Genomic DNA, 57,671 nt, shown 5'->3' on the forward strand with positions numbered 1-57,671 from the left:
GAAATCTGTATTGCTGTTATTTGCGCCGTTATCCAGGCGTTTAACCGCTAGGCAGGCTGTTGTTGTGAGTCTTCTCCCTCGTTTGCTTGCATCATAAGCATCCAAAACAAGCATGTCATTGACCCATTAGGGCTAATCCGGGAACAAGTTGCTAAGCATGGCATGTTAAAATGGATGGATGGCTAAATATCATGTCTTAATTCCCAGTGCAGGGCATGGCACTCGCATGCAATCAGAAACTCCCAAGCAGTATTTGATGCTGAATGGCAAACCATTATTGCGGCACGCAATTGATGTTTTTGAAGTGATGCCTGAAATCTCAAGTATTGCCATTGTGATTTCGGAAAATGATCCATATTGGAAACCTGCACTGCTGAACGATTGTCATAAAACACGCGTAATGACAGTGGGTGGAGAAACGCGTGCGACCAGTGTACTCAATGGTTTAAAGGCAATAGCAGCTTCGATAGACGCTGACGATTGGATCCTTGTACATGATGCGGCTAGACCAGGCATCGATCAGGCAATGATTAATCGCCTGATCGATGCGATATCAGATAAAGATGTTGGTGCCATTCTCGCTTTACCACTGGCTGATACTCTGAAGCGTGCCGATGCAAACGCCTTTATCAGTGAAACCATTCCCCGCGAAAAATTATGGCAGGCACAAACGCCTCAAATGTTCAGGCATGATCAGTTGCAACAGGCATTAACCACTTATTTACAGCGGCACCCGACAGATGAGGCACAAGCCATGGAATGGATGGGTTATCAACCTAAATTGGTTCTGGGCGATTTAAAAAATATGAAAATCACCTACCCACAAGATTTAAAGGTGGTTGCTGCGTTAATACAGTCTGCACACACCGAAAACGCAACTTTAAGTTTGAGCGATACAGGAAATTTATGACGCCCTTTAGAATTGGTCACGGCTTTGATGTGCATGGGCTAGTAAGCGGCCGCGATTGCATTATCGGTGGTGTAAATATTCCTCATCCACTCGGTTTGGACGGACATTCGGATGCCGATGTGCTGCTGCATGCTATTTGTGATGCGTTATTAGGGGCTGCGGCGCTCGGCGATATCGGTAAGCATTTCCCCCCATCGGACATGCGTTATAAAGGCATAGACTCACGTGAGTTATTAAGGCATGTGGTGGAATTGCTGAGGAAGAAGGGATTTCATATTGGCAATGTTGATGCAACTGTGATCTGTGAAGCTCCTAGACTCGGGCCTTATATTAATAGCATGCGAGAGAATATTGCCGGTGACTGTCAGGTCGGCATTGATTTTATTAACGTAAAAGCGACTACCACTGAAAAGCTGGGCTTTACTGGTCGTGGTGAGGGCATTGCTGCCGAAGCCGTTGTTCTGATTTATACACACCTTTAACCATGCGATTGTTTTCCAAATTTGAGGGATTGGTTTCTCCTTTCCCGCACGAAATTATTCAAAACCTGCCGACAAAATTCTGGCCATTTATGTGGGCCTGCTCATATGGCATGCGTAAGTACATCTTACTGATGACGATACTCACTGCGTGTATTGGTGCATTTGAGGCATTACTTTTCGCCCTGATGGGGAAGGTGGTGGATAAGCTGACTGCGATTGCTCCCCAACAGTTGTGGAATACACATCAACAAACGTTGACTTGGGTAATCGCTATTCTGGTGGGTAGCACCGTCATTATCCTGCTGCAAACGCTGATTAAACATCAAACATTGGCGGGCAACTTCCCCATGCGCATGCGCTGGGAATTTCATCAGCATATGCTGAATCAGAGTATGTCCTTTTATCAGGACGAGTTTGCCGGAAGGGTTTCCGCGAAGGTGATGCAAACTGCACTGGCAGTCAGAGACGTGTGGTTTATCCTGGCTGACATCATGGTGTACGTGCTGATCTATTTCACCACCATCGTGACGGTTGTCGGAAACTTTCATCCATGGATGGTGCTGCCTTTTCTCGGTTGGCTGCTTTTGTATGGCTGCGCGCTTTTTTACTTTATTCCACGCTTGGCCAAGGTGTCACAGCAACAGGCAGATGCACGCGCATTGATGGCTGGGCGAATCACCGACGCCTATACCAATATCCCCACAGTTAAATTGTTTTCGCATGCGGGACGGGAAGCAGGGTATGCGCAATCTGCCATGCAGGAGTTTTTGGATACCGTACATGGCCAGATGCGCATGGTCAGTTGCGTAGAGAGCATCAATCACTTTTTAAATATGTGCCTGATTATTGCCAGTGGCGGCATGGTGCTGTGGCTTTGGTCGCAAAGCCTGGTAGCCGCTGGCGCGGTGGCTGCTGTGATGGCAATGAGTTTAAGGTTAAATGGGATTTCTCACTGGGTGATGTGGGAGCTTACTTCCCTGTATGAGCAAATTGGTACGGTGCAGGATGGCGTAAATACCTTATCTGTCATCAATGAGGTGGTTGATCAGCCTGATGCGCCGGCACTTTCAGTGCCAAAAGGCGAGGTCAGGTTTGATCAGGTGGATTTTGCCTATGCACAACAGACACCTCTGCTACAAAGTTTTGATTTGAATATCCGGCCGGGTGAACGGGTAGGCTTAGTCGGACGTTCCGGCGCAGGTAAATCAACCATCGTTAATCTGTTAATGCGTTTCTATGATATCCAGTCCGGCCAAATACGCATTGATGGCCAGTCGATAGCTAGCGTTAAACAGAATTCTTTGCGTCAGCAGATCGGTATGGTGACGCAGGATACTTCCTTGCTGCATCGTTCAGTGCGCGAGAATATCCTCTATGGCCGCCCTGATGCGACTGAGGAAGACATGGTGGCTGCTGCCAAACGGGCGGAAGCGCACGATTTTATCCAGACACTCAGGGATGCAAAAGGTCGCACTGGCTATGATGCCCACGTAGGCGAACGCGGGGTAAAACTCTCCGGCGGCCAGCGCCAGCGTATCGCTATTGCGCGCGTGATGCTTAAAAATGCACCTATCCTGGTACTGGATGAAGCGACTAGCGCACTGGATTCAGAAGTTGAGCAGGCTATCCAGCATCATCTGTCGCAATTGATGGAAGGTAAAACCGTGATTGCCATTGCACACCGGCTTTCCACCATCGCCGCGATGGATAAACTGGTAGTCCTCGATAAAGGTCATATCGTAGAAACCGGCACCCATCATGAATTACTCAAGCTGAATGGTATTTACGCCAAACTCTGGGCGCATCAAAGTGGTGGTTTTCTAGGTGAATAGTGAGCTTCTAAATATCTTGTTTCTGCAACCTGGATAGCCAACTTTTCAAAGTTAGCAACTCTCCAAATTACTCATCGCCATAATTGTTAATATAAATTTACAATTATGGCGATTTGTCACATTGCTGCCACTTTTCTGCAATCTGAACTGCTTAGTATTGTCATCAAATTTTCATGGAGAAATATTGGATGACGCTGCGTTCGGTCAGAAGCATTGCCGGGTTTACCTTACTGGAATTACTGGTGGTAATGGTCATTATCGGCTTACTGGCGGGCTACGTTGGTCCCAAGTATTTCCAGCAGATTGGCAAGTCTGAAGTGAAGACGGCCAAGGCTCAAATCGCGGCGCTTGAACAATCATTGGACCAGTTCCGCCTCGATCTAGGCCACTACCCATCTACCGAGCAAGGTTTAAATGCCTTGATGACGAACACAGATAATGACACGCGCTGGAGCGGGCCTTATCTGAAGAAAGGTGTGCCCAACGATCCTTGGGGCAAGCCTTACCAGTATCGTTTTCCAGGCCAGCATGGCGAGTATGATTTATTCAGCTATGGCAAAGACGGCCAGGTGGGCGGCAATGATGAGTCGCAGGATATTACCAGCTGGTAATTGACATGCGCTACCAAGCCAAAGTGTTGAACGGCTCACTATTGACGATGGTCGAGTTGCAGGCCGACGATGAGCAGGATGCTTATGCGCAGTTAAAGTCTAAGGGCTTGCTGCCAGTTTCCCTGCAATTGGATAAATCAGGTAAGACGCGCTTAAAAAAAGAAGCTTTCCCCCTGGCTTTGTTCAGTCAGGAGTTATTGGCTTTGCTGCACTCAGGGCTCAATCTGGTCGAAGCGATTGAGGCACTTTCATTACGCCAGGATCACACCCGCGCCGTATTGCAGGGTATCTTGCAGTCATTGCAGCAAGGTAAATCATTCTCTGCCGCACTCGAACGCCAACCGGAAGTATTCCCTCCGCTTTATTTTGCTACCGTCAAAGCGGCTGAGCGCACCGGTGATTTAGGCAATGCCTTATCTCGCTATATTGCGTACGACAATCAGGTCTCACTTCTTAAAAAGAAAATCATCAGCGCCTCGATTTATCCCATGCTGCTGATTATTGTCGGTGGTCTGGTGATTGCCTTTTTAATGGGATTTGTCGTACCAAAATTCAGCAGCGTGTATGAAGGTACAGGCGCAGACTTACCGTGGATGTCGCAAATGATGTTGCAGTGGGGCACCCTGATTTCACAACATGGTGAAACCATGCTCGCCATATTGGTCGGTGGCATCATCGGGCTGATTCTGGTATTTCAAACACCTAGCATGCGGCAGGCCATGGTGCGGGCAATCTGGCGTATCCCGGCCGTCGGTGCCAAGTTGCAGCTCTATCAATTAGCACGCTTTTACCGCACTTTGGGTATGTTGCTGGCAGGCGGTACGCCCATCATGACGGCGATTGATTCGCTAGGCGGCTTGCTGGATAGCAGCATGGCACTTAGCCTGCAACAGGCGCAAACCATGATCAGCCAGGGGCAGCCGCTGTCGCATGCATTCAAAACTGCGGGCATGACCACACCCATTGGTGAACGCATGCTGCTGGTTGGGGAACGTGGCGGTAACGTGGCGCAAATGATGGATAGCATCGCCGGTTTTTATGATGAAGAACTGGCGCGCTGGATAGACTGGTTTACCAAATTGTTTGAGCCCTTGCTCATGTTGTTTATTGGCCTGGTGATAGGTGTTGTTGTGCTTCTGCTGTATATGCCAATCTTTGAACTGGCGGGGCAAATCCAATGAATCAGCTTTTACCAACCACAATGCAAGCGGATGTATTCGCGCAGGCACAAATGCTGGCACAACAGCAGCAACGTCGTGTCATCGAAGTGCTGGAAGAATTACTGTCATTGGAGAGCGAAGCGCTGGTCAATCAATTGGGTATCCTGCTGCATTACCCGGTAGCCAGCATGCGTGAGATGCGTGAATGGCAGGTCGCGTTCGATGTCATCAGCTATAACCAGGCACAACAAAAAGAATGCCTGGCTTTTTATGATGAAAACCAGGCATTGATACTGGTATTTGCTGACCCGTTCGACAAGCAATTACCGTTATGGGCACAGCATGCCGTGCAGCAGTCCTTTACATGGCGATTGGCACACCGGCTTGACATCAGCGCTTACCTGGCCGGTGAGGAGGAGACCATGCGCGCTATGGACGGCATGGGTCTGCATGAAGACCAGGCGCAGGAGGGTGAAGAAGAAGTTGTAATGCAACTTTCGCTTAAGTCCATCCACGAAGATGCCAACCCTATTATCAAACTGATTAATTCCACGCTATATGACGCCCTGAAAACCGGCGCCAGTGATATACACCTGGAGTCGCATCCTGGGGGCCTGGCTGTGAAATACCGCATTGATGGCGTGATGGCCAGTATTGCCAATAGCCCGGGACTGGATAGTGCAGAACAGGCGATTTCGCGAATTAAGGTGATGGCGCAACTGGATATTGCCGAACGGCGTATCCCGCAAGATGGCCGATTTAAAGTCCATGCGATGAACCGCCTGATCGACTTTCGTGTGTCCATTATGCCGAGTGCGTTTGGTGAAGATGCTGTATTAAGGGTATTGGACCGCAAAGCACTCACCGAGCAGGCGCAGGGCTTAAGCCTGAAGGCGCTGGGGTTTGACGACGACGTGATTGCCAGGTTCAGGAAGCTGGCCAGCGAACCATATGGCATGGTGCTGGTGACCGGACCTACCGGTAGCGGTAAAACCACTTCATTGTATGCCGCCATTTCTGAAGTGAATACCGGCTTTGACAAGATTGTCACCATCGAAGACCCGGTGGAATACCAATTGCCTGGTGTGTTGCAAATCCCCGTGAATGAAAAGAAAGGCCTGACGTTTGCGCGCGGGCTGCGCTCTATCCTGCGTCATGATCCTGACAAAATCATGGTCGGTGAAATCCGCGATGCGGAAACCGCACAGATTGCGGTGCAGGCGGCACTCACCGGTCACCTGGTGTTCTCCACCGTGCACGCCAACAGTGTGCTGGATGTGATAGGCCGCTTTATGCATATGGGCGTTGACCCATATCACTTTGTGTCTGCCGTCAATGGCATTATTGCCCAGCGACTGGTGCGCAGCTTGTGCCCGCATTGCGCTGAACCGTTTGTGCCGGATGCAGAGTTACTGGAAGCCTCAGGCCTGACGCCGGAACAGGCCGTCGGTATGACCTTTAAATATGCCAAAGGCTGTGGACATTGTCGCGGTACCGGTTATAAAGGCCGTAAGGCGGTGGCGGAAGTGTTGGTGCTGAATGACGAGTTACGCGAGATGATCATTGCCCGCGAACCTATCCGCCAGCTTAAAGAAGCCGCTGCAAAAAATGGCATGCGTACCATACGCGAGGCGGCAGTCAGCGCGGCTGGCGCGGGCATGACCAGCTTGCAGGAGATTAACCGTGTCACGTTTATTGCCTGATATGCTCAGCCAAATACGGTGGTGCGGCCTGACGCGGATGCTGGTGAGGGCTGACAGCGTGCTGGCCGAGCACTGGCCGGCTGGTATTCAATCACGCAGAGTGGTTACCCAGGCACCCCTGGATAGTACGGAGCCTCTCGCCTTGCAGGCAGCCATAACTGCTGTCTTCGCGCAACTACCCGCCACCGACTGGCAGCGTATCGAAATTTACCTGGCAGACCAGCATGTGCATTTGATGTTATTACCTGCCATTCAACAATCCGGCCAGGCCACCGCTTTATCCGGTACTGAGCTGCAAGCATATGCACGAGCCATGTTGCTCAAAACCTATGGTGAGGCCGCGGTGCAATGGCCGTTGCGTATGCAGGATGTCCCGCAAAGCCATGCTTCATTGCTCGCCACCACACCAGTCTTGCAAAACATAGCTGCAAAAAACCTGGTGTCGCCACGCAAATATCTGCACTTGTCAGTGCAACCGTATGCCTGCGCACTCTGGGCGCATACCAGTCTGCCAGCAGAGGGTACGGTAGTGAGTGCAGAGCCGCATATGCTGCGATTATTGCATTTGCAGCAAGGCGAAGTTACCCATGTTGCCAGCCTGGTCAGTGATCTGGCCGAAGTAGATAGCATGGCTGCATGGTTGCTGCGCGAGCGGACTTTACTGGGCGTGCAGGCCTCAGCCTGCTACTGGCTAAGTGAACCGGCATGTGAGCCGGTGGCTGCTGTAGGTCGCAGATTGTCGCAACACCTGGCAGGTCGCTTGACCTGGAAAAACATATATTCCGCCAATGCGATCCCCTCACTGTGGCAAGAGGTCGCACATGTGGCCTAACCCGAACTACTATTTTGAGTTTGCCCAGCCAGCATTTGCCTGGCAAAAGGTGCGTTGGCCGGGTGTATTGCTGTTAGTGGTGTGTGCTTTACTGGTATTGACTGCCTGGCATGCAGATGATGAAGTCAATGCGCAGTTGCTGGCTATGGAACAACACAAAGCGCAGTTGTCGCAAGCATTGGTGCAAGCGAATGACGCAGCCAGTCAATTACAAAAAACAATCATGGCTCAAGCGTCACCTGCACGCACTCCGGAAGAAGCAAAGCAGCATGCGCATGCCGCGGCACAAAAGAAAGCCGCCATCGCATTGACCCAGGCGCAGGAAAAAGAAGCAGAAACCATTACGCAGCAATTAAACATCCGCTGGTTCGATTTATTGCAGGCGCTGGAATCCCGGCAGATCAAGGACATTGCATTGTTGCAACTGTTACCCGATGCCGCACGTGGGCAATTCACCTTGTCCGGCGAAGCCAAGGACTACAACACTTTGCTGAAATATGTGGGTCATTTGCAGGAAGATGCAGTGCTGACACAAGTGCATCTGCAAAAACACCAGGTGATTGAAACACATCCGCAGCGCCCGGTCAGTTTTGAAATCCAGGGCGGGTGGCAGCCATGATGAACCGGTTGCAGTTGCCGTCCATGACCGGACTCGTCTGTTTTGCCAGACGCATCGCCTGGTACCTGGGCTGGGTGCCCATGTTAGCCAGCAGCGTGCTAGTCGTCGTCTGGCTATATTTGTTACAGCAACAACCGGCAAAAACGGCCCAACTTGCTTCGCTGGAACAGGAAGTCGAACAGCTGAAATTACAGTCCGCCACTCCTGTTGAAACAGGGATGCCCGCTGCAAAAAATGTAGCGACAGTAAAAACGCCTGAAGTGGCAAGTGAGCCCGTCACCCTGTCGGAGCTGTGGCAGCAGTTGCCTGCCAGTAGCGAGTTATCACCGCGTATGTTGCAGGTCGCCGCTCTGGCGCAAAAGCATCATATACCTTTGAATGTGGGCGATTATCAGTGGCAGGCACATCAGGCCGCTGTCGGCCCTCAGCCGATACAGCAGTTTGATATGCGCTTCACCATCCAGTCAGACTATGTTACTTGCCGCCGTTTTATCAGCGAAGTGCTGCGTCGTTACCCGACCATGGCGCTGACCGGGCTGGAACTGCGCAAGAACGAAACGGTGCAGCCGGTGATTGAAACGACGCTGACATTCTCCATGTTTATCCGCGGAGGGCATGAGCATGCGACTTGAGGCGGCTAACGCGCAAACATCCCGGCGTCCGCTGTTATGGATCAGCCTCTTGCTTACATTTGCGTTGGTGTATTGGCAATGGTCAGCTGAGCAGGGTGCGGTGGATGACACGGTAGTTGCAGACAGCAGTTTGGCTCCTCCTGCCCCTGCAAAAAAACAGGCATCTGTAGCAGCCGCGCCAGCTACAGTCACAGTGCCGGAACCACAAACGAATAGCGCGCATGATCAGGCTGCGCAACCTGTAGTAGCAGAGATATCCAGCCCCGTCGTGCTGCCGCGAAAGTTACCGGCCAAGGTTAATCATGCACTGTTTGATGCGCATGAGTGGTTGCCACCGCCAGTCAAACCGCCACCACCACCGCCACCGCAAGCACCGCCAGTACCCTACACCTACGTAGGCAGCATGCAGGATGTGCCCGAAGGCAGCACAGTGATTTTAATGCAGCAGAAAAAAGTATTGATGCCCAGGCTGAAGAGCCAGGTGACTGCGCAATGGCGGCTGGATAGTGAAGATGCGCAATCTGTTTATTTTACGTATCTGCCGCTTAATCAGGCAGTGGTATTGAGCAAGGCAAAAACCGCTGCAGCAGGGCAACGCCAGTCTGTGGCGGATACTGAAGACAATATTCCGTTAGAACAATAATTCATGAGTCATTCTTATATTCAATCTCATCGCTTAACCGCGCTGCCAACCCGTTTACGGACCACGCTATTCCTGGTGTGTATTGCCTTTGGTCTGGCTGCCTGCGGTTTATTCCCGCCTAAACTCACGGCCACCACCCCTGAGGGAAAAGTACATGAATTAGCTAAACTGGTGGCTGAAAAACCAGGTGATGTGGAATTACGCAATCGCTGGTATCGCGAACGGGAACAGGCAATTAATGCCCTCTCTTTCGAAGCCGAAGCGGCCAATGCCAAAGGCAATGTTGCTGTAGCAAAACAGATTTACGCGCGGATACTGACGCTGGATGCAAATCATCCCAAGGCCCTGGATTATGAGAGAGCCGGCGAGCGCGAGATTATATTGCGCAAGCAACTGGAAGCGGCGAAACAGAAGATTGATCAGCCCAAAGAAGCGCTGAAGCTGGTACGCGATATCCTGCTGGAACAACCGACCAACGAACAGGCATTAGCACTGGAAAGGCAGCTGATTGCGCTGGAAACCCATGCACGTGCGGCGTTACCGCAGCTGCAAACCGGCTTAAGCAAACCGGTGACGCTGGAACTGCGTGATGCCAATATCAAAGTCGTATTCGAGGCATTATCCCGTGCCACAGGCGTCAACTTTATCCTGGACAAGGATATCAAGCCGGAAATGAAAGCTTCGGTCTTTCTTAAAAAAATGCCGATTGAAGATGCCATTGATATGGTGCTGACCAGTAACGGCTTGCAGAAAAAAGTGCTGTCACCCAACAGCCTGCTGGTGTATCCCGCCACCCAGCAAAAGAACAAGGATTACCAGGATTTGCTGATCCGTAACTTTTACTTTGCCAATACCAGTGCCAAACAGTGCGCGGACATGCTGCGTACCATCCTTAAAATCCGCGATGTCTATGTTGATGAGCGACTGAACATGCTGGTATTGCGGGACAGGCCAGAAGTACTGGCTCTGGCGGAAAAAATGATCAAGGCGCAGGACATTGCTGATCCGGAAGTGATGCTGGAAATTGAAGTGATGGAAATCACACGCGGCAAGCTGCAAGACCTGGGGATTATCTACCCTAGCTCACTGACAGTATTGAATAGCCCGTTAACGCTGGAAGCCTTGAAGAATCTGAAGTCCTCCAATATCGGCGTCAGCCCAAACCCCAGCATACAATTCAAGACCACTGATACGGATTTGAACCTGCTGTCCAACCCGCGTATCCGCGTCAAGAACAACGAAAAAGCCAAAGTGCTGGTCGGTAATAAAGTGCCGGTGATTACCACCAATACCACCGCTAACGTCGGTACCTCCGAAAGTGTTTCGTATGTGGATGTCGGGCTGAAGTTGGAAGTGGAACCACGCATCATGCTGGACGATTTCGTCAGTATCAAAGTCAACCTGGAAGTCAGTTCATTAGGCGAAGCGGTTACCCTGAGCAATAACTCCAGAGTGTTTAACATCGGCACCCGCAATGCCAGCACGATACTGCGGCTGAAACATGGCGAGACGCAAATCCTGGCAGGCCTGATCCAGGATTCCGAGCGCAAGAATGCAGACAAAGTACCATTTCTGGGCGAGATCCCCATTTTGGGCAGGTTATTCTCCCGTCATAATGACGAGAAACAAAAAACGGAAATTGTGCTGGCAATCACACCTAAAGTGATCAGCAATGTTACGCTGCCGGAAGCCACTTTCTCCGAATACTGGAGCGGTACCGAAACGGTGATTTCTGATAAACCGCTGTTGAATACCACACCGATGACACCGGCATTGACACGTGGCCAGCAGATACGTGAGCAACAGTTACAGCGCCAGCGTGAACTGAACGAGCCGATTGACCCCCCGGTGATTGAATCTCCTGATACACCGGTGCCACCTGAGGCCAGCATACCCTCACCGGATGCGCTTCCGCCGCCACCAGAGCCTGCCAGTACGTTTCCTTCTTCAAACGTTACCCCCACGGTGCCGGGCATGTCCAACAATGTGAATGGCAGTGGCGTGCAGGAACAATCGCCCACCACCTTGCCATCGCCTAAGGTCATTCCGTAATGTGGTGTCAGTCTACAGCCAGGGTTTGCCGGGCTCGGTGCCTGACTCAAGGTAACGGATTCACCCTGATTGAATTAATGGTTTCACTGACAATTGTTGCGATTATGGCCAGTGTCGCCACGCCTATGGTGCAGCTTACTTTGCAGCGACAAAAAGAGCAGCAGCTACGTGAAAGTCTGCGCGAGATACGGCGTGCGATTGATGGCTACAAAAAAGCGGCGGATGACGGGCGCATCAAGAAAAATGCCGATGCCACCGGTTACCCGCCGAATTTGCAGATACTGGCGGAGGGCGTGCAGGATATGAAAGACCCTAAGCGCAAGGTATTACGCTTCCTGCGCCGGGTGCCGCAAGACCCTATGCTGAGAGTCCAGCAAACTGCCGGCACCAGTCCTTCTGTAGGCTGGGGATTACGCAGTTACGATAGCCCGCCTGAATCCCCGCGGTACAGCCAGGATGTTTATGATGTGTATTCCTTAAGTACCCAGACCGGAATCAATGGAGTGCCGTATGCGCAATGGTAGACATCGTATGATCAAGCGTATTGCCGGTTTCACATTAGTAGAGTTGCTGGTGGTGTTGTCTATTCTTGCGTTATTGTTGTCGCTGGCAGTGCCACGTTATTTTTCCGGAGTGCAACGTGCCAAGGAGCAGGCGCTCAAGCAACAGCTGGTGACTACCCGCAAGGCGCTGGATGAATTTTTTTCTGATCAGGGCCAATACCCTGATACCTTGCAGGAGCTGGTAGACAAGCATTATCTCGATAAGCTGCCATGGGATGCCATTAGCGAAAGCAATGATACTTGGGTGATTACCGCACCCGAGTTGCCGCTGGTGGGCGGTGTGTATACCTTGCACAGCGGCGCCACCGGGCAGGCCACGGATGGCAGCCTGTATAAGGATTGGTAACCTTGCATACATTGTTCATGCGACCGCAGCGAGGGTTCTCATATATAGGCGTGATGGTCACGCTAGTGATTGCCGCTATTGGCATGCAAGGTGCGGCGGTGATGTGGCAGCAACAGACACAGCGCGCCAACGAAGCCTTATTACTGGAGGTTGGTGAAGCCTATCGGCTGGCGATCGGGCGTTATTACGAATCCACGCCGCAACCGGTCAAACAGTATCCAATGACCTTGAATGAACTGGTCGAAGACAAACGTTTCCCGGTACTTAAAAGGCATCTGCGCAAACTGTATGCGGATCCCTTTTTTGCCAGGCAAGGCATGACGCCGGTGTTTCGTAACGGACGCATCGTAGGGGTGCACAGCCAGTCATTGCTGCAACCTATCCGTAGTGCAGGCTACCAGGAGTTTGAATCCGGTTTTCATGGTGCCAAGCACTACCGGGAGTGGCAGTTTATCTATGAGCCGAATACACTGGCAGACCTGGAACTGGCGTGGGCTAACCGTTAACTGTTATTCCAAAGGTAATGTTTCATGCGGCAACCGGCTTTTGAATGCGCGGTAATAACTTAATACTTTAGGCACATACTGCCGGGTTTCGCGAAATGGCGGCAAGGTATTTTGCCGCATTTTTACCGCATTCGGCCCGGCATTGTAAGCGGCAAGTGCCAGCGAAATATCGCCCTCAAACAATTCGAGCATATTTTTCAGGTAGCGCGAGCCCCACAAGATTTGCTGGCGCACTGACCATTGCCTGACCGGGATGGTTGAAAACGATTGGGCAGTGGAAGGTAACACCTGCATTAATCCGTAAGCCCCTTTCCTGGATTGTGCTTGCGGATTGTAACCAGACTCGGTGGCAATGACTGCATGTATGAGTGCCGGATCAATTTGAGTCGCTTGTGCGACAGCCTGTACTTCATTCTGGTAAGGAATGCTACCGGTTTGCCAGCGTAGCTTCTTAGACACTTGACGATCGTCAGAATTTGATTCAACCGTCATTGCCTCATTGTCGACATTGCTGATGACCAGCTCTGTATCACTGGTATCGTCGAGTAGGATTTGACCGCTTAAATGCTGGACCTCAAGCGTAGTGTCAGCAAATGCGGTGTTTATCATCGCCACTGCAAACGACACACTGCCAATCAGCAGGAGGTGAATGCATCGCCTACGGTAAAGGGGATCCAGAGCGGTCATGATGGCGGAATAATGCCATGCCCATATGACATCTAAAAGACATGTCGAGTAATTCGGCAATATTATACAAAGGGTCAGTCTGGTCATATCCTGTGTTCATTTGGGAACTAATTCTTAGGCATAATCCGCTGTCATGAATATATCAATCAACTGACACGCGGCAATCATTTTTCTGTCACAAATTCTCCGCAAACTGTGCTGCATTTATATCAATGTGGCAAACACATGAGCACAATAACAGGGACGGATCAGACCAATGACCAATGGGCATTGGTGCTGAATGAAGAGCAGCGCGTGTTATTCATGGAGGTGATCGAAGAATCACTACGGTTGCAGCATCGCTCTCATTTTTTCAACTGGCTACAACGCGGATTCCAATGTTTGCTAGCACACGAAGTGGTCATTGTGGGTGTAAGAGGAACAGAGCGCCCCACTTATGATTATGAGTATCTGACCTCCAGCCGATATTTTGGCGATACACAATTTGACCAGGTATTACATGAGACCGATGGTCTGGTCAGCCAGGCATTCGAACAGTGGAGTACGCTCAGTAAACCCTTGTTTTACCATACTGAAATACCCAGCCAGCAGAACAGCCACTACGCGGTAGAACAAATAGACGCCGACAGGATGAGTGCATCCGAGCTCAAACGGTTTGTGGTACATGGCTTTGGTAATGAGCATAGCCGCATTGCCACCCTGGTTATGTTTGGCCGCCTGAGTTCACCCGTCAATGCGCAAACTGCACATCTGTTGGAATTGCTGATGCCGCATCTGCACTGTGCCATCGAAAAAGTGACTGCCAACAAATGTCCTTCAGTGTTATCCACTACCACTCGTAATGGCAGGGTAAAACCATTAAGCAGGCGAGAACTGGAAGTGCTGGAATGGTTGCAGGCCGGCAAAACCAATTGGGAGATCGGCAGCATCATGGAGATCAGCCCGCTGACCATCAAAAACCATGTACAGAATATCTTGCGGAAAATGGATGTTGAGAATCGCAGCCAGGCAGCCAGTAAAGCCCTGAAAATGGGGCTGATTACCCGTAAGCAGTAATGTTCCTGCTTCTACCTCATTGTCATCAAAATTTATTCTGCAACACCTCTCTTTTAGTCCGTTAGGACTAGTCCTGAATTCCAAACTGTCATCTTGGGTTTTTACAATAAACAGGATTTTTATGCATGCACTCAACATGCGTTTTGATTAGCCCGGTTGGGCTAGTCATAGCGGACTAGATTTTCAAGTCACGCTGTCATGTTGGTCAACCATAATTTTTCAGGTCGAGATTGACTGCTTTACTTAAGCATATTTGTAGTTTGTTCTTTTTATTATTTTTGTTCGAAATTGAGGAGAAGTTTATGAAATTCCAAGTAAAGGCTTTGATCGCTGCATTGGCTTTGACAGCATCTGGCGTGGCTAGCGCTACTAACGTTCCATCTTCAGGTAACGGTTCTTTGTTCCTGACTATTTTTGATCGTACTACCAGTTCTTCTTTAGTGATTGATACAGGCTACTTTTACAGCACCCTGAATGAAATCGGTACTGATAATGCTGATTCAAACTTTGATAGCTCAAACAGTGCACTGACATTTGACTTGAGCACAAATGCTGCATTCCAGTCATTCATCGGCAGTGCTAACCTGAGCACTACTTATTACAATGTATTTGCTGGTGACACCCAGGGTGCTGGTGGTGCTGCTGGTGCACGTGGCATGATCTCTTCTTACGATCTTGCTAACTATCCAAATGCTCAAGAGTCAGTTGCAATTTCCAAATCCCCACTTGTGACTGCAGTTGGTGCTTTCAACCAATTTGTATATCAAAACAATGACCCGTTTACTTACTTTGCCAATGATAACAACGGTAACCAGGGTCCAACTTCAATCGCCTTACTGGGCGGTGAAATGAGTCTGTATCAAACCGTTCAAAAGCAAACTAACGGTGCTGGTGATAACTTCTTCTTCAACAATACTAAAGTGAATTTCAGCAATGCCGGTTTGTTGACCATCTCTTCAGTACAGGTCACAACACCGGTACCTGAGCCAGAAAGCTTTGCGATGTTGGCTTTGGGCATGGGCGTTGTAGCTGCTGCAGCTCGTCGTCGCAAGTCCGTAAAATAATAAAAAGGGGCTCTTTAAGAGCCTCTCTGCTCTTTCAAGATCTCTGATTCAGAAAATTTAAGGGAAATATGATGAACATTAAAAAAATCGCATTTGCTCTGGCAGCTTTGTCTGTCAGTACATTGGCTTCAGCAGGCATCACGCCAGCTCAGATCGAATCTGCACGTGGTGCAGGTACTTTAGACCAAGCATGGATCGCAGGTGCTTCTGCACCTACACGTTCTATCTACGAAGGCTGGGTAAAAGGTTGCCAGGCTGGTACAGGTTCTATCTTCACAGCACAAGCTGCCAGCAACACTTCTACAGCTCCAGGTTCCCTAGGTAACTTCTTTGCTTACGCATGTACACGTGGTACACGTACTTCCGTGTTGTATCACACAGTAGATGGTGGTTCATTGAACGCATTTACACCATTTACTAATGGTACAAAATTGGCACGTGTATCTTATTTTGGTGGTACTTCCACCTCTTGTGCAAAGCAAGCTACAGGTTATGTAGATACTTCTAACACTGCTAATAATGCTGACTTGTATAAGGGTTGTGCACAATCAGGTTCCCCTGTTGCCTTGGACGCGAATGGTGTACAAACTTCTGCTAACCGTGCTATCAACGCTGCTGCCTTAACTGCTGATGCGCTGGCACCGCAACAGATCGTTGGTGGTTTCTCTGATGTTGAGCCTGCATTGTTCTCTGCAGCTATCGGTGGTGGTAACGTTTCCAGCTTCGGTACTGTGAGCAACGCTTTCCTTGGTCAGGCTTTCGGTGTAGCTGTTTCTAATCCGCTGTATCGTAGACTGCAACAAGTACAAGGAATCTCTGAGTCCGGTAATAACTTCACTCCAGCATTGGCTCCTTCACTGACCAGAAGCCAAATCGCATCTATCCTAGCTGATGGCGGTGCTGTACAGACTGCTGAATCATGGTTCCCTATCCTGGGTGAAGAAGATGGTGAGAAAGTAATCATCCAACGCCGTGTAGATACTTCAGGTACACAAGCTTCTTCCAACGCATTTTTTCTAGGTAACCCATGCCTGGGCGGTAGCTCGTTGTTGCCAGCTGCGACTACTTCAGGTAACTACCAAGTGGTGTTGAACTCCGGTTCCGGTAACGTGAAAACCAATATCACGACAGCATCAAACGCAGCCGCTGGGTCACGTTACGCAATTGGCGTATTGTCACTGGAAAACGATCCTACTCTGGAAAACGCAGCTAACAGGGACTACCACTACATCAAGATCGACGGTTCACACCCAGAGACTGGTGACGTAGTGAATGCTCGTCTTGCTGCAGCTTCAGGTCTGTATCCATTCCACATGGAAGCCAAAGCTTTTGTAGCCAATACAGCACCAGCTGGTTTCCAGAGAACTATAGTTACAACTATCGTTAACGCCCTGAAAAATCCGACGTCTGCTGCTTGTGCAACATTGCCACGTGGCTTGACTTTGAACCCGGATGGCGGCAACACCTCTTGTGTAGCTGGCGTCGTAAAAGCGAAGTTCACAAACTTCGGTAACAACTGCGCACCAGCAGTATTGTTCGAGTAATAAAAAGTTAAACATTTACTCTTAATCAGAGTAAAGCAGTTGTAGACGCACTCCCCAAAAGGGAGTGCGTTTTTCTTTTATCTGTAAGTGGTTTTTCGGACTAGTCCGTTTCATGCCTGTGACATAAAACTTTAAGAAAATGCTGGTCTGTTGTAATCGGCAAAATAGTTGAATATTAAAGGTGCAGGCTTTGAGTTTGAAATCACAATTTACCTGGTTATCTCTGCTGGCATGCTGTATGCCACTAGCAGTCTTTGCCGAAGAGCCGGTTGCTGAGGTCGAGCAACAGTCAGTGCAAGTCAACGAAGCAAATGATGAAATAAAGTTTGATGTTTTCGAATATCAAGTCGATGGCAATTCGGTGCTCCCTAACAGCGATATTGAAAAAGCTGTTTACCCATTTATGGGCGAGCAGAAAACGATCACCGATGTCGAGCAGGCGCGTACATTGCTGGAAAAGACCTATCAGGATGCCGGTTACCTGACAGTGTCAGTCAGTATCCCGCAACAGGATGTTGATAAAGGCGTGGTGCGCCTGCTGGTCACCGAGGGCAAAGTGGAGCGACTGCAGGTGGTTGATGCGCATTACAATACTTTGAGTGAGATCAAATCACGTACACCGCAATTCGCTGAAGGATCAGTACCGCATTTCCCTACCGCGCAGAAAGAATTGGGCACACTCAATCGTAACCAGAACCGCCAGGTGACGCCGGTCCTTCGCCCAGGAAAATCGCCTGGCACCGTGGAAGTTGATCTGCAGGTTAAAGACAAATTGCCGTTGCATGGCAATCTTGAACTCAATGATCGTTATTCGCCGAATACCAGCAAGCTGCGCCTGAATGCAGGGATTAAATACGATAACCTGTTCCAGAAAGACCATAGCTTAGGCATGAACTTACAGGTTTCACCTGAAGATACCAATGAGGTGAAGGTATTTTCCGGCACCTATGTGATTCCTCGCGAAAACGGCGATTACTTTGCAGCTTATGCCGTTGCTTCTGACAGTAATATTGCCGCGGTAGGTGATATTAATGTGCTAGGTAAGGGCTACATTGTTGGCGCGAGATATATCCACCCATTGCCTCTTTCTGAAGGTTTTTATCATAGCCTGACATTTGGCCTGGATTATAAAATCTTCAAAGAGAACTTGTTCCTGCTCGGGGCGGATACCAGCATAGACACCCCTATTTCTTACTGGGCAACATCCATCGGTTATGACGCCAACATCCAGTCAGGCAATGGACAGACACAGGCCAGTATCGTGCTTAACATGGCGCCGCGTTTGATGGGTAACACCGACGCCGAATTTAACCGTAAGCGTGACCAGGCACAGGCTAACTATGCCTACCTGCGCGCCGATGTGAAACAGTTGTATACCTTTTATTCCGGTTGGGCAATGCAGGGCAAACTGGCGTGGCAGCTGGCCAGCCAGGAGCTTATTTCTACCGAGCAGTTCACCATAGGTGGCGTCGAGTCGGTGCGTGGTTACCTGGAGTCCAGCCGCCTGGGGGACAGCGGCGTTTCCGGTACGCTGGAGTTACGCACGCCACCCTTGGCGCAATATCTCAAGCACTACCAGTTCGCCAACTACATCAAGGATTTTTACGCCTATGCATTTATCGATGCGGGACGCGTTCAGGTCAAGAATCCTGCTGGCCTGGAGCCGCATTATGAATTGTATTCCGCCGGCCTGGGTTTCAAGCTGAAGACCAACAATGGCTGGTTCTCTTACCTGGACCTGGCGCAGGCAATGAATGATGCGCCTGAGGTGGAAACGGGTGATTTCAGACTGCATTTCCGTGCAGGCTATGAGTGGTAAGTGGTAACAATCTGCAAGTGAATGGAGTGAAGAAATGAATCAGGGACTATATAAACTAGTATTCAGTAAGATCCACCGTGCGATGGTGGTGGTGTCCGAGATTGTTTCTTCACATAGCGGGGATGGGCGCAGCCGCACCCGCCATGCGCGGCGCACAGCTGGCATCTGCCTGGCACTCAGCATGCTGCCCGGGCCATGGATGGTCATGTCTGCCTGGGCTGACCTGCCTGGAGGCATCAGTATTCGTGACATAGTCACTCCGGCGGGAGCTATCAGGGATGCTGCGCAAGTTAACGTTGCAAATATAGTCAGTTCCAGCGCAAATCACCTCAACCTTCAGCAGTTGATTCCCAGGGCTATTATCAATTACAACAAGTTCGACCTGGCTAACGGACAATCCTTTTTCGTTGATATGCAGCCGGGCTGGTCACTGCTGAATCGTGTACATAGTGTAGATCCTAGTTACATCAATGGTAATGTGACTGGCGCTGGCAATATTTATTTCATTAATGCTAACGGTGTCATTATCGGCAAGGATGCGGTATTCAATGTCGGCTCACTCTACGCCGGCACATTAAACATCGCCGATGATTTATTTAAAGCGGGATTTATTAACGACACTGGTTATAACAGTGTTTTTGAACTTGTTGGTGCAATCGATCCTGTAGAAGCCAGCAGAATATATAACGCCGAAGTTCGAGTGGAGTCTGGGGCGCAGATCAATGCCAGTAAAGGCGGTAAGGTGATGTTGTTTGCACCTAACGTGACGGTTGAAAAAGATGCTGTGATCAGGACTCCGGATGGCCAGACCATACTGGCGGCAGGCAGGAAGATCTACCTCAAGTCCAGTAAGGATCCGGCAGGCATGCTGGTGGAGGTCGCCTCAGGCGGCACCGCGACCAACCTGGGCAAGATAGTCGCCGAACGCGGCAATATCACCATGATGGGGCTGGCGGTGAACCAGATGGGTACCTTGTCGGCCACAACCTCGGTGCGTGCGAATGGCAGCATCAAGCTGTTGGCGCAAGAAGATGTGAGTGTGACCGGTGGTCAGGAAACACTGAACCGTAACGGTATCGTCACCTTAGGCACTGGTAGTGTCACCGAAGTCAAACCCGATATGACAGATACAGAAGAGGTATTGGCTTCGCTGGCTTTCACGCCTTCGGATATCACGATACAAGGCAGCCTGATCAATATCGATGGCCTGGTCAGTGCCAAAGGCGGCAATGTCAACTTGAACAGCCAGTTTGAAGCCGCAGCCGTGCTCAACAGCCCGGTCACACGACGCATACACCTGGGCCAGAACGCCACCATAGATGTATCAGGTGTGGATGCCATTGCGCCTATGTCACGCAACCAGGTGACGGTGCAGCTGAACTCGGATGCCTTGAGAGACAATCCGATCTTGCGCGGCTCTAACCTGTTTGGCAAGACGGTTTATCTTGATGCGCGTAAAGGCACCAGCCTGTTCAACCTGCAGCCGTATATCAGCGCCACGCGTATGGCAACGGTGACAGAAAAAATGACCAATGCCGGTAAAGTGAACTTGTCAGCCAAAGAAGTCGTGGCTGAAAAAGGCTCGGTGATCAACGTTTCCGGTGGTTCCACCACTTACACCAGCGGTGCCCTGAAAGAATCGCAGGTGCTTTACAACGGCAGACTGGTGCCTATTTCACAGGCGCTGCCCGGCGTACAGTATAACGGCATCGGTGATACGTTGACTGTCACCGACAGGAAATGGGGCACGACAACCACGCTGACCCTGGGCAACCTGAGTTATAACGTAGCCGGCTTTATGGATGGTGCCAATGCTGGCACTATCTCTATCACTCCCAATGCCGGCTCAGACTTTGTACAGAAACTGGTGCTTGATGGCTCACTGTTAGGGAATACCAAAATTGGTGCGCAGCAGTTGCTGGATGGCAGGATTCCCCAGGGCGCTACCTTGCAGGCCAGTGCGCGCAACCTCGACCTGGTCGCTTCAGTACAAAACCTGGCACCTGACTTTGAGTTCGGTGATGTGTTGGCCGATGATGATAATTTTATCTCACGTATAGGCACAGGTTTTCTGCGCCAGGGTTTTAACCACATCAACTTCACAGATGTACTTGTGCTCAATGTCAATACTGCACTCAACCTGGACCCCAAAGGCGAGATCGCCATGGGTATCTTAGGCGGCACGGTCAATATCAATAAAGATATCATTGCGCGTGGTTCTAATGTGGCACTCAATGCCCAAGTGACCAATATTGCAGATAATGTCACCATTTCCACCGCAGGTAATTTCGTCAATAACCGCACCGGATTGCAAGGTGCAATGACCAAGCAGACCGTAGAAGATGCAGGGGATGTCAAGATCGGCCTCGCGGTGTTTGGCAAAGGGGTGAAGCTGGATGCTTCTGCCGGTGCGTATGTGGATAGCAAAGGCGCTTTGCATACTGGTCAGGCTGGAGATATCGGTTTTAGTACCGAAAGCCAGTTACCTGGCGACCTCAGCCTGAGTGCCTACGGTTTCGATAAAGGCGGCGAGCTTAATATTCAGTTTGCTCCGGGCAGACAGTACAACCTCCACATAGGCGCTCCCGGTGTCATCGCCGATGGTTCAAATTTCACGCTGGCAAACAGTTTTTTTAGTGAGGGCGGCTTTTCCAAATATCATTTGGGTAGCTTTAATATCCATGTGGGTGCAGACAATGCCGGCAGCAGCCTGGTGTACGGTGTAGCGCAAACCCTGCAGATGAGGTCTGGGTATGACATGCTCTCCAGCACAGATAATATATTTGGGCTGACCCGTCTGATCACGCAGCCGGATTATCTGCGGCAAGCAGTGTCATTCGATTTTGCCACTTTTGTTGCCAATAGCGCGCTTGGTGTGCTGACAGTACATGAAAACGCCCATATCAAGACCGATGCCGGCGGCAGCGTACAACTGGCTGCGGAAAAACAACTCAATGTGTTGGGCGATGTGACTGCCAAAGGCGGCGACATTACCCTGAAGATCAATGATGTGGATGCCACCCTGCCTGAAGACACTAGCCAAATGGTATTCATAGGGGATCAGGCCAGACTGGATGCCTCAGGTACCAGTTTTGCGCTGCCTGGTTCCCGCGCCGGCCTGCCGCTGAACAAGCTGGTCAATGCCGGCACCATCACTGTCAATAGTACAGAGAATGGTGCCAAAGGTGCGCTAGTGATCAAGCAGGGGGCAGTGTTGGATGTTTCTGCTACTCAAGTCACGACGACTAATCTGACCAACCGCAGCTATCTGACCGAAACCTTGTATGGCGATGCCGGCTTTATCAATCTGTATGGCTATGGCAGCCTGCTGGTAGATGGCACCTTGTCCGGGCACGCGAAGGGCACTGGCCGTGGCGGCAGCCTGTCCATGTTGTTTGAAGGCGTAGATTTTACTTCGGCTGATCCTTATCTCAATGAAAGTGGTCGCTTCCATGTGACCAATCAACTGCAACTGCTGGCTTCGGGTATCCAGGCCGGCACTGCGTTGAAAGATACCAGCGGCCCGATCACGCCTGCCAGTGGTCAGTTGCAACGCGCACAGATCTCTGCGCAACAGATAGAATCCGGCGGCTTTGACAATGTACGCCTGGGCAGCTTTATCAGGAATGCTGATAATAGCAACAGCCGCCTGTCGCTAGCCGCTGATCTTGACCTGGCCATCGCCGGCAATCTGCGTCTCGATAGCGCTGTGCTGCAAGTGCTTGGCAATGGGCATGCCCAGATTAATGCTGGCCATTTGCAACTGTATAGCCGCAAGCAAGCCGTGGATCCTTCAATACTCACCGGTAGTGGTGAACTAAGCCTCAACGCAAACCAGATCTATATTGATGGCCTGGTTGCCACCAGTGGTGTCAACCGTACCAACCTGAATGCCATGCGTGATATCCACGGCCAGGGCGCGACCTCCTTTGCCGAACTGGGCAAGACGGCGTCCGATTCAGGCTTGACTACCCAGGGCGAGCTTAATCTGGTGGCCAGGCAGGTGTACCCGGATACCGGCGCCAAGCTCACATTCAATGCTCAAGGTGCCAATAGCCGTATTAATGTCCGCTCCAGCGGCCTGGCACCCGTCAATGTATTATCCGGTGGCGGTATCCTCACCTTGCAGGCCGATCATATCCAGCAGGATGGTGTGTTAAAAGCGCCGTTCGGCCAGATAAACCTGATAGGCAACCAGAGTCTCACCTTGGGTGCAGGTAGTCTGACATCGGTTTCCGGCAACGGTATGATCATCCCGTTCGGGGTCACCAGATCTGCGGGTGAGGTATTCAACCCGGATGGCGGTGCGACCCGCAACCTGGTAGAAAAAGTAGTCTTGATGAAGGCACCAAACACCCAGACCAATGAGGGCGCCGTCATAGACGCCTCGGGTGGCGGTGACCTTTTTGCCTATGAGTGGATCGAAGGCGGCGTCGGTGGTACCAGAGATATACTGGCTGACCCGAATACCTATGCGCTGATACCCGGCATGGTTGGTGAATACGCGGGCATGGACCGTAACTTCACCAACGAATCCAAAGGGGTGGTAGAGTTCGGTCAGACCATCTATATCACTGGCGTCGCCGGTATCCCTAGCGGCAACTATACCCTGTTGCCTGCGCGTTATGCACTGGTCCCGGGCGCGTTTGTCGTCCAGCGCAGCGATGCCAGCCTGCTACGCGGGCAGACTACCGCCCTGCAGGACGGCAGCATGCTGACTACCGGTTACATGGCTGACCTGAATACCGGTGCCAAAGATGCCAACTGGTCCACTTTCCGCGTAATCAATGGCAATGTGTTCCGCCCGGCAGACGGCACGGTTTCTCAGGCGCCTTCGCAGTATATGCTCACCAATGCCAGCACCTTTTTCTCTGACCCCTTGAACACTAATGGGGTAAATGTGAAAACGACACAGGATGCAGGCACACTCAGCCTGGAGGCGCAACAGCTCACGCTCGCGGCAACCGTAGTGGCCAACAGGATCACCGGTGCTGACGGCCTGATGGTCGACATCAGTTCAGACAATATCCGTGTTGTCAGCGACGTGGACAGTGCCGACAACACCAGCCTGCAATTGAAGGCCAGCCAGCTGAATGCACTCAATGCCGAGAGTATCCTGCTTGGCGGCACGCGTAGCCAGGGTAGTAACGGCACCAACATCACTACCGTTGCCAGTAGCGTCAGCGTGGAGAATGATGCTGACCATGCCTTGAACGTAGTAGAGTTTCTGGCTAGCGCAACCGACAACATCAGCGTGGCTACCGGTGCAGTGATCAATACCGGTGCCGCTAATGCCAATGCCAAAACAGTGAATATCAACACCAGTGGCGATGGCGCTTTCCTCGGCCTTTCATCAGGTAGCACCTTGTCATATACCCGCAGAGATCCAACGCTTAACTCTGTGACCGGCACGCTGAATATCGCCGCCAATGCCCAGCTAGGCGCAGGCAATGCGCTGGTGATGGATGCCAGCCGCACCGTCAGTTTTGCTGGCGATATCACCCTGGCCAGTGGTGCGCACGTCACCCTGGGTTCCAATCGTATCCTGATCGGTAGTGCACCTTCTTCTGTATCCGGCCTGCATGTCGACGACCAGACCCTGGCGCAACTGGATAATGTGTCCAACCTGACCCTGAACAGCTACAGCACAGTGGATACCTATGGCAGTGTCGATTTCGGCAATGACAAGCTGAACCTGACCGTGAACGCTGCCGGTATTGCCGGTCACCTGGCTGATGGCGAAGTCAGTGCCCCGGCTAACCAGAGCGTCACTTTCAACACCAAGAGCTTTACCCTGAAAAATACAGTGGATGCCAGTTACATGGCGCCAGCCGACCCGTCAGGCCGTACCCTGCAGATCAATGCAGAAACGGTTTCCCTGCAGGGTGATCGTAGTGCGGTGTTGAATAACAACACCGTTGCCAGCGGTGACCGCAACACCCTAGGCGGTTATAACGCCGTGCGCATTGACGCCAAGACGCTGACTGTGGCCGAGCGTGGCGCGCTGGATCTGCAAGTCAACCAGACTACCCTCAATGTCGGCAGGATCAGCGCCGAAAGCAGTGCCAATTACAACGTGGGCAGCAGCGGTACGCTGACCACCAGCCAGGGCAACACCAGCGGTCTTGCCGCCAATAGCAATATCGGCGGTGCATTGACCCTGCAGGCGAATAACCTGCAGGTGAACAGCCGCATAGAGACACTGGGTGGCCAGGTTAACCTGCAAGGCACCAGCCAGCTGCACCTGGGTAGCCAGGCGGTTGTTTCCGCCGCTTCCGCCAGCAAGACCTTTGCTGATAAAACCCTTTATGTCGATGCCGGTAAAGTGCAGTTGAACAGCAGTGGCGGCAATATCAGCGTGGATAACGGGGCGGTGGTGGATGTTAGCGCCCGTGGTGATGCCGACGCCGGTAAGGTCAACGTGTCTGCTGCCAACGGCAACCTGCTGTTGCAAGGTCAGCTGGATGGCCGCGCCCATGGTAGCGGCCACGGCGGCGCATTAGCTGTTGATGTGCACAGCCTCCCTTCCATCGCTGCGGTTGACCAGCAGGCGCAGGGTTTCAGCCTAAGTCGCAGTTACCGTGCCCGCACAGGTGATATCGCTATCGATGGCACCGGCAGTCAGGCGCTGACCGCCCAGCAGGTCGCGGTGAGCGCAGACCAAGGCGCAATCACAGTATCCGGCACTATCAATGCCAACAGCAACAAGCAGGGCAGTATCAGCCTGTATGCACATGATGACCTTACCCTGCAAGGTAGCGCGCAACTTACGGCCAACTCCTCTAAGGCCGGCGCCGAAGGCGGCAAAGTACTGCTGGCGACCAGCAACGGCGCGCTTAACCTGGAACAGGGTTCCAGCATACAAGTGGCCGCTGGCAGCGGCGGTACCGGCGGCAGCGTACAGTTGCGCACACCGCGTACCGGTGCCGGGTCGGGTAACGGCGTCGCTGTCAACCAGCTGGCTACCAGTATCAATGGCGCACAATCGGTAGTGCTGGAAGCTTTCCGTGTCTACAATAATGTAGACACTATCAGCAGCAGTGGTGGCGCAGCCGGAAGCAATATTCTGGATCACGCCATGCTAGCCACAGATGTGACTGATTTCATGGCTAACCAGGCCAGTATCCTGGCAGCCCTCGGCAAGGGCGGCGATAGCACTTTCCACCTGCGTGTAGGCCAGGAAGTGCGTTCCAGCGGAGACCTCACTATGGATGCCGACTGGGATCTGTACACGACGTCGCGTGCTGGCAATGAGCCAGGCGTACTCACTCTACGCGCAGCCAATAACTTGTATATGAATGGTTCGCTCAGCGACGGTTTTGCAGGGAGCGACAGCAGCGCAACCATAGGTGAAGGTAATTCCTGGAGCTACCGTCTGGTAGCGGGTGCTGATCTGGCAGCGGCCAATATGATGAACACAGTGCCTTCAGCTGTCGACAGCACCGGTAACAGCGTGACCGGCAACCTGGTGCTGGCTGACGGCAAGCTGATCAGGACCGGTACCGGCGATATCGAGATTGCTACCGGTGGTGACCTTACCATGACCGGCGTCAGTTCCGTGATCTACACCGCTGGGGTACAGGCTGCCACACTGACGGGTTTTACCTTACCAGCTGTAACACAGAAGCCACTCTACCTTGATAACGGTGGCGATATCCGGCTGGATGTAGCAGGCAGTATCTGGGGTGCAGAAACCGATATCAGTGCCGACCGCCAGGTGATCAACCAGTGGCTGTTCCGCCAGGGCTTCAATGGTACGACCGTCGCTTCAATCCGGGATACTTCGTGGTGGGTCAGGCCTGACCTGTTCCAGCAAAGCCTGGCGGCGCTGGGCGGTGGTAATGTCACTATTAACGCCGGTAACAATATTGCCAATTTCTCGGCCTCGGTACCTACTACCGCCCGCTATGACAACTTCGGTGCTGGTGCTACCGCTAACAACATAGTCAACGGCGGCGGAGACCTGGCGATCACTGCTGGCGGCAATCTGATGGGCGGCACCTATTTCATAGGCAAAGGCGCAGGTAGCATTAAAGTCGATGGCAGTATAGATCTGCAGGCAGATAAACAATATGGCACCATACTGGCGATGATGGAAGGTCGCTGGGATGTCAGCGCAGCCAAGGATGTCCGTATCGAAGCCACTATTAATCCTACTCTGCTGCCACAGTCGAGCACTAATTCAAATACCAGCAATTCCAGCTATTTCAACAGTTACGCTCAATCTGCTGCTGTGCATGTCGAGTCTGTGACTGGTAATGTGCGCTATGCCTACGACACAGACCAGCTGTATAAAGACTCAGGCTTGCATTCGGCAATCGGTGGCCAAAACGTAAACCCGGGTACTCTGGACCTCACTTCAGTGAATGAGGGCATCAGCCTGGGCACAGCTTACCTGGTACCGTATAGCCAGGGTAATGTCTCATTGCTGGCAGAAAAAGATGTGAAAATTGGCGTACTGATGATGTCTGATGCCAACTGGAGCGATATCCCCAGCATTCATAACCCGGTGCGCGCCAGTTTCTTTAACGACGCACAGAGCAATTTGACTAGTCGGGAGTATCAATATTTTAACAACCATGCCACCAGCCTGGTGCATGCCAATGATACGCAGTCATCCTATATTGTTTCCCGCAGTGGCAACATCGAAGGTAATCTCAGTCCAACCGAGCAGACTATAGTGCCCGGATTGATCTATATCCCTGAGAAGAGCCGGATCGTTGCCGGGCAGGATGTGACCCAGGTGAATATCGCCCTGCAGAATAGCCGTAGCAGCGATATCAGCGTGGTGGCTGCCGGTCGGGATGTAAATACTAAGAACATCGTGATTGCCGGTCCCGGTGAGTTGCTGGTTCAGGCCGGCAGGAATATAGACCTGGTTTACAATGATATTACCAATATCCAGGCCACCGGCAACACCGGTACCAGCAATGCGGTTTTCGAATATACGCCGGCCTTACGGGCCAATACCTCGTTGCCTGAGGGCGGGGCCTCCATCAGCCTGCTGGCCGGGGTAGGGCCAGGGGGTAATGTGCAGGATTATATAGATTTGTATATCTCACCCACAGGCGCTGGTCCGGCTTTGTTGGCGGGCAATGGCAGTGGCTTGAGCAGCTACAGGCAGGCTACCGCCGCCTACCTGCTGGCATTCATGCAAAAACTGACGGGTAATGTGAACCTGACAGCCGCCGGTGCTTACACGCAATTCCTTGCGCAGCCGGATGCTATTAAAACCGTGTTCGTCAACCGTCACCTCACCAGTGAGTTGGTGAATTCCGCTGAAGGCTTTGCCAAGGCGGGTAATCACCAACGTGCCTATGATGCGCTGGATACCTTGTACCCTACCAAATATGCTGGCGATATCCTGATGTTTAACTCCAAGATATCCACCAACAGCGGCGGTAGCATAGACCTGATTACCCCAAGCGGCCTGATCAACGTCGGTGTGCCTGGGAAAGGTGGAGACATAGGCGTGATTACCGAAAAAGGCGGTGAGATCCGCGCCATCGCAGATGGCGATTTCTCGGTCAACCAGTCCAAGGTCATTACCCAGTTTGGCAGTGATATCACTATCTGGTCCACTAACGGCACTATTGATGCCGGGCGTGGTTCCAAGGCGGCTACCTCGATACCGGAGCGCATCGTGCAAACCGATGTCTACGGCAATACGCGGGTAGAAGTGCGCGGCGTGGCTTCCGGTAGCGGTATTCGCGCCCAGAACTATGACCCGGATGGGCCGAGTGGCAGGGATACTGGTCCTAATGATGGGAAGGCAGGTAACGTCATCCTGATTGCTCCGGTAGTGGATGCGGGTGAGGCAGGTATTGAAGCAGGTGACTTGTTTATTGTCGCCCCCGTCGTGTTGAACACCGCTAACATTCAGGTGCAAGGTACTTCTTCTGGTGTGCCGGTTGCCGCTGCTAACAGCCTAGCCGGGGTAAGCACCGGATTATCACCCGATTCAGTCAATGCTGCCGCACAAGCGGTCGCTCAGAACGTAGCTAATTCGGCCGCCACCAGCACTTTGTCCAAGCCGGTATTGCCATCTATTATTTCTGTGGACGTTATCGGGATCGGGCGCTAAGTCATTTAGTACTTCAGTCCATAACAAAAACGCCCTCAGTTTAAGTGAGGGCGTTTTTGTTTACTTTAGTGAACCTAAGTAGATAGTGGGTATTTATAAAGTAGCAAATGCCTTGCGCAGTTCACCTATCGCAAACACTTGCGCTTCTCTGGCTTTGGCAACCACATCTGCCATACCAAAAAACTCATGGGTAACCCCGGTATAATGACGGTAAGCAACTGGGATACCATCACTTTCCAGGCGTTCGGCAAACTCTTTACCTTCTTCATACAGCGGATCAATTTCTGCTGTAATCACTGTCGCTGGCGGCAGGTCTTTCAGTGAACTTGCTTTGTCCGGCAATGCATAGGAACTGTAAGCATCAATGGGTTCACTGTAATATTTGAAGAACCAGTTCATCATTGCCGCGTTCAGCGGTTTGGCGTTGGCGTTGTCAATGTATGAAGAGTTAAACACATTGTTATTCACCACCGGGTAGATCAGTAACTGGTGCAACGGCTGTGTCACATCCTTATCACGTGCCATCAATGATACGACTGCGGCCAGGTTGCCACCTGCACTCTCACCGGCAACGGCGATACGCTTGCGGTCACCATTGATTTCTTCCGCATGTGCCAACAGCCACTGGTAAGCGGCAAACGCTTCGTTCGGCTGAGTTGGGAATTGATGCTCAGGTGCCTGGTGGTAATCCAGTGACACCACTACTGCCTGCACGCCCTGGGCAAGCGCAATGATAGATGCTTCATAGGTTTTGGTATCAGCAATTACAAAACCACCACCATGGAAGTACAGAATTACCGGGAACGGACCTTCACCATGCGGGGTATACACCTGTGCAGGCACACTACCCAGCGGACCGCCTGGAATACTGATTGTAGATTTAGTATATAACTGGGTTGGTGGCTGGTGACCACTTTCTGCCAGCAGTTTTTTCACCGCATCGGTGGGTGTAGGTTGCTGGCGTGCTTCCTGGGGCGATAAAGTCTCAATCGGCTTACCGCCAAGTGTAGCGAGTGCGTCCAGCACTTTTTGCATGTCAGGATCAGCAGCAGGAGGCTCACCGCCCAAGGCTTTTTTGATTGCTTCAACCGGGCCTGATCCCTCAATCGCAGGGAGGATACCCGCTACTTTATTCAATAAAGTGTCATTGTTGGATGTTGTCGCCATAACTTTTCCTTTCGTTGGCTGAGAGTAAATATGCTGAAAACATACCTTAGCCAGTTAGTCACGATGTTCCTATCAGGTATAGCGCCAAATTCATGTAGGAAAAGCTCTACAAGTTAATTTCATCCAGCTCTAGTGACGAAATGCAGGGAGACAAGATTAACGGCTGCTAATAAAAACTGCAGGTGCCAGATAACTAGTCTGCAATTCTGGTCACTGACCTAAAACTGTATTAATCCTATTGCCTTTCAGGCCTGTTCCATAGTCCGACCTACCTAGTTTTCTGGGAGCAAACTTAATAATTTCCCCTCGCTAAATTGCTAAATTAATCAGGCTTTTATTCAAGTCGAAAACTTGCGGAGTCTGAGAAATGAAATTAAAAAAATTACAGTGGTTGCTGGCCTTATCCGGGCTGGTTCAAATGAGCCTGACAGCCCAGGCCGGCGTTGTCATTAGCCAGATTTATGGTGGTCAGGGCAATGTCTTTAATCAGGATTATGTGGAGTTGTTCAACAACGGCAACACTGCGGTTGATATCAGCGGCTGGTCTGTGCAATACAGCAGCGCCACCGGTACCGGTAACTTTTCTGCCAACGGCGTGACAACGCTGTCTGGTTTGTTGCAGCCTGGCCAATATTACCTGGCGGGTTTAAGAAGTGCTGCCAATGGCTCAGCACTGCCAACGCCTGATACCAGTAATAACGCGACTGATATGAGCGGCACCAATGGCAAGGTCGTGCTGGTAAACAGCAGCAGCGGTTTAGCCTGCAATGGCGGTTCAACCGCTTGTAGCCCGGCGCAACTGGCCCAGATCGTTGACCTGGTTGGTTACGGTTCAGCTAATTTCTTTGAAGGCTCAGCCGCTCCTGCGATTAGCAGCAGTACCGCATTGTTGAGAAAAAACAATGGCTGCGTGGATACCAATCAAAACGGTAGCGATTTCTCTACCGGTACACCTGCACCGCGTAACAGCAGCAGTGCGGTGAATGTCTGCGGTGGCGGTACCGGTGGTAACCAGCCTATCGTGACTTCCTGCCCGGCAGTGTCACTGCAAGTGGGCGAAGCGGGTTCAGTGTTACTGCAAGCTTCTGATGCAGATAGCATCGTCAACGCAGCTACGCTTTCAGCTTCTGCACCAGCCGGTGTGGTACTGAACAACTTTGTTGCAGCCGGTAGTGATGGCCAGTCAGCCAGTGCCAGCCTGCAACTGGATGGCAGCCTGCCAGCAGGTAATTATGCAGTTGAAGTGAAGTTTGCCAATAACGAAGCGCAAACCGCGACCTGTAACGTGAATGTGACTGTGCAAAGCAGCAGCATCACCCGTATCTTCCAGATCCAGGGTAGCGGATTGGGCGTGACTTCAGTCAGCCCGCTCAATGGTCAAACAGTCACTACCGAAGGTGTAGTGACTGCCGTGTTCCCGGGCTTGAATGGCTTCTATCTCCAGGACGAAGCAGGTGACGGTAACCCGCTGACTTCTGACGGTATTTTTGTTTACCTGGGTTCCGGTGTGACACCGACTGTCAGCAAAGGCCAGAAAGTGCGCCTGAATGCCAGTGTGACCGAGTTTAATACCATTACCGAGCTGATCAATGTCAGTGGTTTGCAGGTACTGAGCAGCAATAATGTCATTCTGCCAACTGACATTATCTTACCGGAAGTGACTGAAGGTGACCTGGAAGCCTATGAAGGCATGCTGGTACGCATTACCACCCCATTGACCGCTTCCCAGAACTACTTCCAGGGTCGTTATGGTCAGGTGACTCTGTCTGCTGAAGGCCGCATGATCAAGCCGACCAATGTTCACCCGGCCAACTCAACGGCTGCGGCACAACTGGCTGATGACAATGCACGTCGTCGTCTGGTGCTGGATGACGGCAGCAGCGTGCAAAACCCTAACCCGATTCCATTTATCGGTGAAGACAATACCCTGCGCGCTGGCGACATTGTGGAAAACCTGGTTGGCGTGATTGATCATGGTTTGATCACGGCTTCCAACCCGGGTCCACGTGACTACAAGCTGCATCCAACCGAGCCAGTGCAGTTCAGCCGTGAAAATGTGCGTACTGCGGCACCTGCCAGCGTAGGTGGTAATGTCAAAGTTGCCAGCTTTAACGTGCTGAACTACTTCACAACGTTCACTAACGGCGCAACAGCCAGCGGCCAAAGCGGCCAGGGTTGCCGCCTGGGTAGCAGTGTGTCTGCCTCTAACTGCCGCGGTGCCAATAACCTGGTGGAATTCAACCGTCAGCGCAACAAGATCGTACGTGCACTGACAGCGATCAATGCTGACGTGGTTGGCCTGATGGAAATCCAGAACAACGGATCTACGGCTGCGCAAGATCTGGTCAATGGCCTGAATGCAGTGTTGGGAGCCAATACCTACGCCGTGATTGCTGATCCCGCCAACGGCACCGGTACTGATGCGATCAAGGTGGCCATGATTTACAAACCCGCTCGTCTGACACCTACGGCAGCAGCTTTATCTGATAACAACAGCATCAATAACCGTCCAACCCTGGCACAAACGTTCCAGGCTGCCAACGGTGAAAAGTTCTCTGTGCTGGTGAATCACCTGAAATCCAAAAGCTGCTCCGATGCAGGGGGTGCAGACGCAGATCAAGGTGATGGTCAAGGTTGCTACAACTCACAACGTCTGGCACAAGCTAACCAGTTAGTGCAATTCATCCAGACCGTGAAAAACCAGGCTAACAATCCAAACGTGATGGTGATTGGTGACTTGAACGCTTACGGCAAGGAAGACCCTGTGCTGGTGCTTGAAAATGCCGGTTTGCAGGATCAGATTGCACGCTTCAATGACCAGGCCGGTTACTCCTATGTGTTTGATGGTGAATCCGGTTACCTCGACCACGCACTGGCAAATGCTGATCTGGCCGCGAAAGTCACGGGCACTGTGCACTGGCATATCAACGCCGATGAACCCTTCGTGATTGATTACAACACCGAGTTCAAACCACAAGACTTGTACACAGACTCACCATACCGGTCATCTGACCATGATCCGGTAATCGTTGGTTTGCAACTGGTGAAATCGGTACAAGGCTCTGCTCAGCGCGACACATTGATAGGTACTGCGGGTGATGACGTACTGACCGGCGGTATCGGTGCTGACACCATCACCGGCGGAGCTGGCCGCGACCTGTTCGTGTACCAGAGCATGCGTGATGCGACTGACACCATCACTGACTTTACGCCAAACGAAGATCAGCTGGATATCCGTGAACTGCTGCAAAGCATCGGCTACCAGGGTGCACAGCCGTTCGATGAGGGTGTTGCCCGCTGGGTCAGCGTTGCCGGTGGTACACAGCTGCAGATTTCAGCCAAGCCACTGGTCACCTTGAGAGGGGTGACACCGGCCAGCCTGAATGCGCAGCGCGACGTACGTTGGTAAGTAAGTTTGCGTTCATAAGTCGGCGTGACCCAAGTATCACGCCGACAAACAACAAACCATGAAATAAGCGGTTATTAAAATTTACATTGAGAGAGGATTTATCATGAAAAAAATCAGTTTAATCGTAGCACTGCTACTGTCCACACAAGCTAACGCGGCATTAAATGCCGGTGACATCCTGTTCACGTCATTCAACGCTGATGAAGATGGTCTGTCATTTGTGACTTTAGTTGATATCGCTGCCAACACCACGATCTACTTCAGCGATAACGAGTGGACCGGTAGCGCATTCAACACAGGTGAAAGCTACAACCAGTGGGTTTCCAGCAGCGTTGTGACTGCAGGTACAGTGGTGCGTTTTGCAGAATACGACAAAGCCACTTTGTCAGCCTCAACCGGCATCTTGTCTCGTGCAACCGTTAGCGGCAACAGCAACTGGGGTCTTTCCAACTCAGGGGAAACGGTTTATGCCTATGTAGGGTCTGGCGCCACTGCACCAACGACATTCCTGTCAGCCATCACTAACGGTACCTTCGCGTCGAATGGTCCGTTGACCAACACAGGCCTGATCAATGGTGTGAACGCCATTGAACTGACTGCTAAAGCCGGTGCTTCCAGCGAGCCAGACTATGCAGAATACAACGGTGTACGCAGTGGCTTGAACAATTTTGCTGATTACAAGGCGCAAGTCGCTGATGTGAATAACTGGAATGTAGACACTGTGAATAACAGCGTGTCAGCCGGTGTCGTGCCTAACACGACTGCATTCACCATTAACGCAGTGACACCAGTGCCGGAAGCAGACAGCGCAGCGATGTTGCTGGCTGGGTTGGGTTTATTGGGTCTGGTTCGTCGTCAATCACGTTAATACTGAATAAAGAGTGCCGTGATTTTCGCGGCACTCCATGGAGAAGAACATGTTTAAACTGAAACAATTAACTGTATGCGTTGCGCTGGCATTCACTGCCGGTAGCGCCTTGGCAGAAGGCGTGACTGTATTACACGTAGGTGACCAGGAAAGCTGGTTATTGTCTGCACAAGGTAACTTGCGCGATGACGCCGGCCAGGCCATTTCGTTTTACGGTGGCGTTGACCGTCTTGCCTCTGTGATTAAAAATGCCGAAACAGCTGCTGTGGCGCAAAGCCGTACAGTACTGAAACTGAATGCCGGTGATGCATTTTTGCCAGGCCCTCGGTTTACGGCCAGCTTGAATAACCTGGCTAACAGCTTTAGCGATGGAGGCCAGGATTTTTATGATGCGATTGCTTTACGCCAGATTGGTTTTGACGCCATGGTGTTCGGTAACCACGAATTTGACCTCGGCCCGCAAGTGGCTGCGCGTTTTGCGAAAGTATCCGGCAGCACTTATCTTTCCAGCAACCTGAATTTCAATGCCACCTCAGAATTCAGCGCATTGAAAGCCAGCGGCCAGGTAGCACCTTCCAAAGTGATCACCACCACTGCCGGTCATAAAATCGGCTTGGTAGGCGCGACGACACCGTTATTGCCAAGTATCTCATCCCCTGGTGCAGTGAATGTGATTGGCTACGATGCCAGCAATACTGAAGCACAAAACCTGCAAGCGCTGATTCCTATTATCCAGGCCGAAATCACCCGCCTGCGTAGTGAGCAAGGTGTGACGACAGTGATTTTGATGAGCCACCTGCAAAATGCAGCTAACGAGATCAATGTGGTGATTCCGGCGCTGACCGGTGTTGACCTGGTATTGTCTGGTGGCGGCCATGAGTTGATGGTGGACCCTGATGATGCGCTGATCAATGGTGGCGTAGCCGCCACGTTCACTTCACACCCGGTAAATGCTGTGGATGCGAACGGCAAAACAGTGCCGGTATTAACCAGCCACTTTGGTAACCGTTATGTGGGCCAGGTCAATTTCACGATTGATGACAGCAATGGTAAATTTGTGTCGATTGAATCCAGCAAAATGATGCGCGTGACCGGTGCCGCTGCCGATGCAGACCGCGTAGCCGGGGATGCAACGATTAAAGCACAGGTAGTGACGCCAGTGCAGAACTATATTTCTGTGCTGAATGCACAAATCATTGGCACGACAGCGGTTAAGTTGAATGGCCCGACACACACTACGTGTGCTGCTTTGCCATGCACATTTGTGGCCGGTGTTCGTAACGCAGAAACTGGCCTGGGTGACCTGGTTGCCGATGCAATGCGCTTTGCCGGTAAAACCGAAGTCGCGATGCAGAACAGTGGCGGGATCCGTACCAATATTGCTGCCGCTGGTAATGTGTCTGTTGGCGACACGTTCAATATCCTGCCATTTACCAATCTGGTCAAACGCGCACCAGCAGTGAATGCCACGCAATTGAAAGATTTGCTCGAACATGGTTATGGCGACACCAGCCCGACAGGTCGTGCCAATGGCCGTTACCCGCAAATTTCCGGTATGCAAGTGATTTACAACAGTACCAATGTTGCCAGAACGACTAAAGGCACCGGTAACCGCGTGCAACGCGTGGTATTGGATGACGGCACTGTGCTGATTGATAACGGCGTTGTTGTCAACAACAGTCGTACCTTCTCGTTCACAACGATAGACTTCACTGCCGCTGGCGGTGATGGCTTCCCTTTCGCTGCTAACAACGTGGTATTCGAAGACAGCCCGTTCACCATCACCTACCAGGAAGCCCTGGCCAATTACATTCAATCACCAAAAGCTGAAGGTGGCCTGGGTCGCCTGAATAATGCCGATGGCGATGAAATCACTGTTAACTTCTACGGCCTGGAAAACCAGTATGACAAGGGTGGTCGTCTGATTGACCTGGCGATTGCTACTAGTACTCCTGGCGTGACACGTACTGGTACTGCCAGCCGAGATGTACTGGTGGGCACTGGCGGTGACGACATCATCAATGGCGGTTTGGGCGTAGATACGCTGACCGGCGGCGCAGGTAACGATGTATTCGTCTACAACAGCATGCGTGAAGCTGGTGACACTATCACTGACTTTACCCCATATGCCGACAAATTACAGTTAAGCGCATTGCTGGCTTCGCTGGGTGTTTCAGCCAATGCCGCGATTGCAGAAGGATATATCAAGCTGCTGGATGTGACAGGTGGCGTGCAGGTGCTGGTGGATACCGATGGGGCTGCAGGCACGGCTGCCGCTAAAACACTGGTCACCCTGAAAGGGCTGACCGCCAAGCAGGTTGCTCCTGCCAGAGACTTTATTCTTTAATTTTTGCCGATTAATTCTTTCTAGAGGAACACATGATGAAATCTTTAATTAAAAAAGCAGCACTGATCGCGCTAATGAGCAGCGTGTTACCTGCACAAGCGGCCATCCAGTCCTGGCAATTATCCGGTGCAGTGGATTCCGGTCATTACAACGGTACCACCTACCAGGGCCAGTTCAGCTTTGATGATGCCGGCCTGTTGTCTTCCGGTACTGAACTGCTCAACCTGAGCAGCCTGCAATTCAATTTTGGCAGCACATTGTTTGATCTGAGCACAGTTGCACTAGCGCCAGCCACTGCAGTATTCCAGGATGGCGTGTTTACCGGTATCGAATGGTCAGTAGATGCTACCAATCCAGCGATTGGTTTCAGTCTGATTGCTGGTCTGTCAAACACGGGCGATGCATTCTTTGCTTACGATACCTCACTGGGTTTATCCGGTGCTGGCAACCTGACTTACACATTGTCAGCAGTGCCTGAGCCAACACAGTCCGGCATGATTCTGGTCGGCCTTGGTCTGATGGGCTACATTGCAGCGCGCCGCCATCCAAAATAAAAGGTTTAACCTACTTTTACTACGACCTGTGAACAGGCAGAAACACCTACCTTGGCCCGGCTTTGCCGGGCTGTTTTTTTTATGAAAATAAAAAAACTAGTCCGCCTAGTCCGATCTTAATTTCTCTGCAACATTCGCTCTATAGACTTGCACCTCGAATTAACTCGACTGCGATGGATATGAAGAAGTCTACCCTTGGTTTATTAACCAGCCTCTGTTTGTTGACCCTTGCTTTACCGGTGAAAGCTGCCTGGAATGCAGACTGGGCAACACAACAAAAAATCACGATTGATACCGCCAATATCAAGGAAGCCGTGAACCAGGCACCGGTGCTGGTTCGCCTGCATTCAGGTAATTTTGACTTTACCGGCGCCAATGTAGATGGCTCGGATATCCGCATTATTGCCGCAGATGACAAAACAGAACTCAAGTTCTCATTAGAGAAGTATGACGCGGTGAATGAGCTGGCCGTGGCCTGGGTAGTGCTACCGCAATTATCTTCAGCGAATAAAGATCTGGCGATTGGTTTGTATACCGGAAATGAAAGCGCTAAAGCCACCAGTGATGCACAAGCTTTAAATGATCCGGCACTGCTGGCCCGTTTTGCTTTTTCTGATAAAGCCTTATTGAAAGATAGCGGTCCTAGCCAACTGACAGCCAGTGGTAATGCGACCCAGCAAAAAGCAGGCTTGATCGCAGAAAGTGCAACCCTCAATAATAGTCCGCTGACGATTACTTTGCCGGCAGCACCGCAGTTAGCCAATGGCGCCACCTGGTCAGTCTGGTTGAAGCCGGCCAACCTGCCGCAAACCGCAGAAGTATTAAAGAGTGGCAACGTCAGCCTGAAACTGAATGGCAATGCCCTGGTATTACAGGCTGGCGCAGCGACTGTTAACGGTGGGGAGTTGAAACCAGGTCAATGGCAGCATATCGCACTGGTGTTCCAGGGCGGTCAGGCGGTGCTTTATATCAATGGTCAATCGGTTGGCCAGGCGGCGGCTAATGATGCCCAGGCGGCAGCAACATTGGCGGTTGGTGATGCATTGAATGCCGAGATTGACGAATTGCAACTGGCTTCCACTGCACGGAGTGCCGCCTGGTTAAGCCTGGTTGCACAGTCACAAGGTGCCGATGCCAAACTGGTCAAGGTCACACCGGCTGGTGAGGGCGAAGGCGAAGAAGAAGGGGAAGCCAACTATATGGGCATCCTGATCGACAGCCTGACAGTCGATGCCAAGGTGGTGATTGCGATTCTGGCGGTGATGTTCGCCATCAGTGTATGGGTGATGTTCAGCAAGGCCCGTCTGGTCACTATTACCGACAAGGATAATGCACTGTTCCTCAAACGCTTCCAGCAAGCTTCTACCCAGGATTTGCTGAACCTGGACAAGACTGGCACTTATAAAAACTCCAACCTGTTTGGCCTGTATAAAGCCGGACTGCGTGAAATCAAGAAGCGTGAGCATGATGGCAAAGTGTCCTTGGGTGGTGCCTCCATCGATGCGATTAAAGCTGCCGTTGATGCCGACCTGGTTCGTGAAACGCAGCGCATGAACAGCATGATGGTATTACTGACCATTGCGATTTCCGGTGGCCCTTTCCTCGGCCTGCTGGGTACGGTGGTGGGTGTGATGATTACCTTTGCCGCGATTGCGGCTGCGGGTGATGTGAACGTCAACGCGATTGCGCCTGGTATTGCGGCTGCGTTGCTGGCTACAGTCGCCGGTCTGGGTGTGGCGATCCCTGCGCTGTTTGGCTACAACTACCTGGCCAGCCGTGTGAAAAACATCACCATCGCCATGCAGATTTTCGTCGATGAATTCATTACCCGTACCGCTGAACTGTACGGTAAGGAATAAGGCCGCGCGATGTCAGAAGGCGTCAAGGAAGAGAACCAGCTTTACGATGAAATCAACATTACGCCCATGCTCGACCTGGCTTATGTATTGCTGGTGATTTTTATCATTATGACCACCGCGTCAGTACAGGGCGTCAAGGTTGACATGCCACATACCGTGAACTCTGCTGCATTGGCAAAGCCGCAAATGCGTGCCATTACCGTGACAAGTGACGGCAGCGTTTACCTCGATGCTTTTCCGGTAGATATGGCGCAACTGGAACAGCGCCTGGCCGAATATAAAGGCAGCAACCCCGAGTTGCCGGTAGTGCTGAAAGGTGATGCGGCTGCGCATTATGAAAAGGTGTCTGAAGTGCTGGAAATCTGCAAGCGGCTGGATATTACTGAAGTTGGCCTAGTGACTAAGAAGGTTGTGGAGTAAGCATGCAAGTCCAAAACGACGCACAACCCTACGACACCATCAACATTACGCCCATGCTGGACTTGGCCTATGTACTGCTGGTGATTTTTATCCTGATGACGACAGCTGGGGTGCAGGGCCTGACCATGAATCTGCCCAAACCATCCAACAAGCCAAGCACCGAAAAACACGATATGAAAATCGTGCAGGTGCAGCAGGGCGGCACGCTGACCATTAACGGGGTAGGTGTCAGCATGGCGGAGCTGGAAACACAGCTGAACCAGGCCAAAGCGATGGACCCCAAGGTCAACATCATGATCAAGGGCCAGGCACAGGCACCTTATGCCGGCGTGATTTCAGTGATTGACCTGGTCAATCGTCTCGAAATTGAAAATGTCGGCCTGGTCACGGGCAAGATCGGGACCTGATTTATGGATCTGCAAGATTTAAACGTCACGTCTGACCAGGTGCAGGTGTCAACTGCGCGTGTCTGGATCACCCGCATGGCAATCGCCTTGCTGATCCTGGCAATTCTGACGGGCATCGGTTATGGCATCAAGAAATTGCTGGGTGGTGGTCCAACCCATAAAAAGCAGATCACCACTGTGAAACTGCTGCCGGATACTCCGCCTCCGCCACCACCGCCACCTCCAAAAGAGCCGCCAAAGGAAACGCCAAAAGAGCAGCCCAAGGAAGCACCTAAAGAACCAGAGCCGAAACCCGCTGAGACACCTCCGGCCGAGACTTTAAAAATGGAAGGCGCGGCAGGTGATGGGCCAAGCCCGTTTCAGTCTGGCGCTGTCAATAACGAATACAAAGGTGGCGCGGTAGCGACGATAGGGTCTGATGGAGGTGTCAAATTCCGCTGGTATGCCGGGCTGGTGAAATCACAGATTGAACGTGCCATCGAGCGCGACAAAAAACTGACCCAGGGCCAATACAAAATTGTGGTTAGCGTCTGGTTGAAACCTAACGGCCAATTTGAAAGATTGTCAGTCGACCAGTCTGATACCACGCCAGAAATCGAACAAGGGATACGTGAAGCCCTGAATGATTTACCGGCCATGCAGGACAGCCCGCCTGAAAATATGCCGATGCCTATCCGCTTGCGGATATCGGCAAAAAAAATGGGCTAATTCATGAATACACATTACCAATGTGCCAAACCAAAACACTGTGAGTGAGGATATGCAGACTCTCAATACCCCCTTAAAAAGAACGACCGTTGCCGTTTGGCTGTTTACCCACTTGCTGGCGACAGGGAGTGCGCATGCGGGCGAACGCGAGTCGCTTGAGCAACTGCGAGCTACGACGACTAACCTGATTGAATTGCTGGTGCAGGAAGGCGTGTTATCCAAGCAGAAAGCGGATGCCTTGCTGCAGAAAGCGGCTGCCGATGCCAAACAGGCTACTCAGCAGGCTGAAGTAAGTGATGATGTCAAAAATGAAGTCAGCAAGGCCATGGATGAAAAGACCGTGCGTGTGCAATATATTCCGCAGCACGTCAAACAGGCCATGCGTGAGGAAATCGAGCATGACGTGATGGAAAAGCTGAACTATAAAGCCGGTGAGCGTCTGGGTGTGCCTGAGTGGATAGACCGTATCAGCTTCCATGGGGATATCCGTTTGCGTGGTCAGGCGGATGAGTTTGAAGAAGATAACACTGATATCTTCCGTCTCAATGATGTTAACCGGAACATGAATGTGTTGAACTCCACCGACGAGCGTCGTCGTGCCCGTATCCGTGCGCGCCTGGCTGCGGATATGCAGATCAACGACTGGCTGAGCGGCGGCCTGCAGTTCGTCACCGGACAGCAGACCACACCGGTTACTCCCAACCAGACTGAAGGCATCGCCCAAGGCAAATACATGTTCACGCTAGATCGAGCCTTCCTGCATGCCAAGCTGAATGACTGGGCTAGCGTGACAGGCGGCCGTTTTGCCAACCCGTTTATGTATACCGACCTGTTATGGGATCCTGACCTGGCATTTGATGGAGTTGTCGCGCATGTCACCCCAAAATTCAACGAGCGCTGGTCAGCATTCGGTACAGTGGGCGCATTCCCTATTGAAGAAATAGAGTCATCTGTCATTAATAAAGCCAGGGATAAGTGGTTATATTCCGCCCAGGCTGGTATCCAGTGGACGGCACCTAACAAGTCTTCAGTCAAACTGGCTGCTGCCTACCATGACTTCAAGAACGTTGAAGGTCAGCTGAATACACTGGGCTTGCGTGACTATGATGATACCGCCCCGCAGTGGCGGCAGCGTGGTAACAACACCTTCGATATTAATGCCAATAACCTGGGTGCCTCTGATCCTACCATCATTGGCCTTGCTTCCAAGTTCGAACTGGTCAACCTGATGGCACAGATCGACCTGATGAACTTTGATCCGGTGCATGTCACCTTTACTGGCGATTATGTGAAGAACATCGGTTTTGACAAGGACGAGATCCTGCAACGTACCGGCAATGAGTACAAAGAAGAAAATGAAGGTTATAACTTCAGGATCGATGTGGGCAACACCAGTTTTCTCGGCCCTTATGTACAGAACGTGAACAAGCACGAATGGCAGGTATCGTTAGGCTATAAACGCCTGGAGGCCGATGCAGTCATGGATGGCTTCACTGATTCCAACTTCAGGCTGGGCGGTACAAATGCCAAGGGCTGGTATGTGTATGCTAACTATGCCATAGACAAGAATGCCTGGATCGGCGCACGTTATATGAGTGCAGATACTATCAGCAGCCCCACCTCATTGCTGAACCCCGCTAACGACCCGTGGAAATACTCGGTGGATGTGTTGCTGATTGACTTGAATGCACGCTTCTAGGAGGTAATATGAAATCCACCTTATTGTTAATCACCGCTGTCTTTCTCGCGATTATGCAAACTCCGGCCTATGCGGCCGAAAAACAGGACAAAGCGGCCAAGCGTGCCAACATCCTGATGCAGAAGATGAAGCAGGATATGGAAGCGGAAAAGAGTGCGATGCAGACGCAGTTCGAGCAGGAAAAGAAAAATATGTCAGATGCCCTGAATCAGGCACAGAGTGCTCAGCGTTCGCATTCCGTACAGTTGCAAGGGCAAACCCGGCGCAACCAGCAATTGCAGTCTGAGGCACAGAAGCTGACACAGGAAAAAACTGTGCTTTCCGCTCAATTACAGCAGTTGCAGTCGCAACTCGCTGAACAAACGCAACGCCTTGAGAGCATCGAACAACAACTTAAGCTGGCCAAATCTGACCTGGACGTGAATGATCAGCAGCGCAAGAAACTGCTTGCGAATGTCAGCACTGCTCACCAGCAATTAGTCTCCTGTGAGGAAAAAAACAGCCGACTGTATGCCTATGGCAATGACCTGATTGGATTGTATGCCGATGCCAGCACTTACCAGAAAATCATGCGTGCTGAACCTTTCTTCCAGCTGAAGCGGGTTGAGCTGGAAAATATCCTGCAGGATAAACGGGCGCAACTGATTGAAAATAAAGTTGATACAATAGCAACGCCCTGAATTTGCTCTGGTTGGGCGTTTTGTTATTTTAAGTATTGGCTTGATGATGTTTTCCAGACTGCAATCTTTTTTTACGCTGCATGAGCGTGCCCGCATTTATCCGTTTATCGGTTTTATCCTTTTGCTCGCCTGCGAACCTTTGCTTGCCTCAGGCCTCACGTGGCTAGGGCTGGGTACGCAACCAACCTACCTGTTACGCACGCTGGCAGCTGTCGCCTTGCTTCTTTATTACCATCGCCATTATGTTGAGTTTTCGCTGACGCCAACTTTCCAGCAGGTTGTCATCGCCATCCTGAGTGGACTGCTGGTGTTTGTTATCTGGATATTTCCTTATCCTGAATGGATGGGCGGCTACATTGCGGGTGATGGTAAAGCCATGCCCATGCACAATGCAATCGATATATTCTGGCTGGTTTGCCGCTGGACTGGCTCTGCGCTGGTGGTGCCCATCATAGAAGAATTGTTCTGGCGCTCGTATTTGATGCGCAGGCTGGAACATAGCGAGTTTATGTCTGTCTCACCAGCCCATGTGGGTACTTATGCAGTGGTGGTAAGTAGCGTATTATTTGCAATTGAACATCAGCTCTGGTTAGCAGGGTTGTTGGCAGGACTGGTATATGCCTGGTTATACCGTCGATTCCAGGTACTCTGGATACCTGTATTGGCCCATATGATTACCAATGCCGTGCTTGGCGCATGGGTGGTGTTTGGCGGGCACTGGCAATACTGGTAAAAAGAGTGTGTTAACATGCATTGTGAATAATTGAGCGCATGCTTAGATGAAATGAAGATGCTCAGGTGTAGGCGGGGAGAGCCCGGTACGCCAGTAATATAAACACAATAAATACGAATTTATTTTAAAGGGTGATAATGAAAAAAATCGCATTGATCGTACCGGCTTTGATGCTGGTGATGGCAGGATGCAGCAAGCACGAAGAAGCAGGCAAGGGATCTACGCAAGTGGTTGCCAAGGTGAATGGAAATGAAATCACGGTGCATCAGCTAAACTTTGCGCTGTCCAAAGCCGGCAAGATCGACCAGGCGCAACTTAAGCCAGCTTCAGAAAAAGTCTTGCAGCAAATGGTAGACATAGAGTTGCTCAAACAAAAAGCAATTGATGCGAAACTTGATCGCGACCCGAATGTGCTACAAGTGCTTGAGGCTACCAAACAGCAGATACTGGCGCAAGCCTATATGCAAAAAGTGTCTGCCAAACAGGCCGCACCTTCAAGTGACGATATCAAAAAGTTTTACGATACCCATCCTGAGCTGTTCAGTGAGCGTAATGTCTATGTAATTCAGGAATTTGTCGTTAAAGACGGCAATCAGCATGCCAGCGAGATTGAAGCCGGTATCAGTGCTGCAAAAACTGCTGACGACCTCGGTAAATGGCTGAAAGACAATAACTATGTATTTAATGCCAATGCCAGCAGAAAAGCAGCTGAACAGTTACCACTTGATTTGCTGAAAAAACTTAATACGCTTAAAACCGGCGATACACTGATTGTCAAAGGACCTGATGCGCTGGTGCTTTTGTTCCTGGCCAAAGTCGACAGACAGCCTGTAGATGTTGAAAAAGCCAAACCGGTCATCCAGCAATACCTTGTGAATTCCGGCCAGCAAACACTGATTAAAAATGAAGTGGCCGCACTACGCAAAGAAGCCAAAGTGGAATTCTATGGTGATTTCTCAAAACTGACATTGAATAACAGTGAAGCTGCTGTGCCTGGAGCGACTGCCCCAACTGCTGCGAAACCTGAGTTGCCAGTGGCTGCTCCAGCTGCTGAGCCAGCAACCGAGCCTACACACAACAAGGCGATTGAAAAAGGTCTGTCTGGTTTATAACTGATAGTATTTGATGTCTGAAGCCCTGGTTATGCCAGGGCTTTTTCTTTGTGAAGGCGCTTGGTTAAGATAGGTGCTTAACAAATAGAGTTATAAACCAGAGTTACTGGCTTTAACAGTTTGAAAATGACCGTATAAATATTGCCGAAGTTTTACTGTGCATCAAGATATTTGTTGCCACAGTAATTCATAGCAAAAGCTAGTGCTGATGCTTCCTGCGCCAGGTGAGCCAGCCTGCCAGGAAGAACACTGCCGGCAGGCCAAACTGGAAACCGTTAAACAGGATCATTAGCCAGGTTTGTTGGGACGGTAGCAAAATGATGCTATCGCGCAACGGTGCTACAGGCAGGGTGATGCTGGGTTGGTTATTCACGATCCATTGCAAACTCTGCATGGTAAATGCGAGATTGCCACCTCTTTGCTGCTGCGCATTGCTAAAAAATCCTGCGCTGCCTATCACCATAATTCTTTGCAGCTCGCCTGAGGGGCGCGTTTTTTCCAGGGCCAGGGCAATGGTTGCTGGGCCCTGGCTATCTGTTTCCGAGTTAAAAGCAGGTAACTTTTCGGGCTGTTCAGGATGATAGCTCTTGCTCGTCCAGCCACGTTCTGCCGCCGCAACCATTGGCAAGGTACGCCATGAGTCTTCTGGCTGACCATAGCGCACGATGGCATGTGCCTGGTCAAAAAATGTGCGCAGGGCAAACTCCTGTGTTGGCCCTTGCCCGGAATAGCGTTGCGTACTTAAGGCATGCAAGGGGATATCGAACTGCCTGTTGGCGGGATCTATCACCATGCCTTCACTGATATTAAGTGCCAGGCTTTCTGCTAAAGAGGCCAGGCCCTGTGTGGATGGATTATCTACCAGCCAAATCAGGCTGCCGCCTTTACTGATATGGGATTGAATAGCTTTGACCTGAACCGGTGTGTAGGGATGTGTCGCGCCAGCGAGCACCAGTGTTGGCAGTTTTTTTATAGGAAAATTTTTTGTTGCCAGATTTGTTTCTAACGTTGAATCGTGTTCAAAACCAGTGCTGCTGATTACCTGCAATCCGGCAGCACGCATCGCCTCTGCCAGATGACTGGCACCACTGGCTGCTTCATTATCCAATGCCGTTTCGCCAAACCCGGTGGAGAATAACAATGGCGCTCGCTCGCCATGTTGTAGTTGCAACAGCACATTGGTAAAAGCTTCTTCGGTGTATGGCAGGTACATGCGCTTTAGTTGCCCGCGATAGCGGATGATCATTTCGCCTTCTTTTTTGACCTGATGCTCGCGCGCCAATCTCGGCGAAATGGAAGGGTCAATAAACTGCAGATGCATAGCATGGTGAACATGCTGGTAGCGTTGTACCAGCGCCAGAATTGACTTCCTGAAATAGCGGCCTTTGTAAGGGCTATTGCTGCAAAAAGCGCTGATTTCTATCGTTCCTGGCAATGCTTGCAACACTTCGATACTTTCTTTGGAAAGCGTGTTGCGGCGATTGTTGGTGTGATCGGTAATGATATTAAAATGCCAGGCCAATATGCCCAGCGCCAGGGTTAGCAGTAGTAATCCCGGCACCACAAGGCGATGCTGCCATGCCTGCGTCAGGGATTGCCTGGTTTTGGATAGTCTGGATGAATTAGCCATACAGTCGATCAGCATCTAAACGACGGATAGATAGCAGCACAAAAAACGTCGAGAACAGCACAAAAAATAACACGTCGAAACTATTCAACATGCCTAGCGCAAACTGGCGGTAATGCTGCATCAGTGAAAAGTCGTGAAACAGCACCTGGTTATTATCTGCAAAAAACTTGTCCAGCAACAAGCAGATGGTGAGCGCCGACAGGCTACCAAATGCCGCCAGAATCGGGTTGGCGGTCAGGCAGGAGATATACAAGCCAAGCGCACTACTGGCGACCACTAACAGCCATAACCCGAGCGCGTGCGTGAGCAGATACGGGATATCTATTTCAGCCCATGGCAACATCATGGCAATCATCAGCACCATCGTCACAATCAGCAGGCTCAGATAACTGACAATGCCCAGCAACTTGCCCAGAATCAACTCGCTCATTGATAACGGCGAGCTCATCAACAAGGCCATGGTTTGGTTTTTGCGCTCTTCGCTGATCAATTTCATGCTCACCAGCGGTACGACAAATAGCATCAATACCGCCGCCACGCCAAATACACCTTCTGCCATAAATTGCGTGATGCCTATCCGTTGCACCTGCCATTGTGCGCTCTGCATGATTTCAAAATACTGGTTAAAACTCAGGCTGTAATAAGTGCCGACAATGGCCTGGAAAATAGCCAGCACCAGCCAGCCCATCGGGGTGGCGAATAGACTGCGCAGTTCTTTACGGGCAATGACCAGAATCATATGGGATATCCAGAAAACGGCGTTACAGGCCTTTGATAATGCCGAAGCGTACCGCGATATGGACCACCTGGCCGGTGGTTTCCACCCCGAGCTTTTGCCGAACATTGGTTTGAATATTGGCCACGGTTTTGTAACCGATATGCATACCCTTGGCGATGGCAGCCAGGGCTTCTCCCTGTGCAATGCGCCTGAACACTTCAAATTCGCGCGGCGACAGTCTTTGAATCGGATTTTCCGGGCTCTCCAGGTGATACATGGATAAGCTTTGTGCCAGGTCGTTATTGATGTAACGTCCGCCTTTCAGTATTTTTTGCACAGCTTCCAATACGATTTCCGGTGGCTCTGTTTTAGTCACATAGCCGCGTGCACCAGCCTGGATGGCGCGGGTCGCATAGATGCAATCATCATGCATGCTGAACACCAGCACCCGCATTTGCGGTTTGCGGTGCAATATACGTTTCAGTGTTTCCAGCCCACCTATGCCTGGCATATCCAGATCGAGAATTAATAGCTCGGGATGATGCTTTTCTACCAGAACGCAGGCTTCTTCACCATTCAGCGCATCGGTGGTCACGTCGTGATTAGCCTGCTCAAGCAAGGTACGCAGACCTTGTCTAAGCATGGCATGATCATCAGCAATCATTACTTTTGCCATACGCGCTTATTTCTTGTTGGCAAAGGTGATGTTGACGCACTTGTCATTGGCGAATGTCAGTTCGGCGGTATTGAAGTACTTATTGGGTGCGTACTGGATTTTGCCGCGGTAATACCACATTTCGACATTTTCCCCATTGCCTGAAATCGCCTGGCCTTTTTCCTGCAAAATCTGGTCTGCATTGTGCGGCTTGATAGCCGTTTCTTTTTTGACCGGTTTGCCCAAATTTTCTTCAACATACTGGCGTGACCTGCCACTGTAGGCATCAAGAAAAGGTCGTTCTTCGGTTTTTAACTCTTTGGCAGATACCATCAAAGGCAACGCCAGCGCAATCAAAGCTAACCATTTAGGATGTGGCATATTCATTTACTCCTGAGTCAGACGGTAAAGAGGCGGGTTTAAACGGTGGTTGTCTTTGCCCTTGTAACGGAATCAATCCGGTGATCAGCGTGCCGGCATCCAGGCCGCTCATCAGTTTGAAGCTGCCTTGTTGTGACTCAATACGTTCACGCATGCCAACCAGGCCGACGCCTTCGGTAGATTGCGTGGTATCCATGCCTTTGCCGTTGTCACGAATTTCGATCTGCAGCATAGGCACTTCTTGCCGCTTGATTACCTGGATGTCTATCCATATTTCGCTGGCATGTGCATGGCGCGTGATATTGGTCAGCGCCTCTTGCACGACACGGAAGGCAACAATATTAATATCTTCGCTCAACACATGCTCGCTGGTGTCCAGTTGCACATGGCATTCCACCTGCGTATTGAGTTTTTTCCAGTCATTAATCAGGCGCTCAACTGCACCGATCAAGCCAAGTGAATCCAGTGCCGGTGGCCGCAGATGCTTGATCAGCACGCGAATGGATTGCTGCACATGCTGGGTATTCGAAGCGATCCTGACGGCAATCACATTGGCTTGCGCCGGTGTACTTTTTTGCAATGCCAGCGCATCCATGCGGATCGCAGTCAGATACTGGCCGGTTTCATCATGAATTTCACTGGCGATGTATTTGCGTTCCTGTTCCTGTACCTGCATGGCATGACGCGCCAGGATACGGTTTTCATTCAGGGTGCGTTCCAGATCCAGTTCTACCAGGCATTGCTCAGTCATATCGACCAGGTAACCGTGGATTGCAGCACTATTTTTTTCGCCGGTATTTCCCTCTGCCGGGACATATACAAACCGCGCACCGACATAGCAGGGCAGGCCATCAGGACGCTGGATCTGCAGTTTGCTGAAATTGATTTCCTGATGCTGCTGTAATTGGATGACAAATTCTGCCCAGTCAAAGGCAAACAGGCGGCGGGCATTGCTGTCTGTGTCGAGCAAACGACAGATACGGTCAAACGCGCGATTATGCATGCCGATATTGCCATTTAAATCCAGCACGACATTGCCGGTTAAATCGCCGTCGAATAATGTTTTATACAGCAACTGGCTGTTACTTAATTGCAACTCGGTTTGCTTGCGGCGCTGGATTTCTGCGTTAATTTCGCGCATGCGCCGCTGACCAAACCACACACTCAACAGCACAAATACAAATAAAGTCAGCGGGATTTCATCCAGTTGAGCGTATTCATAGGTAAGTAACCACGCATTGATGCGCTCGGCCAAATCAAACTCTGAGGAGAGAAAGAACGTCAGTATCACGCCCGCGATTACGATGAGCGTGTCCTGACCTGGGCGGCCTAATGTAAACCTGCCCAATTTTGGTGTGGCGATTTTTTGTTTGCCGAATTTATGAGTGACATCAACCACAGGGATAGACCGGTTATAAGAATGCATAACTAAAGGACCAAAGACTTAAAAACTGCGCTGAGAGCATCTTGCTCCCGACTTGCGCAACTATAGACCACATCCATCGCCAGCACCCCGTGAAAAATTCCCGTTAATTGCCAGTCTTCACGAATGAATTCTTGAAGTCATCATAGGGAATCTTTCATCTATTGCCTTTGTTACAAATTATTAACAATTTCGGTCGTGAACTGCGGCATTCGGGGGGATGCCCGTGACACCACGTAAAACGCATTCTTGAGAGATTAGGAGAAAGTATGAAAGTAAAATCATCTGGCGCCATTATTGGTGCTTTGGTCGGAGGCTTGTTCGCCAGCTTTTCCGGCCTGGCCATGGCAGATGCAGACCTGGACAAGGTGGTGAATACCCCGGGTGCATGGCCGATTGCAACGGGTGGCTATTATAGCCAGCACAACAGCCCACTCGCGCAAATCAACAAATCCAACGTTAAAAACGTAAAAGCGGCGTGGTCATTCTCCACCGGCGTACTGAATGGTCACGAAGGTGCGCCATTGGTCATTGGTGACATGATGTACATCCACTCTGCGTTTCCTAACAATACATACGCATTGAATTTAAGCGACCCGGGCAAAATCGTCTGGCAGCACAAACCCAAGCAAGATGCTTCAACCAAAGCAGTGATGTGCTGTGACGTGGTTGACCGCGGCCTGGCATATGGTGCTGGTCAAATCGTGAAGAAGCAGGCCAATGGTCGCTTGCTGGCGCTGGATGCTAAAACAGGTAAAACCAACTGGGAAGTGGAAGTATGTGATCCGAAAGTGGGTTCCACACTGACACAGGCACCATTCGTCGCTAAAGATACGGTACTGATCGGTTGTTCAGGTGCTGAACTGGGTGTACGTGGTGCTGTGAATGCCTTTGACCTGAAAACAGGTGAGTTGAAATGGCGTGCATTTGCGACCGGTTCAGATGACTCTGTGCGTCTGGCAAAAGACTTCAACAAAGACAATCCACACTACGGTCAATTCGGCCTGGGTACAAAAACCTGGGAAGGCGATGCCTGGAAAATTGGTGGCGGTACAAACTGGGGCTGGTATGCCTATGATCCAAAATTGAACCTGTTCTACTACGGTTCAGGCAACCCGGCACCATGGAACGAAACCATGCGTCCTGGCGACAACAAGTGGACCATGACGATCTGGGGCCGTGACCTGGACACCGGTATGGCTAAATGGGGCTACCAGAAAACACCTCATGACGAGTGGGATTTTGCTGGTGTGAACCAGATGGTGCTGACTGACCAGCCGGTCAACGGCAAAGTGACTCCGCTGCTGAGCCACATCGACCGTAACGGTATCTTGTACACATTGAACCGCGAAAACGGCAGCCTGATCGTTGCTGAAAAAGTGGATCCGGCAGTGAACGTGTTCAAGAAAGTGGACCTGAAAACCGGTACACCAGTCCGTGATCCAGAGTTTGCTACCCGTATGGACCATAAAGGTACCAATATTTGTCCATCTGCGATGGGCTTCCACAACCAGGGTGTTGACTCCTACGATCCGGAAAGCCGTACCTTGTACGCTGGCCTGAACCACATTTGTATGGATTGGGAGCCGTTCATGCTGCCATACCGTGCAGGTCAGTTCTTCGTGGGCGCAACCTTGGCGATGTACCCAGGACCTAACGGCCCGACCAAAAAAGAAATGGGCCAGATCCGCGCATTTGACCTGACCACTGGTAAAGCTAAATGGACCAAGTGGGAGAAATTTGCGGCCTGGGGCGGTACTTTGTACACCAAAGGCGGCCTGGTCTGGTACGCAACACTGGACGGTTACCTGAAAGCGTTGGATAACAAAGACGGTAAAGAACTGTGGAACTTCAAGATGCCATCCGGTGGTATCGGTTCTCCTATGACTTACTCCTACAAAGGCAAGCAGTACGTTGGCAGCATGTATGGTGTTGGCGGCTGGCCAGGTGTTGGTCTGGTATTTGACCTGACTGACCCTAGTGCCGGTTTGGGTGCGGTTGGTGCGTTCAAAGAACTGCAAAACCACACACAAATGGGCGGTGGCCTGATGGTGTTCAGTCTGTAATCAGACAGTGAATCTGTTGATGTAGTGTACAGGATGGCCGTCAGACCCAAGGATGGCCGGTCATCCTGTTCTCTAAGTACGGAGAAGAGAGCAAATGTTTCCTGAAGTTGAAAAAAATCGTCGTACCTGGTTGAGCATTTGCCTATCAGTCACACTAAGCGTGTTTGCATTTCCTGCACATGCTGCCAGCGCACTGAATATCTGTGCCGGCAAATCCGAATTACCTTTTTCCAATGACCAGAAGCAAGGCTTTGAAAACAAGATTGCGGCGGTGATTGGCAAATCATTGAATGTCCCGGTGAATTATTTCTGGTGGACCAATCCGCTGACGCTGCAGAAAGACATGGAGGAGGGAAAATGCGATGTACTGATTGGTACCGACCCGAGTGACCCACGTGTATTAACCACTAAACCTTATTACAGCTCCGGGTATGTGTTTATCACCCGCAAAGACCGTGAGATCGATATCACTTCCTGGGACCACCCCTATTTAAAGGAAAAGAATTTCCGTATCGGTGTCATGCCGGATAGCCCTGGCAAAAACATGTTGCTGCAAATCAACCGTTTTGACGATATGTTTGATTACTTCACCGAAATCCAGAATTTCCAGTCCACGCGTAACCGTTACGTGCACGTCGAGCCATCGCGGCTGGTGAATGATGTTTCAAACATGCACCTGCATATGGCGATGTTGTGGGCGCCTGAAGCCGCACGCTACGTGCGTGCCTCTGAAGTGCCATTGAATATGGTGATGGTGGAAGACACTGCCAAAAAGACCAATGGCGAAAAAATCCCCATGCATTACAACGTCGCCATGGGCGTCAGCAAACAGCATCCTGAACTGGTAGAGACCCTCAACCGTGTCATTGACACCCAGGGCGCTGAAATTACCGCCATCCTCAAGGATGAAGGTATTCCGTTACTCAATATTAATTAATCACGTTTTTGGAGTTTGAATTGAAAGAATCTCAACAATCCCCGTCGCAAAGTTCTCAATCATGGCGCGTGAAGCAACAACTGGCGATGACGTTTGGTGTATCGGGACTGGTGATGGCGGCTTTCCTTACCGTTGCTTGCGCCAAAGATGAATCACCTGCCAAGGCAGACAGTGCTGCCAGTAAACCTGCTGCCAAAGTGGTGTTGAAAGATGGACCGGCACAGGAGTTTCGCGGCACACTTTCTGGCGATGTGCTGGATCTTTCGCCAATGGAGGGGGAAACCTTTACGCCTGAAGCGAAACACTTTATGGCCACCGGCGATAACCCCTACCGCGGCGATGCGGAAGCAGTGAAAAAAGGCTATACGATTTTCTCCACCGCCTGTTCCGGCTGCCATGGTCATCTGGCCGAAGGCAAGCTGGGCCCGGCGCTGGCGGATGATTACTGGACTTATCCTAAAAACGAAACCGATAAGGGCATTTTTGAAACCATTTATGGTGGCGCTGCCGGCATGATGGGCCCGCAGCAAGGCCGGATGACGGTAGATGAAATCCTGCTGGTGATTGCCTGGATCCGCCACCAGGCCGAAGAAAACGTCAAAAACGGTGGCGCAGCGCCGCACGGTTGATCCGATTATCGGATTGTTAGGCTGGTGGGCAATCCGTTAATAGAAAACAATACACCAGCTAATTTGTGATGAAGGAGAAAGTGATGAAACACGTATTAGCATTACTGGCAGTTGCCAGTGTGTTTGCAGTGTCCAATCAGGCTCTGGCTTATGACGGTCAAAACTGTAAAGAGCCAGGAAACTGCTGGGAAGCCAAACCTGGCTATCCGGAAAAAATTGCGGGTTCGAAATATGACCCGAAACATGATCCGGTTGAACTCAACAAGCAAGAGCAGTCGATTAAAGCGATGGATGAACGTAACGCAAAACGACTTGCAAATGCAAAATCCAGCGGTAATTTCGTGTTTGACGTGAAGTAATCTGAAGTCTCCCCCCAAAAAGGAAGTACTGGATAGTTGAGCGAACGTGCAAAGGGCAAAACGCAGCACGCAGAAGCCGGAGTGTACTTATTGCAGTTTAGATACAAGTACATGAGGATTTTGAGTACCGCGCAACGCTGCAATTTACATGTGTAGCCAATTATTCAGTGTTTCCCCAGGCAACTTGCGTTATGTCTGTTGCCAGTTTCATTCCTTGGTATGTGGCAAACCGGTGTCGATTGTATGCAGTCGGCAGTGGCCTGTTTCATTAGAGTTGGTGTGTATGCAAAATAAAATTGAATTACCAGCCTGGCGTGAGCGCGCGTTGGCTTTTGAGCAGGCGTTGAATGCAGTGGTTGTCGGGATGCCGGCACAAATCCGTGCACTGACAATTGCCATTTTCTCGCGTGGACATGTGTTGCTGGAAGGCGATGTGGGCGTAGGCAAAACCACTTTATTGCGGGCGGCTGCGCATCTGGTGGGAGGTGGCTATCAGCGTATCGAAGGGGCCATCGATCTGATGCCCAGCGACTTTCTCTACAACGCGTTCATCAATGAGCAGGGGCAGGCCGCGGTTAAGCCGGGCCCGTTACTGCAGCATGAAGAGGCACTGGCGGTGTTTTTCTTTAACGAGATCAATCGTGCCCGGCCACAGGCGCATGCTTTGTTTTTACGGTTAATGGCTGAGCGGTCAGTCAATGCATTTAACCGTGAGTATCATTTCCCGCACCTGACTGTGTTTGCTGACCGTAACCGGCTGGAGCGTGAAGAAACGTTTGAAATACCAGCAGCGGCGCGTGACCGTTTCCTGATGGAGATTTCAGTGCAAGCACCGGATGAGCCGGAACTGCAGCGAGCATTAATGTTTGATACCCGCTATTACGATGTCGATGCGCTCATCAGTCGGTCACCTTCAGGATTAACGCCTTATGACCAGTTGAACATCGTCGCTGAAGCTGTGCAGGCGTCGGTACGGGCAGAAATACCATTGCAAAACTATGCAGTTGAATTATGGCGTGTACTGAAAGACCCTATGGCAGCAGGTATCCAATTGCCCGATGTCGATATGTCGCGATTACTAGCTGGTGGTGCCAGCCCCCGCGGTATGGCGATGCTGATGCGTAGCGCACGCACACGTGCCTGGCTGGAAGGCCGCGATTACCTCACTCCGGATGATATTCGCGCGGTATGGACTGTAGTGGTCAAGCACCGTGTGTTTTTCAATGGCGCTTATGCTTTGCAACACGAGCGACTTGCGCCACTGCTGCTGCAAGCGGTGCTGGATAAAGTCTCTGCGCCTTAATCGGCTCTGGCTTGTTTACTGGCAGTTTTCCCTATGGCTATTTCCACACATTCCACGGCAGATTTTTCAGTGATGCAAAGCTATCCTGCTCGCGTACATGCTGCGTTTGAGCCACGCCAGTTTTTCTACAATATTCACTGGCGCTCACGTACTTATCACGCGGGTGCCAACCTGACTTCCCATCACGGCAATGGCAGTGACTTTGCAGGTTTCGCTAATCTGCTGGCCTGTCCTGACCCGAAGCGGATTGATATTCGCGCCAGTGTACGCACTGTGCCCCAGCAATGGCTGGTCAGGACTTACCTGGAACGCGCTGCCGTTCGCGTATTTGCCATTGTCGATGTGTCCAGCTCGATGTTGTTTCAGGGGCAGGCCAATATGCGTCAGCAGGTCACCGAATTCGTGACTGCACTGGCTTGGTCAGCCAATCGGCAAGGGGATGCTTTTGGCATGGCTGCCGCCAATGATGATGTGCAGTCGTCGTGGCAAATCCCGCCTACTTTTCAAACCGGCACCGCACAAGTGGTGGCAGAAAAAATCACGCGATACTGGCAAAGCAATCATGCCGTGTCCGGGCGCAATGCCTCAGCCATCCCTGCGGCAATTGAGGAGATAGGCCCGCAACGGGCGCTGGTGTTTTTAATCTCTGATTTTTATTGGGATACGGCGCTATTACAGCAAACCCTTAAAGCCGCGCAAGCACACGATGTGATTCCTGTGGTCTTACGCGACCAGTCTGCGACGGAAGGAATGCCGGCTTTTGGCTGGGCGAGGTTACGGGATATGGAAAGCGGCGAAGAGCGTAGCTGGATGTTGCGTAAACGCTTGCATCCGCAAATCGGTGCTCACCTAGTACAACAGAAACATATGCTCAATTCACAATTCATGAAAGCTGGCACGCGCTCGCCGTTATGGCTTGTGCCACAGTGGCAGGCCGAAGAGATCAGCCGCCACCTGATGGAGACCATGGCATGAGGGTATGGATTGATTGCAAAACCGTGCAGCCATTGATTGGCGGTCTGTTGTTTTGCCTGTGTTTATTCAGCAATGCACATGCTGTGGAAAGTAGCTTCCAGTTAAAGGCCGAAAGCAGCACGCGTGAAGCAGATTACACCCTGGGCAGCATCGCCAGGCAACATATCACGCTGCATGTGCCGCCAGGATTTGAACTCGATCCCGCCAGTTTGCCAGCGCCCGCCCAGAACGAGGCTATTGAGTTAAGGAGCGCACACTGGACGACCACTGACTCAAAAACCGAGCGTCTGATACATCTGGACATAAACTGGCAGATATTCGTGGCTGGTGATTCAGTCAGGATCATGCCTTTAAAAAAATTGCATCTTGAATTCAAGAAAGAACAGCAACGCCTGACCATTGATGTGCCGGCAGATAAAGTCATTGTTTCCAGTCTTTTGCCCGCGCGTATTGATCAGGCGCACGTCCAGCTTTATCCGGATTCGCCATTACCTGAATGGGCACTAGCCAAACAATTATGGATACTGGCTGGCTGGTTAAGCCTGGCAGTGCTCAGTCTGGTCTACATCGCCTGGGTCATGGGCTGGGTCCAGTTGCCACAAGAAAAAAACATGCCTTTCCGACAAGCATGGCGCGAGATTCGCAAATTAAAAGGCAATCCACAGGAAGCCGCAAAACAAGCCATGCAGCTGATCAGCCGCGCCATGGACCAGTTTGCCGGCGTCGCGGTGACCGCTGAAAATTTAACCCAGGTGACTTCTACGCATACTGTGCTCACGGCTTATCAAACCCAGTTGCAGGCATTTTATCAGGAGATACAGCAAGCTTTTTTCGCAGGCAAGCCGGTATCGACATCGTTGGCTGATCTAAAGCAGTTGGCTAAGCAGCTGAGCCAGGTGGAGCTTTCCTGAATATGTGGGATGAAGGCTTGCAAACAGCGATACTCGCTTCCGGTTTTGGAGAGCATTGGGGCTTGATGCAGCTCTGGCCACTTATTTTGCTGCCTCTGGCAGTGTTGCCCTGGGTATTACAGGGCAAACTGAGTTTCTCTCATCCGGCTTTGCAAGGGTTACCTGCCGACCCTTTGTCCGTCTGGCTGGAGCGTTCCTGGAAAGTGGCTGCCAGCCTGTTCATCCTGGCATTGAGCATGGCACTCACGGGTCCATATCTCAAATCACAAATGATAGAGAAAGTAGGCCGCGGTGCCCACGTCATGATTGTGCTGGACCGCAGTGCCAGCATGAATGAACCATTCGTGAAAAAAGGCGATGTGCAGGCGCGCCTGCCCAAAATGCAGGTCGCCCGCAATGTATTGAAAACGCTGGTTCAGCAGGGCCACGATGATTTGATGGGCATGGTGACATTCAGTACTTCACCGATTCTGGCCGCGCCTCTGGGCACGGACAGGGCGTTTGTGCAGGCGGCGCTGGATGCAACAGAAGCCGGTGGCATGGGGTTTACTGCCGTCGCGCGTGGCCTGGGAATGG

At 51.2% G+C, this 57,671-nt stretch carries 47 protein-coding genes (1 of these 47 running past the window's edge); 39 read left to right on the forward strand and 8 right to left on the reverse strand.

The features are described from left to right. Window positions 1-178 precede the first annotated feature (178 nt). The 9 genes from ispD (at window position 179) to LPA26_RS00045 (ending at window position 8,781) form a co-directional block, all read left to right on the forward strand. Entirely contained in the window at window positions 179-910 is a 732-nt protein-coding gene (gene ispD / locus LPA26_RS00005) for a 2-C-methyl-D-erythritol 4-phosphate cytidylyltransferase (protein ID WP_255658822.1), read from the forward strand. Further along, window positions 907-1,392, forward strand: a complete 486-nt coding sequence (gene ispF, locus LPA26_RS00010; RefSeq protein ID WP_229006835.1) for a 2-C-methyl-D-erythritol 2,4-cyclodiphosphate synthase — start codon at window positions 907-909, stop codon at window positions 1,390-1,392. Before ispD ends, ispF begins: the two co-directional genes overlap by 4 nt. Before the next feature lie 8 nt (window positions 1,393-1,400). Continuing rightward, window positions 1,401-3,224: an ABC transporter ATP-binding protein gene (locus tag LPA26_RS00015; RefSeq protein ID WP_370634364.1), complete on the forward strand. Its 1,824-nt coding sequence runs from the start codon at window positions 1,401-1,403 to the stop codon at window positions 3,222-3,224. 188 nt (window positions 3,225-3,412) lie between these two features. Next, window positions 3,413-3,835, forward strand: a complete 423-nt coding sequence (gene gspG, locus LPA26_RS00020) for a type II secretion system major pseudopilin GspG (protein WP_229006837.1) — start codon at window positions 3,413-3,415, stop codon at window positions 3,833-3,835. Window positions 3,836-3,840: 5 nt separating this feature from the next. Then, window positions 3,841-5,016 (forward strand): type II secretion system F family protein, encoded by a 1,176-nt coding sequence (locus tag LPA26_RS00025; RefSeq protein WP_229006838.1) that lies wholly within the window; start codon window positions 3,841-3,843, stop codon window positions 5,014-5,016. Next, the gene (locus tag LPA26_RS00030) at window positions 5,013-6,698 is read left to right on the forward strand and encodes a GspE/PulE family protein (protein WP_229006839.1); all 1,686 of its coding nucleotides are present in this window, start codon (window positions 5,013-5,015) and stop codon (window positions 6,696-6,698) included. The genes LPA26_RS00025 and LPA26_RS00030 overlap by 4 nt, the downstream gene beginning before the upstream one ends. Further along, on the forward strand, window positions 6,679-7,530 hold the full coding sequence (locus LPA26_RS00035) for a hypothetical protein (protein ID WP_229006840.1): 852 nt from the start codon (window positions 6,679-6,681) through the stop codon (window positions 7,528-7,530). The genes LPA26_RS00030 and LPA26_RS00035 overlap by 20 nt, the downstream gene beginning before the upstream one ends. Then, window positions 7,520-8,149, forward strand: a complete 630-nt coding sequence (locus LPA26_RS00040; protein WP_229006841.1) for a hypothetical protein — start codon at window positions 7,520-7,522, stop codon at window positions 8,147-8,149. The genes LPA26_RS00035 and LPA26_RS00040 overlap by 11 nt, the downstream gene beginning before the upstream one ends. Beyond that, a complete protein-coding gene (locus tag LPA26_RS00045) occupies window positions 8,146-8,781 on the forward strand; it encodes a hypothetical protein (RefSeq protein ID WP_229006842.1) in 636 nt (211 codons plus the stop codon). Before LPA26_RS00040 ends, LPA26_RS00045 begins: the two co-directional genes overlap by 4 nt. Before the next feature lie 82 nt (window positions 8,782-8,863). On the opposite strand, the gene LPA26_RS14335 is transcribed toward LPA26_RS00045, so the two are convergent. Beyond that, window positions 8,864-9,004: a hypothetical protein gene (locus LPA26_RS14335; RefSeq protein ID WP_370634283.1), complete on the reverse strand. Its 141-nt coding sequence runs from the start codon at window positions 9,002-9,004 to the stop codon at window positions 8,864-8,866. Here LPA26_RS14335 and LPA26_RS00050 point away from each other — a divergent pair. From LPA26_RS00050 to LPA26_RS00070, 5 genes are read left to right on the forward strand one after another with little or no spacing between them, the layout of a single operon-like run. Next, window positions 8,975-9,424: a hypothetical protein gene (locus LPA26_RS00050; RefSeq protein WP_370634284.1), complete on the forward strand. Its 450-nt coding sequence runs from the start codon at window positions 8,975-8,977 to the stop codon at window positions 9,422-9,424. The two genes, LPA26_RS14335 and LPA26_RS00050, sit on opposite strands and share 30 nt — an antisense overlap. Window positions 9,425-9,427: 3 nt before the next feature. Continuing rightward, on the forward strand, window positions 9,428-11,476 hold the full coding sequence (locus tag LPA26_RS00055; protein WP_229006844.1) for a secretin N-terminal domain-containing protein: 2,049 nt from the start codon (window positions 9,428-9,430) through the stop codon (window positions 11,474-11,476). After that, the gene (locus LPA26_RS00060; RefSeq protein WP_255658823.1) at window positions 11,476-12,000 is read left to right on the forward strand and encodes a type II secretion system protein; all 525 of its coding nucleotides are present in this window, start codon (window positions 11,476-11,478) and stop codon (window positions 11,998-12,000) included. Before LPA26_RS00055 ends, LPA26_RS00060 begins: the two co-directional genes overlap by 1 nt. Beyond that, window positions 11,987-12,385, forward strand: a complete 399-nt coding sequence (locus LPA26_RS00065) for a type IV pilin protein (RefSeq protein ID WP_229006846.1) — start codon at window positions 11,987-11,989, stop codon at window positions 12,383-12,385. The genes LPA26_RS00060 and LPA26_RS00065 overlap by 14 nt, the downstream gene beginning before the upstream one ends. A 2-nt stretch (window positions 12,386-12,387) precedes the next feature. Then, window positions 12,388-12,891 (forward strand): type II secretion system protein, encoded by a 504-nt coding sequence (locus LPA26_RS00070; RefSeq protein WP_229006847.1) that lies wholly within the window; start codon window positions 12,388-12,390, stop codon window positions 12,889-12,891. A 3-nt stretch (window positions 12,892-12,894) separates the two neighbouring features. Here LPA26_RS00070 and LPA26_RS00075 read toward each other — a convergent pair whose 3' ends face one another. After that, entirely contained in the window at window positions 12,895-13,500 is a 606-nt protein-coding gene (locus LPA26_RS00075; RefSeq protein WP_229006848.1) for a lytic transglycosylase domain-containing protein, read from the reverse strand. Between the two features lie 303 nt (window positions 13,501-13,803). Here LPA26_RS00075 and epsA point away from each other — a divergent pair, with 303 nt between their 5' ends. From epsA to LPA26_RS00100, 5 genes are all read left to right on the forward strand, one after another. Then, window positions 13,804-14,634: an XrtB/PEP-CTERM-associated transcriptional regulator EpsA gene (epsA, locus tag LPA26_RS00080; RefSeq protein WP_229006849.1), complete on the forward strand. Its 831-nt coding sequence runs from the start codon at window positions 13,804-13,806 to the stop codon at window positions 14,632-14,634. A 302-nt stretch (window positions 14,635-14,936) separates the two neighbouring features. Further along, window positions 14,937-15,698, forward strand: coding sequence for a PEP-CTERM sorting domain-containing protein (locus LPA26_RS00085; RefSeq protein WP_229006850.1), 762 nt, complete (start codon window positions 14,937-14,939; stop codon window positions 15,696-15,698). Between the two features lie 68 nt (window positions 15,699-15,766). Continuing rightward, window positions 15,767-17,242, forward strand: coding sequence for a hypothetical protein (locus LPA26_RS00090; protein ID WP_229006851.1), 1,476 nt, complete (start codon window positions 15,767-15,769; stop codon window positions 17,240-17,242). Window positions 17,243-17,480: 238 nt separating this feature from the next. Beyond that, on the forward strand, window positions 17,481-19,061 hold the full coding sequence (locus LPA26_RS00095; RefSeq protein ID WP_229006852.1) for a ShlB/FhaC/HecB family hemolysin secretion/activation protein: 1,581 nt from the start codon (window positions 17,481-17,483) through the stop codon (window positions 19,059-19,061). 34 nt (window positions 19,062-19,095) lie between these two features. After that, window positions 19,096-29,145 carry a filamentous haemagglutinin family protein gene (locus LPA26_RS00100; RefSeq protein ID WP_229006853.1) on the forward strand — a complete coding sequence of 3,350 codons (10,050 nt, stop codon included), beginning with the start codon at window positions 19,096-19,098 and terminating at the stop codon, window positions 29,143-29,145. A gap of 93 nt (window positions 29,146-29,238) precedes the next feature. Here the strand turns inward: LPA26_RS00100 and LPA26_RS00105 are convergent, their stop codons facing one another. Then, on the reverse strand, window positions 29,239-30,312 hold the full coding sequence (locus LPA26_RS00105; protein WP_229006854.1) for an alpha/beta hydrolase: 1,074 nt from the start codon (window positions 30,310-30,312) through the stop codon (window positions 29,239-29,241). Window positions 30,313-30,679: 367 nt separating this feature from the next. Between LPA26_RS00105 and LPA26_RS00110 the strand changes: the two genes are divergently transcribed. From LPA26_RS00110 to LPA26_RS00165, 12 genes are all read left to right on the forward strand, one after another. After that, window positions 30,680-33,721, forward strand: coding sequence for an ExeM/NucH family extracellular endonuclease (locus LPA26_RS00110; RefSeq protein WP_229006855.1), 3,042 nt, complete (start codon window positions 30,680-30,682; stop codon window positions 33,719-33,721). Between the two features lie 103 nt (window positions 33,722-33,824). Next, window positions 33,825-34,589, forward strand: coding sequence for a PEP-CTERM sorting domain-containing protein (locus LPA26_RS00115; protein ID WP_229006856.1), 765 nt, complete (start codon window positions 33,825-33,827; stop codon window positions 34,587-34,589). A gap of 49 nt (window positions 34,590-34,638) precedes the next feature. Further along, the gene (locus LPA26_RS00120) at window positions 34,639-36,936 is read left to right on the forward strand and encodes a 5'-nucleotidase C-terminal domain-containing protein (protein ID WP_229006857.1); all 2,298 of its coding nucleotides are present in this window, start codon (window positions 34,639-34,641) and stop codon (window positions 36,934-36,936) included. Between the two features lie 32 nt (window positions 36,937-36,968). Then, complete coding sequence (locus tag LPA26_RS00125) at window positions 36,969-37,490, forward strand: PEP-CTERM sorting domain-containing protein (protein WP_229006858.1); 522 nt, start codon at window positions 36,969-36,971, stop codon at window positions 37,488-37,490. 179 nt (window positions 37,491-37,669) lie between these two features. After that, window positions 37,670-39,349 (forward strand): MotA/TolQ/ExbB proton channel family protein, encoded by a 1,680-nt coding sequence (locus LPA26_RS00130; RefSeq protein ID WP_229006859.1) that lies wholly within the window; start codon window positions 37,670-37,672, stop codon window positions 39,347-39,349. Between the two features lie 9 nt (window positions 39,350-39,358). Next, window positions 39,359-39,769, forward strand: a complete 411-nt coding sequence (locus LPA26_RS00135) for a biopolymer transporter ExbD (RefSeq protein WP_055829947.1) — start codon at window positions 39,359-39,361, stop codon at window positions 39,767-39,769. Window positions 39,770-39,771: 2 nt separating this feature from the next. Then, window positions 39,772-40,176 carry a biopolymer transporter ExbD gene (locus tag LPA26_RS00140; protein WP_055829945.1) on the forward strand — a complete coding sequence of 135 codons (405 nt, stop codon included), beginning with the start codon at window positions 39,772-39,774 and terminating at the stop codon, window positions 40,174-40,176. 3 nt (window positions 40,177-40,179) lie between these two features. Beyond that, the gene (locus LPA26_RS00145; protein WP_055870579.1) at window positions 40,180-40,884 is read left to right on the forward strand and encodes a TonB C-terminal domain-containing protein; all 705 of its coding nucleotides are present in this window, start codon (window positions 40,180-40,182) and stop codon (window positions 40,882-40,884) included. Between the two features lie 52 nt (window positions 40,885-40,936). Then, window positions 40,937-42,583 (forward strand): putative porin, encoded by a 1,647-nt coding sequence (locus LPA26_RS00150; protein WP_229006860.1) that lies wholly within the window; start codon window positions 40,937-40,939, stop codon window positions 42,581-42,583. A gap of 8 nt (window positions 42,584-42,591) precedes the next feature. Then, window positions 42,592-43,263, forward strand: coding sequence for a hypothetical protein (locus LPA26_RS00155; RefSeq protein ID WP_229006861.1), 672 nt, complete (start codon window positions 42,592-42,594; stop codon window positions 43,261-43,263). Between the two features lie 43 nt (window positions 43,264-43,306). Continuing rightward, window positions 43,307-43,996, forward strand: a complete 690-nt coding sequence (locus LPA26_RS00160; protein ID WP_229006862.1) for a CAAX prenyl protease-related protein — start codon at window positions 43,307-43,309, stop codon at window positions 43,994-43,996. A 137-nt stretch (window positions 43,997-44,133) separates the two neighbouring features. Then, on the forward strand, window positions 44,134-45,108 hold the full coding sequence (locus LPA26_RS00165) for an EpsD family peptidyl-prolyl cis-trans isomerase (protein WP_055870588.1): 975 nt from the start codon (window positions 44,134-44,136) through the stop codon (window positions 45,106-45,108). 199 nt (window positions 45,109-45,307) lie between these two features. On the opposite strand, the gene LPA26_RS00170 is transcribed toward LPA26_RS00165, so the two are convergent. Genes LPA26_RS00170 through LPA26_RS00190 form a run of 5 tightly spaced genes read right to left on the reverse strand, consistent with a single transcriptional unit; the run spans window position 45,308 to window position 49,918 of the window. Continuing rightward, window positions 45,308-46,738, reverse strand: a complete 1,431-nt coding sequence (locus LPA26_RS00170) for a DUF4350 domain-containing protein (RefSeq protein WP_229006863.1) — start codon at window positions 46,736-46,738, stop codon at window positions 45,308-45,310. After that, window positions 46,731-47,477 carry an ABC transporter permease gene (locus LPA26_RS00175; protein ID WP_229006864.1) on the reverse strand — a complete coding sequence of 249 codons (747 nt, stop codon included), beginning with the start codon at window positions 47,475-47,477 and terminating at the stop codon, window positions 46,731-46,733. The genes LPA26_RS00170 and LPA26_RS00175 overlap by 8 nt, the downstream gene beginning before the upstream one ends. Window positions 47,478-47,499: 22 nt before the next feature. Continuing rightward, window positions 47,500-48,132 (reverse strand): response regulator transcription factor, encoded by a 633-nt coding sequence (locus LPA26_RS00180; RefSeq protein ID WP_055829931.1) that lies wholly within the window; start codon window positions 48,130-48,132, stop codon window positions 47,500-47,502. A gap of 6 nt (window positions 48,133-48,138) precedes the next feature. Beyond that, window positions 48,139-48,498: a hypothetical protein gene (locus LPA26_RS00185; RefSeq protein WP_229006865.1), complete on the reverse strand. Its 360-nt coding sequence runs from the start codon at window positions 48,496-48,498 to the stop codon at window positions 48,139-48,141. Then, window positions 48,479-49,918 (reverse strand): sensor histidine kinase, encoded by a 1,440-nt coding sequence (locus tag LPA26_RS00190; protein WP_229006866.1) that lies wholly within the window; start codon window positions 49,916-49,918, stop codon window positions 48,479-48,481. Before LPA26_RS00190 ends, LPA26_RS00185 begins: the two co-directional genes overlap by 20 nt. A 266-nt stretch (window positions 49,919-50,184) precedes the next feature. Here LPA26_RS00190 and LPA26_RS00195 point away from each other — a divergent pair, with 266 nt between their 5' ends. The 8 genes from LPA26_RS00195 to LPA26_RS00230 form a co-directional block, all read left to right on the forward strand. Then, window positions 50,185-51,981, forward strand: a complete 1,797-nt coding sequence (locus LPA26_RS00195) for a methanol/ethanol family PQQ-dependent dehydrogenase (protein WP_055829926.1) — start codon at window positions 50,185-50,187, stop codon at window positions 51,979-51,981. A 94-nt stretch (window positions 51,982-52,075) separates the two neighbouring features. Next, window positions 52,076-52,918 (forward strand): methanol oxidation system protein MoxJ, encoded by an 843-nt coding sequence (gene moxJ / locus LPA26_RS00200; RefSeq protein ID WP_055829924.1) that lies wholly within the window; start codon window positions 52,076-52,078, stop codon window positions 52,916-52,918. Between the two features lie 20 nt (window positions 52,919-52,938). Continuing rightward, complete coding sequence (moxG, locus tag LPA26_RS00205; RefSeq protein ID WP_229006867.1) at window positions 52,939-53,547, forward strand: cytochrome c(L), periplasmic; 609 nt, start codon at window positions 52,939-52,941, stop codon at window positions 53,545-53,547. An 83-nt stretch (window positions 53,548-53,630) separates the two neighbouring features. Continuing rightward, on the forward strand, window positions 53,631-53,906 hold the full coding sequence (locus LPA26_RS00210) for a methanol dehydrogenase [cytochrome c] subunit (RefSeq protein ID WP_055870596.1): 276 nt from the start codon (window positions 53,631-53,633) through the stop codon (window positions 53,904-53,906). A 283-nt stretch (window positions 53,907-54,189) separates the two neighbouring features. Beyond that, window positions 54,190-55,209 (forward strand): MoxR family ATPase, encoded by a 1,020-nt coding sequence (locus LPA26_RS00215; protein WP_229006868.1) that lies wholly within the window; start codon window positions 54,190-54,192, stop codon window positions 55,207-55,209. A gap of 33 nt (window positions 55,210-55,242) precedes the next feature. Then, complete coding sequence (locus tag LPA26_RS00220; protein WP_229006869.1) at window positions 55,243-56,184, forward strand: DUF58 domain-containing protein; 942 nt, start codon at window positions 55,243-55,245, stop codon at window positions 56,182-56,184. Beyond that, the gene (locus LPA26_RS00225) at window positions 56,181-57,095 is read left to right on the forward strand and encodes a hypothetical protein (RefSeq protein WP_229006870.1); all 915 of its coding nucleotides are present in this window, start codon (window positions 56,181-56,183) and stop codon (window positions 57,093-57,095) included. Before LPA26_RS00220 ends, LPA26_RS00225 begins: the two co-directional genes overlap by 4 nt. Window positions 57,096-57,097: 2 nt before the next feature. Next, window positions 57,098-57,671: the 5' portion of a VWA domain-containing protein gene (locus LPA26_RS00230; protein WP_229006871.1), read on the forward strand. 458 nt of this gene lie beyond the right edge of the window; the window shows 574 of its 1,032 coding nt (coding positions 1-574); its start codon is at window positions 57,098-57,100; its stop codon lies beyond the right edge, outside the window.

The organism is Methylophilus sp. Leaf408 (assembly GCF_916856905.1).
GTDB lineage: Bacteria > Pseudomonadota > Gammaproteobacteria > Burkholderiales > Methylophilaceae > Methylophilus.

What these genes read in the sequence shown, in the direction of transcription:
- ispD (WP_255658822.1), top strand. Translation starts at nt 179, where the DNA reads ATGGCTAAATATCATGTCTTAATTCCCAGTGCAGGGCATGGCACTCGC.
- ispF (WP_229006835.1), top strand. Translation starts at nt 907, where the DNA reads ATGACGCCCTTTAGAATTGGTCACGGCTTTGATGTGCATGGGCTAGTA.
- gspG (WP_229006837.1), top strand. Translation starts at nt 3,413, where the DNA reads ATGACGCTGCGTTCGGTCAGAAGCATTGCCGGGTTTACCTTACTGGAA.
- LPA26_RS00025 (WP_229006838.1), top strand. Translation starts at nt 3,841, where the DNA reads ATGCGCTACCAAGCCAAAGTGTTGAACGGCTCACTATTGACGATGGTC.
- LPA26_RS00030 (WP_229006839.1), top strand. Translation starts at nt 5,013, where the DNA reads ATGAATCAGCTTTTACCAACCACAATGCAAGCGGATGTATTCGCGCAG.
- LPA26_RS00040 (WP_229006841.1), top strand. Translation starts at nt 7,520, where the DNA reads ATGTGGCCTAACCCGAACTACTATTTTGAGTTTGCCCAGCCAGCATTT.
- LPA26_RS00045 (WP_229006842.1), top strand. Translation starts at nt 8,146, where the DNA reads ATGATGAACCGGTTGCAGTTGCCGTCCATGACCGGACTCGTCTGTTTT.
- LPA26_RS14335 (WP_370634283.1), bottom strand. Translation starts at nt 9,004, where the DNA reads ATGCGCGCTATTCGTTTGTGGTTCCGGCACTGTGACTGTAGCTGGCGC.
- LPA26_RS00055 (WP_229006844.1), top strand. Translation starts at nt 9,428, where the DNA reads ATGAGTCATTCTTATATTCAATCTCATCGCTTAACCGCGCTGCCAACC.
- LPA26_RS00060 (WP_255658823.1), top strand. Translation starts at nt 11,476, where the DNA reads ATGTGGTGTCAGTCTACAGCCAGGGTTTGCCGGGCTCGGTGCCTGACT.
- LPA26_RS00065 (WP_229006846.1), top strand. Translation starts at nt 11,987, where the DNA reads ATGCGCAATGGTAGACATCGTATGATCAAGCGTATTGCCGGTTTCACA.
- LPA26_RS00075 (WP_229006848.1), bottom strand. Translation starts at nt 13,500, where the DNA reads ATGATAAACACCGCATTTGCTGACACTACGCTTGAGGTCCAGCATTTA.
- epsA (WP_229006849.1), top strand. Translation starts at nt 13,804, where the DNA reads ATGAGCACAATAACAGGGACGGATCAGACCAATGACCAATGGGCATTG.
- LPA26_RS00085 (WP_229006850.1), top strand. Translation starts at nt 14,937, where the DNA reads ATGAAATTCCAAGTAAAGGCTTTGATCGCTGCATTGGCTTTGACAGCA.
- LPA26_RS00090 (WP_229006851.1), top strand. Translation starts at nt 15,767, where the DNA reads ATGATGAACATTAAAAAAATCGCATTTGCTCTGGCAGCTTTGTCTGTC.
- LPA26_RS00095 (WP_229006852.1), top strand. Translation starts at nt 17,481, where the DNA reads ATGCCACTAGCAGTCTTTGCCGAAGAGCCGGTTGCTGAGGTCGAGCAA.
- LPA26_RS00100 (WP_229006853.1), top strand. Translation starts at nt 19,096, where the DNA reads ATGAATCAGGGACTATATAAACTAGTATTCAGTAAGATCCACCGTGCG.
- LPA26_RS00105 (WP_229006854.1), bottom strand. Translation starts at nt 30,312, where the DNA reads ATGGCGACAACATCCAACAATGACACTTTATTGAATAAAGTAGCGGGT.
- LPA26_RS00110 (WP_229006855.1), top strand. Translation starts at nt 30,680, where the DNA reads ATGAAATTAAAAAAATTACAGTGGTTGCTGGCCTTATCCGGGCTGGTT.
- LPA26_RS00115 (WP_229006856.1), top strand. Translation starts at nt 33,825, where the DNA reads ATGAAAAAAATCAGTTTAATCGTAGCACTGCTACTGTCCACACAAGCT.
- LPA26_RS00120 (WP_229006857.1), top strand. Translation starts at nt 34,639, where the DNA reads ATGTTTAAACTGAAACAATTAACTGTATGCGTTGCGCTGGCATTCACT.
- LPA26_RS00125 (WP_229006858.1), top strand. Translation starts at nt 36,969, where the DNA reads ATGATGAAATCTTTAATTAAAAAAGCAGCACTGATCGCGCTAATGAGC.
- LPA26_RS00130 (WP_229006859.1), top strand. Translation starts at nt 37,670, where the DNA reads ATGAAGAAGTCTACCCTTGGTTTATTAACCAGCCTCTGTTTGTTGACC.
- LPA26_RS00135 (WP_055829947.1), top strand. Translation starts at nt 39,359, where the DNA reads ATGTCAGAAGGCGTCAAGGAAGAGAACCAGCTTTACGATGAAATCAAC.
- LPA26_RS00140 (WP_055829945.1), top strand. Translation starts at nt 39,772, where the DNA reads ATGCAAGTCCAAAACGACGCACAACCCTACGACACCATCAACATTACG.
- LPA26_RS00145 (WP_055870579.1), top strand. Translation starts at nt 40,180, where the DNA reads ATGGATCTGCAAGATTTAAACGTCACGTCTGACCAGGTGCAGGTGTCA.
- LPA26_RS00150 (WP_229006860.1), top strand. Translation starts at nt 40,937, where the DNA reads ATGCAGACTCTCAATACCCCCTTAAAAAGAACGACCGTTGCCGTTTGG.
- LPA26_RS00155 (WP_229006861.1), top strand. Translation starts at nt 42,592, where the DNA reads ATGAAATCCACCTTATTGTTAATCACCGCTGTCTTTCTCGCGATTATG.
- LPA26_RS00160 (WP_229006862.1), top strand. Translation starts at nt 43,307, where the DNA reads ATGATGTTTTCCAGACTGCAATCTTTTTTTACGCTGCATGAGCGTGCC.
- LPA26_RS00165 (WP_055870588.1), top strand. Translation starts at nt 44,134, where the DNA reads ATGAAAAAAATCGCATTGATCGTACCGGCTTTGATGCTGGTGATGGCA.
- LPA26_RS00170 (WP_229006863.1), bottom strand. Translation starts at nt 46,738, where the DNA reads ATGGCTAATTCATCCAGACTATCCAAAACCAGGCAATCCCTGACGCAG.
- LPA26_RS00175 (WP_229006864.1), bottom strand. Translation starts at nt 47,477, where the DNA reads ATGATTCTGGTCATTGCCCGTAAAGAACTGCGCAGTCTATTCGCCACC.
- LPA26_RS00180 (WP_055829931.1), bottom strand. Translation starts at nt 48,132, where the DNA reads ATGGCAAAAGTAATGATTGCTGATGATCATGCCATGCTTAGACAAGGT.
- LPA26_RS00185 (WP_229006865.1), bottom strand. Translation starts at nt 48,498, where the DNA reads ATGAATATGCCACATCCTAAATGGTTAGCTTTGATTGCGCTGGCGTTG.
- LPA26_RS00190 (WP_229006866.1), bottom strand. Translation starts at nt 49,918, where the DNA reads ATGCATTCTTATAACCGGTCTATCCCTGTGGTTGATGTCACTCATAAA.
- LPA26_RS00195 (WP_055829926.1), top strand. Translation starts at nt 50,185, where the DNA reads ATGAAAGTAAAATCATCTGGCGCCATTATTGGTGCTTTGGTCGGAGGC.
- moxJ (WP_055829924.1), top strand. Translation starts at nt 52,076, where the DNA reads ATGTTTCCTGAAGTTGAAAAAAATCGTCGTACCTGGTTGAGCATTTGC.
- LPA26_RS00210 (WP_055870596.1), top strand. Translation starts at nt 53,631, where the DNA reads ATGAAACACGTATTAGCATTACTGGCAGTTGCCAGTGTGTTTGCAGTG.
- LPA26_RS00215 (WP_229006868.1), top strand. Translation starts at nt 54,190, where the DNA reads ATGCAAAATAAAATTGAATTACCAGCCTGGCGTGAGCGCGCGTTGGCT.
- LPA26_RS00220 (WP_229006869.1), top strand. Translation starts at nt 55,243, where the DNA reads ATGGCTATTTCCACACATTCCACGGCAGATTTTTCAGTGATGCAAAGC.
- LPA26_RS00225 (WP_229006870.1), top strand. Translation starts at nt 56,181, where the DNA reads ATGAGGGTATGGATTGATTGCAAAACCGTGCAGCCATTGATTGGCGGT.